The sequence below is a fragment of the Dethiobacter alkaliphilus AHT 1 genome (assembly GCF_000174415.1).
GTDB lineage: Bacteria > Bacillota > Dethiobacteria > Dethiobacterales > Dethiobacteraceae > Dethiobacter > Dethiobacter alkaliphilus.
The window spans coordinates 1-54,707 of sequence record NZ_ACJM01000016.1 but is presented as its reverse complement, the minus strand read 5'-3'; the positions used below and the strand labels follow the sequence as shown (position 1 = coordinate 54,707).

General features: G+C 50.2%; 66 protein-coding genes and 1 riboswitch (1 of these 67 running past the window's edge). Of the genes, 58 read left to right on the top strand and 8 right to left on the bottom strand.

The window, feature by feature from the left end:
- From flgM to DEALDRAFT_RS16225, 7 genes are all read left to right on the top strand, one after another.
- Positions 1-223, top strand: the 3' portion of a protein-coding gene (flgM, locus tag DEALDRAFT_RS13105) for a flagellar biosynthesis anti-sigma factor FlgM (protein ID WP_008518283.1). 56 nt of this gene lie to the left of the window's left edge; only the last 223 of its 279 coding nucleotides appear in the window; its start codon lies beyond the left edge, outside the window; it ends in the stop codon at positions 221-223.
- Between the two features lie 31 nt (positions 224-254).
- Positions 255-1,883 carry a flagellar filament capping protein FliD gene (gene fliD / locus DEALDRAFT_RS13100; protein ID WP_008518282.1) on the top strand — a complete coding sequence of 543 codons (1,629 nt, stop codon included), beginning with the start codon at positions 255-257 and terminating at the stop codon, positions 1,881-1,883.
- A gap of 18 nt (positions 1,884-1,901) precedes the next feature.
- Entirely contained in the window at positions 1,902-2,336 is a 435-nt protein-coding gene (locus DEALDRAFT_RS13095) for a hypothetical protein (protein ID WP_008518281.1), read from the top strand.
- Between the two features lie 152 nt (positions 2,337-2,488).
- Positions 2,489-3,319, top strand: coding sequence for a flagellin N-terminal helical domain-containing protein (locus DEALDRAFT_RS13090; protein WP_008518280.1), 831 nt, complete (start codon positions 2,489-2,491; stop codon positions 3,317-3,319).
- 124 nt (positions 3,320-3,443) lie between these two features.
- Complete coding sequence (gene fliB, locus DEALDRAFT_RS13085) at positions 3,444-4,685, top strand: flagellin lysine-N-methylase (RefSeq protein ID WP_008518277.1); 1,242 nt, start codon at positions 3,444-3,446, stop codon at positions 4,683-4,685.
- A gap of 15 nt (positions 4,686-4,700) precedes the next feature.
- A complete protein-coding gene (locus DEALDRAFT_RS13080; protein WP_008518275.1) occupies positions 4,701-5,072 on the top strand; it encodes a hypothetical protein in 372 nt (123 codons plus the stop codon).
- 231 nt (positions 5,073-5,303) lie between these two features.
- Complete coding sequence (locus DEALDRAFT_RS16225) at positions 5,304-6,968, top strand: bifunctional diguanylate cyclase/phosphohydrolase (RefSeq protein ID WP_008518273.1); 1,665 nt, start codon at positions 5,304-5,306, stop codon at positions 6,966-6,968.
- Between the two features lie 44 nt (positions 6,969-7,012).
- Here the strand turns inward: DEALDRAFT_RS16225 and csrA are convergent, their stop codons facing one another.
- The 7 genes from csrA to DEALDRAFT_RS13040 form a co-directional block, all read right to left on the bottom strand.
- The gene (gene csrA, locus DEALDRAFT_RS13070; protein ID WP_008518271.1) at positions 7,013-7,234 is read right to left on the bottom strand and encodes a carbon storage regulator CsrA; all 222 of its coding nucleotides are present in this window, start codon (positions 7,232-7,234) and stop codon (positions 7,013-7,015) included.
- Between the two features lie 9 nt (positions 7,235-7,243).
- Positions 7,244-7,651, bottom strand: a complete 408-nt coding sequence (fliW, locus tag DEALDRAFT_RS13065; protein WP_008518269.1) for a flagellar assembly protein FliW — start codon at positions 7,649-7,651, stop codon at positions 7,244-7,246.
- A gap of 13 nt (positions 7,652-7,664) precedes the next feature.
- Positions 7,665-8,555 carry a flagellar hook-associated protein FlgL gene (gene flgL, locus DEALDRAFT_RS13060; protein WP_008518267.1) on the bottom strand — a complete coding sequence of 297 codons (891 nt, stop codon included), beginning with the start codon at positions 8,553-8,555 and terminating at the stop codon, positions 7,665-7,667.
- A gap of 20 nt (positions 8,556-8,575) precedes the next feature.
- On the bottom strand, positions 8,576-10,060 hold the full coding sequence (gene flgK, locus DEALDRAFT_RS13055; protein ID WP_008518265.1) for a flagellar hook-associated protein FlgK: 1,485 nt from the start codon (positions 10,058-10,060) through the stop codon (positions 8,576-8,578).
- A gap of 15 nt (positions 10,061-10,075) precedes the next feature.
- Entirely contained in the window at positions 10,076-10,519 is a 444-nt protein-coding gene (gene flgN / locus DEALDRAFT_RS13050) for a flagellar export chaperone FlgN (protein ID WP_008518262.1), read from the bottom strand.
- A gap of 98 nt (positions 10,520-10,617) precedes the next feature.
- Complete coding sequence (gene fliS / locus DEALDRAFT_RS13045) at positions 10,618-10,989, bottom strand: flagellar export chaperone FliS (protein ID WP_008518260.1); 372 nt, start codon at positions 10,987-10,989, stop codon at positions 10,618-10,620.
- A 14-nt stretch (positions 10,990-11,003) separates the two neighbouring features.
- Positions 11,004-11,354, bottom strand: coding sequence for a flagellar protein FlaG (locus DEALDRAFT_RS13040; RefSeq protein WP_008518258.1), 351 nt, complete (start codon positions 11,352-11,354; stop codon positions 11,004-11,006).
- A 170-nt stretch (positions 11,355-11,524) separates the two neighbouring features.
- Between DEALDRAFT_RS13040 and DEALDRAFT_RS13035 the strand changes: the two genes are divergently transcribed.
- The 35 genes from DEALDRAFT_RS13035 to DEALDRAFT_RS12875 all read left to right on the top strand — a co-directional run bounded on the left by DEALDRAFT_RS13035 (position 11,525) and on the right by DEALDRAFT_RS12875 (position 37,470).
- A complete protein-coding gene (locus DEALDRAFT_RS13035; protein WP_008518256.1) occupies positions 11,525-11,884 on the top strand; it encodes a flagellar protein FlaG in 360 nt (119 codons plus the stop codon).
- Between the two features lie 18 nt (positions 11,885-11,902).
- The gene (gene flgN, locus DEALDRAFT_RS13030; protein ID WP_008518255.1) at positions 11,903-12,316 is read left to right on the top strand and encodes a flagellar export chaperone FlgN; all 414 of its coding nucleotides are present in this window, start codon (positions 11,903-11,905) and stop codon (positions 12,314-12,316) included.
- A 256-nt stretch (positions 12,317-12,572) separates the two neighbouring features.
- Positions 12,573-12,658, top strand: a riboswitch (cyclic di-GMP riboswitch).
- 61 nt (positions 12,659-12,719) lie between these two features.
- Positions 12,720-13,133, top strand: a complete 414-nt coding sequence (gene flgB, locus DEALDRAFT_RS13025; RefSeq protein WP_008518253.1) for a flagellar basal body rod protein FlgB — start codon at positions 12,720-12,722, stop codon at positions 13,131-13,133.
- Between the two features lie 2 nt (positions 13,134-13,135).
- Positions 13,136-13,546 (top strand): flagellar basal body rod protein FlgC, encoded by a 411-nt coding sequence (gene flgC, locus DEALDRAFT_RS13020; RefSeq protein WP_008518252.1) that lies wholly within the window; start codon positions 13,136-13,138, stop codon positions 13,544-13,546.
- An 8-nt stretch (positions 13,547-13,554) separates the two neighbouring features.
- Positions 13,555-13,854, top strand: coding sequence for a flagellar hook-basal body complex protein FliE (fliE, locus tag DEALDRAFT_RS13015; RefSeq protein ID WP_008518250.1), 300 nt, complete (start codon positions 13,555-13,557; stop codon positions 13,852-13,854).
- A 72-nt stretch (positions 13,855-13,926) separates the two neighbouring features.
- On the top strand, positions 13,927-15,486 hold the full coding sequence (gene fliF / locus DEALDRAFT_RS13010; RefSeq protein ID WP_008518248.1) for a flagellar basal-body MS-ring/collar protein FliF: 1,560 nt from the start codon (positions 13,927-13,929) through the stop codon (positions 15,484-15,486).
- Positions 15,487-15,497: 11 nt separating this feature from the next.
- Positions 15,498-16,505 carry a flagellar motor switch protein FliG gene (gene fliG / locus DEALDRAFT_RS13005; protein ID WP_008518246.1) on the top strand — a complete coding sequence of 336 codons (1,008 nt, stop codon included), beginning with the start codon at positions 15,498-15,500 and terminating at the stop codon, positions 16,503-16,505.
- The gene (locus tag DEALDRAFT_RS13000; protein ID WP_008518243.1) at positions 16,489-17,265 is read left to right on the top strand and encodes a FliH/SctL family protein; all 777 of its coding nucleotides are present in this window, start codon (positions 16,489-16,491) and stop codon (positions 17,263-17,265) included. The genes fliG and DEALDRAFT_RS13000 overlap by 17 nt, the downstream gene beginning before the upstream one ends.
- Positions 17,258-18,577 carry a flagellar protein export ATPase FliI gene (gene fliI / locus DEALDRAFT_RS12995; RefSeq protein WP_008518241.1) on the top strand — a complete coding sequence of 440 codons (1,320 nt, stop codon included), beginning with the start codon at positions 17,258-17,260 and terminating at the stop codon, positions 18,575-18,577. The genes DEALDRAFT_RS13000 and fliI overlap by 8 nt, the downstream gene beginning before the upstream one ends.
- 7 nt (positions 18,578-18,584) lie before the next feature.
- A complete protein-coding gene (gene fliJ / locus DEALDRAFT_RS12990; RefSeq protein WP_008518239.1) occupies positions 18,585-19,031 on the top strand; it encodes a flagellar export protein FliJ in 447 nt (148 codons plus the stop codon).
- Between the two features lie 35 nt (positions 19,032-19,066).
- Positions 19,067-20,287 carry a flagellar hook-length control protein FliK gene (locus DEALDRAFT_RS12985; RefSeq protein WP_008518237.1) on the top strand — a complete coding sequence of 407 codons (1,221 nt, stop codon included), beginning with the start codon at positions 19,067-19,069 and terminating at the stop codon, positions 20,285-20,287.
- A gap of 15 nt (positions 20,288-20,302) precedes the next feature.
- Positions 20,303-20,728 (top strand): flagellar hook capping FlgD N-terminal domain-containing protein, encoded by a 426-nt coding sequence (locus DEALDRAFT_RS12980; protein ID WP_008518235.1) that lies wholly within the window; start codon positions 20,303-20,305, stop codon positions 20,726-20,728.
- 2 nt (positions 20,729-20,730) lie between these two features.
- Positions 20,731-21,120: a TIGR02530 family flagellar biosynthesis protein gene (locus DEALDRAFT_RS12975; protein ID WP_008518232.1), complete on the top strand. Its 390-nt coding sequence runs from the start codon at positions 20,731-20,733 to the stop codon at positions 21,118-21,120.
- A gap of 82 nt (positions 21,121-21,202) precedes the next feature.
- A complete protein-coding gene (locus DEALDRAFT_RS12970) occupies positions 21,203-22,429 on the top strand; it encodes a flagellar hook protein FlgE (RefSeq protein ID WP_008518231.1) in 1,227 nt (408 codons plus the stop codon).
- A 20-nt stretch (positions 22,430-22,449) separates the two neighbouring features.
- Complete coding sequence (locus tag DEALDRAFT_RS12965) at positions 22,450-23,277, top strand: motility protein A (protein ID WP_008518229.1); 828 nt, start codon at positions 22,450-22,452, stop codon at positions 23,275-23,277.
- Positions 23,270-24,007: a flagellar motor protein MotB gene (locus tag DEALDRAFT_RS12960; RefSeq protein ID WP_040379121.1), complete on the top strand. Its 738-nt coding sequence runs from the start codon at positions 23,270-23,272 to the stop codon at positions 24,005-24,007. Before DEALDRAFT_RS12965 ends, DEALDRAFT_RS12960 begins: the two co-directional genes overlap by 8 nt.
- Entirely contained in the window at positions 24,000-24,479 is a 480-nt protein-coding gene (locus DEALDRAFT_RS16220; protein WP_008518225.1) for a flagellar basal body-associated FliL family protein, read from the top strand. Before DEALDRAFT_RS12960 ends, DEALDRAFT_RS16220 begins: the two co-directional genes overlap by 8 nt.
- Before the next feature lie 21 nt (positions 24,480-24,500).
- Positions 24,501-24,953, top strand: a complete 453-nt coding sequence (locus tag DEALDRAFT_RS12950) for a FliM/FliN family flagellar motor switch protein (protein ID WP_008518224.1) — start codon at positions 24,501-24,503, stop codon at positions 24,951-24,953.
- A 56-nt stretch (positions 24,954-25,009) separates the two neighbouring features.
- Positions 25,010-25,351 carry a FliO/MopB family protein gene (locus DEALDRAFT_RS12945; protein ID WP_008518221.1) on the top strand — a complete coding sequence of 114 codons (342 nt, stop codon included), beginning with the start codon at positions 25,010-25,012 and terminating at the stop codon, positions 25,349-25,351.
- 138 nt (positions 25,352-25,489) lie between these two features.
- Positions 25,490-25,885: an EscR/YscR/HrcR family type III secretion system export apparatus protein gene (locus DEALDRAFT_RS12940; RefSeq protein ID WP_008518219.1), complete on the top strand. Its 396-nt coding sequence runs from the start codon at positions 25,490-25,492 to the stop codon at positions 25,883-25,885.
- Positions 25,867-26,295 carry a flagellar biosynthetic protein FliO gene (fliO, locus tag DEALDRAFT_RS16215; RefSeq protein ID WP_008518217.1) on the top strand — a complete coding sequence of 143 codons (429 nt, stop codon included), beginning with the start codon at positions 25,867-25,869 and terminating at the stop codon, positions 26,293-26,295. Before DEALDRAFT_RS12940 ends, fliO begins: the two co-directional genes overlap by 19 nt.
- Positions 26,258-27,031 carry a flagellar type III secretion system pore protein FliP gene (gene fliP, locus DEALDRAFT_RS12935; RefSeq protein WP_008518215.1) on the top strand — a complete coding sequence of 258 codons (774 nt, stop codon included), beginning with the start codon at positions 26,258-26,260 and terminating at the stop codon, positions 27,029-27,031. Before fliO ends, fliP begins: the two co-directional genes overlap by 38 nt.
- 15 nt (positions 27,032-27,046) lie before the next feature.
- Positions 27,047-27,316: a flagellar biosynthesis protein FliQ gene (fliQ, locus tag DEALDRAFT_RS12930; RefSeq protein WP_008518213.1), complete on the top strand. Its 270-nt coding sequence runs from the start codon at positions 27,047-27,049 to the stop codon at positions 27,314-27,316.
- A gap of 9 nt (positions 27,317-27,325) precedes the next feature.
- Positions 27,326-28,087 carry a flagellar biosynthetic protein FliR gene (gene fliR / locus DEALDRAFT_RS12925; RefSeq protein ID WP_008518212.1) on the top strand — a complete coding sequence of 254 codons (762 nt, stop codon included), beginning with the start codon at positions 27,326-27,328 and terminating at the stop codon, positions 28,085-28,087.
- Positions 27,988-29,163, top strand: a complete 1,176-nt coding sequence (gene flhB / locus DEALDRAFT_RS12920; protein WP_196776632.1) for a flagellar biosynthesis protein FlhB — start codon at positions 27,988-27,990, stop codon at positions 29,161-29,163. Before fliR ends, flhB begins: the two co-directional genes overlap by 100 nt.
- Positions 29,164-29,224: 61 nt before the next feature.
- Positions 29,225-31,261 carry a flagellar biosynthesis protein FlhA gene (gene flhA / locus DEALDRAFT_RS12915; RefSeq protein ID WP_040379125.1) on the top strand — a complete coding sequence of 679 codons (2,037 nt, stop codon included), beginning with the start codon at positions 29,225-29,227 and terminating at the stop codon, positions 31,259-31,261.
- Positions 31,258-32,343: a flagellar biosynthesis protein FlhF gene (gene flhF, locus DEALDRAFT_RS12910; protein ID WP_008518206.1), complete on the top strand. Its 1,086-nt coding sequence runs from the start codon at positions 31,258-31,260 to the stop codon at positions 32,341-32,343. The genes flhA and flhF overlap by 4 nt, the downstream gene beginning before the upstream one ends.
- A complete protein-coding gene (locus tag DEALDRAFT_RS12905; RefSeq protein WP_008518203.1) occupies positions 32,336-33,214 on the top strand; it encodes a MinD/ParA family protein in 879 nt (292 codons plus the stop codon). The genes flhF and DEALDRAFT_RS12905 overlap by 8 nt, the downstream gene beginning before the upstream one ends.
- Before the next feature lie 22 nt (positions 33,215-33,236).
- The gene (locus tag DEALDRAFT_RS12900) at positions 33,237-33,893 is read left to right on the top strand and encodes a flagellar brake protein (protein ID WP_040379119.1); all 657 of its coding nucleotides are present in this window, start codon (positions 33,237-33,239) and stop codon (positions 33,891-33,893) included.
- 13 nt (positions 33,894-33,906) lie between these two features.
- The gene (locus tag DEALDRAFT_RS12895) at positions 33,907-34,626 is read left to right on the top strand and encodes a sigma-70 family RNA polymerase sigma factor (protein WP_008518200.1); all 720 of its coding nucleotides are present in this window, start codon (positions 33,907-33,909) and stop codon (positions 34,624-34,626) included.
- 33 nt (positions 34,627-34,659) lie between these two features.
- Positions 34,660-35,115 (top strand): DUF6115 domain-containing protein, encoded by a 456-nt coding sequence (locus DEALDRAFT_RS12890; RefSeq protein ID WP_008518198.1) that lies wholly within the window; start codon positions 34,660-34,662, stop codon positions 35,113-35,115.
- A gap of 62 nt (positions 35,116-35,177) precedes the next feature.
- Positions 35,178-35,333, top strand: coding sequence for a hypothetical protein (locus tag DEALDRAFT_RS16940; protein ID WP_153246594.1), 156 nt, complete (start codon positions 35,178-35,180; stop codon positions 35,331-35,333).
- Positions 35,330-36,085, top strand: coding sequence for a flagellar basal-body rod protein FlgF (gene flgF, locus DEALDRAFT_RS12885; RefSeq protein ID WP_008518196.1), 756 nt, complete (start codon positions 35,330-35,332; stop codon positions 36,083-36,085). Before DEALDRAFT_RS16940 ends, flgF begins: the two co-directional genes overlap by 4 nt.
- Positions 36,086-36,097: 12 nt before the next feature.
- Complete coding sequence (locus DEALDRAFT_RS12880) at positions 36,098-36,877, top strand: flagellar hook-basal body protein (protein ID WP_008518195.1); 780 nt, start codon at positions 36,098-36,100, stop codon at positions 36,875-36,877.
- A gap of 89 nt (positions 36,878-36,966) precedes the next feature.
- Positions 36,967-37,470 carry a tetratricopeptide repeat protein gene (locus DEALDRAFT_RS12875; RefSeq protein ID WP_008518193.1) on the top strand — a complete coding sequence of 168 codons (504 nt, stop codon included), beginning with the start codon at positions 36,967-36,969 and terminating at the stop codon, positions 37,468-37,470.
- Here the strand turns inward: DEALDRAFT_RS12875 and DEALDRAFT_RS12870 are convergent.
- Entirely contained in the window at positions 37,453-38,937 is a 1,485-nt protein-coding gene (locus DEALDRAFT_RS12870; RefSeq protein ID WP_008518192.1) for a DUF342 domain-containing protein, read from the bottom strand. The two genes, DEALDRAFT_RS12875 and DEALDRAFT_RS12870, sit on opposite strands and share 18 nt — an antisense overlap.
- Before the next feature lie 166 nt (positions 38,938-39,103).
- Between DEALDRAFT_RS12870 and fliM the strand changes: the two genes are divergently transcribed.
- From fliM to DEALDRAFT_RS12790, 16 genes are all read left to right on the top strand, one after another.
- Positions 39,104-40,081, top strand: coding sequence for a flagellar motor switch protein FliM (fliM, locus tag DEALDRAFT_RS12865; RefSeq protein WP_008518189.1), 978 nt, complete (start codon positions 39,104-39,106; stop codon positions 40,079-40,081).
- Positions 40,078-40,503 carry a flagellar motor switch protein FliN gene (gene fliN, locus DEALDRAFT_RS12860; RefSeq protein ID WP_008518188.1) on the top strand — a complete coding sequence of 142 codons (426 nt, stop codon included), beginning with the start codon at positions 40,078-40,080 and terminating at the stop codon, positions 40,501-40,503. The genes fliM and fliN overlap by 4 nt, the downstream gene beginning before the upstream one ends.
- A 119-nt stretch (positions 40,504-40,622) precedes the next feature.
- Positions 40,623-42,248, top strand: a complete 1,626-nt coding sequence (gene fliY / locus DEALDRAFT_RS12855) for a flagellar motor switch phosphatase FliY (protein WP_008518186.1) — start codon at positions 40,623-40,625, stop codon at positions 42,246-42,248.
- 20 nt (positions 42,249-42,268) lie between these two features.
- Positions 42,269-42,790 carry a chemotaxis protein CheW gene (locus tag DEALDRAFT_RS12850; protein ID WP_008518184.1) on the top strand — a complete coding sequence of 174 codons (522 nt, stop codon included), beginning with the start codon at positions 42,269-42,271 and terminating at the stop codon, positions 42,788-42,790.
- Positions 42,791-42,800: 10 nt separating this feature from the next.
- Entirely contained in the window at positions 42,801-43,976 is a 1,176-nt protein-coding gene (locus tag DEALDRAFT_RS12845; RefSeq protein WP_008518181.1) for a methyl-accepting chemotaxis protein, read from the top strand.
- Positions 43,977-43,993: 17 nt separating this feature from the next.
- Complete coding sequence (locus tag DEALDRAFT_RS12840) at positions 43,994-45,982, top strand: chemotaxis protein CheA (protein WP_008518179.1); 1,989 nt, start codon at positions 43,994-43,996, stop codon at positions 45,980-45,982.
- Positions 45,983-46,060: 78 nt separating this feature from the next.
- Positions 46,061-46,423, top strand: coding sequence for a response regulator (locus DEALDRAFT_RS12835; protein WP_008518177.1), 363 nt, complete (start codon positions 46,061-46,063; stop codon positions 46,421-46,423).
- Positions 46,424-46,441: 18 nt separating this feature from the next.
- Positions 46,442-47,053 (top strand): chemotaxis protein CheC, encoded by a 612-nt coding sequence (locus tag DEALDRAFT_RS12830; protein WP_008518175.1) that lies wholly within the window; start codon positions 46,442-46,444, stop codon positions 47,051-47,053.
- Positions 47,050-47,532: a chemotaxis protein CheD gene (locus DEALDRAFT_RS12825; RefSeq protein WP_008518173.1), complete on the top strand. Its 483-nt coding sequence runs from the start codon at positions 47,050-47,052 to the stop codon at positions 47,530-47,532. Before DEALDRAFT_RS12830 ends, DEALDRAFT_RS12825 begins: the two co-directional genes overlap by 4 nt.
- Before the next feature lie 42 nt (positions 47,533-47,574).
- Positions 47,575-48,606: a protein-glutamate methylesterase/protein-glutamine glutaminase gene (locus DEALDRAFT_RS12820; protein ID WP_008518172.1), complete on the top strand. Its 1,032-nt coding sequence runs from the start codon at positions 47,575-47,577 to the stop codon at positions 48,604-48,606.
- A 5-nt stretch (positions 48,607-48,611) separates the two neighbouring features.
- Positions 48,612-49,394: a CheR family methyltransferase gene (locus tag DEALDRAFT_RS12815; protein WP_008518170.1), complete on the top strand. Its 783-nt coding sequence runs from the start codon at positions 48,612-48,614 to the stop codon at positions 49,392-49,394.
- Positions 49,395-49,465: 71 nt separating this feature from the next.
- Positions 49,466-49,897 (top strand): ACT domain-containing protein, encoded by a 432-nt coding sequence (locus DEALDRAFT_RS12810; RefSeq protein WP_008518169.1) that lies wholly within the window; start codon positions 49,466-49,468, stop codon positions 49,895-49,897.
- 195 nt (positions 49,898-50,092) lie between these two features.
- Positions 50,093-51,397: a phenylacetate--CoA ligase family protein gene (locus DEALDRAFT_RS12805; protein ID WP_008518167.1), complete on the top strand. Its 1,305-nt coding sequence runs from the start codon at positions 50,093-50,095 to the stop codon at positions 51,395-51,397.
- A 17-nt stretch (positions 51,398-51,414) separates the two neighbouring features.
- Positions 51,415-53,169 carry an indolepyruvate ferredoxin oxidoreductase subunit alpha gene (iorA, locus tag DEALDRAFT_RS12800; protein WP_008518165.1) on the top strand — a complete coding sequence of 585 codons (1,755 nt, stop codon included), beginning with the start codon at positions 51,415-51,417 and terminating at the stop codon, positions 53,167-53,169.
- Complete coding sequence (locus DEALDRAFT_RS12795; protein WP_008518163.1) at positions 53,162-53,752, top strand: indolepyruvate oxidoreductase subunit beta; 591 nt, start codon at positions 53,162-53,164, stop codon at positions 53,750-53,752. The genes iorA and DEALDRAFT_RS12795 overlap by 8 nt, the downstream gene beginning before the upstream one ends.
- A gap of 429 nt (positions 53,753-54,181) precedes the next feature.
- Positions 54,182-54,670 carry an aminotransferase class I/II-fold pyridoxal phosphate-dependent enzyme gene (locus tag DEALDRAFT_RS12790; protein WP_008518162.1) on the top strand — a complete coding sequence of 163 codons (489 nt, stop codon included), beginning with the start codon at positions 54,182-54,184 and terminating at the stop codon, positions 54,668-54,670.
- The last annotated feature ends 37 nt before the right edge of the window (positions 54,671-54,707 follow it).

The following is a 54,707-nucleotide window of genomic DNA, read 5'->3' as shown; positions in this document are numbered from 1 at the left end:
AGACGAAAAAGCAAAGGCCAAAAGCCCTCAAGAATCTGCCAAGGGCGATAAGCTCTCCATTTCCGGCGAAGCAGCCAAAGTGCAGGAACTGGTTAAAGCAGCCTCGGTTCCGCCCGAAGTAAGAACGGAGCGGGTGGAGCAGCTCAAAGAAGCTATTGCCAAAGGCGAGTATACGCTGGACACCAAAAAAATCGCCGCCGCAATGCTAGACGATAAGAAGTAGGATTTATCTTTAACACAAGGAGGCTTCACCCATGAGCACATTACGTATCGGAGGTATAGCCTCCGGCTTTGATACAGAACAGATTATTCGCGACCTGATGCGTGTGGAACGCATGAAGGTGGACCGCACTTTCCAGCAGCGCCAGACGCTGCAGTGGCAAAAAGAACAGTACCGCGAAATGACCAACAAAGTTCGTAGTTTTCGCGACCAGTACTTTGATATCCTAAAACCCGAGACGAACCTTACTTCTGCCTCGGCAATGAAAAAAATGTCAGCAACCTCCAGCATGCCGGGTATTGTCTCCGTCAGTGCTGGCGCCATCGCTTTCCAGGGAGAGTCTACGTTTCAAGTGCTTCAGAGTGCCACTGCTGCTAAAGCGATAGCAAATGAAGTTACCGCTGGTCATGAAGAAGGAATGCGGCTTAGCATGACGGATACAATGGCTACTATCAGTAGTAAGTTAGGGGAAGCGGCAGGCGAAGGCGTCCTTAATTTTGAGGATGGGCGATTTTCTTTGACTATCAATGATGTAGAAATTGAAATAAGTGAAAGTGACACTTTTGGTAGCGTCCTTCAACGAATTAATAATAGTAACGCTGGTGTGCAGGTTTCCTACAGCACATTCAGTGACACCTTTACCATGACCGCAAGGGAGACGGGAGCAGGACATATCACCACCGATGACGGTGGTAACTTCTTCTCCGCTCTTGGTCTGGTGCCAAATGCTGAAGGAGAAGTGGGGCAATCCGGTCGGGATGCGGTTTTTAGAATCAATGGTTTTGAAGGAACCAGAACGACCAACTCTTTTACCATTGACGGTATTACATACTCCATAAATCAGCAAGTTGACCCGCCCGTTGATCCTGAAGCTCCTCTTGAAACAATCAGAATAAATGTATCGGTAGACACCGATGCCATTTTTAATACCATCGAAAAATTTATCAGTGACTATAACCAGTTAATTGATGATATCAGCGGTAAGTTAAATGAAGAACGTTTCCGCGGCTTCCCTCCCCTGACAGATGAGCAGAAAGAAGCAATGAGTGACAGAGAGATTGAGCTCTGGGAGGAGAAAGCTCAAAGCGGCCTTTTACGTCGGGACTCGGCGTTGGAGAATATGCTGAGGAATATGCGCTCTGCTCTTTATGATATGGTTGGAGAAGGTCATCTCTCTTCCATCGGTATCGAAACATCACGCAATTATCTGGATAACGGCAAACTGGTTCTCAAGAACGGTGGCAATGATTTGCGCGCTGCTATTGCTGAAAATCCCGACAGTGTGGTGGATCTGTTTGCCCGCCGCTCCGATATCTCCTATAGCCCAAACTTGTCCGCAGAAGATCGTTCCCAGCGCTATCAGGAGTCAGGCTTGGCTCACCGTTTAAGCGATATCCTTCAGGATAATATCCGCACCACGAGAAATAGCAACGGTAGGAAAGGAGTACTGCTGGAACGGGCCGGAATTGTAGGCGATACAACTGAGTTCGATAACTATTATGATAATCAAATTAAACAGGTAAACCGGCAGATTGATCGTATCAATGAAATGCTGCAACGCAGAGAAGAGCAGTATTATCGAAGGTTTACCGCTATGGAAAAGGCATTACAGCAACTCCATTCACAAGGCGATTGGCTAATGATGCAGTTGCAGCAATTTTAATATAGGGAGAGGCAGAGTATGTCAGACTTGGAACATCTGAGCACGGAGATGGAGCTGTCACACCAACTGCAGCTATTTCGTGTAATATATAGTGTAACTGAAGCTTTAGCAGATCTGTGTGCTCAAGGCATTCAAGATCAGAAACAAATAGATAAACTTCTTTCCAAAAGGCAGCAAATAATGGATGAAATTACTCAATTTCAACAGGATTCTGTTGTTACCAACGATGAAGGTGGGCTTTCTCCTGAAATTAAAAACCTGCACTATGAAATGCGTTCGGTTTTGCAGAAAACCGCTATCTTGAATAAAAAAGTCACAGATTATCTACAGGTAAGCCGGGATAAAGTAAAAAAAGATATTCTCATGTTTCAGGCAGAGAAAAAAGCTGGAGTGTTATATAAAAAGACCTCACTACAATCGGAAGGGTTTTTCATAGATTCAAAAAAAAATTAATGCTTCTATATAAAGTTTGTTGATACCTTGTCGATAATACTTGTGAAAGAAAAAGTAGCTAATTCGCGGGGCGGCCGACCTGCCGAGGAGCTGTTTTTCTGTAAATAAAGTCTCCAAAGGAATGGAGGCAATAAATTCAAGGAGGAAGAAAAATGAGAATTAACAACAACATCATGGCAATGAACACCCATCGTCAGTTGAGCATCAACAACAATTCAGGTGCTAATTCAATGGAGAAGCTATCTTCAGGATTTAGAATCAACCGGGCTGGAGATGACGCTGCTGGGCTTTCAATTTCAGAAAAAATGAGAGGTCAAATCAGGGGTTTGCAACAGGCTTCTAGAAATGCACAAGACGGTATATCAATGATTCAAACTGCAGAAGGATCTTTGCAGGAAGCGCATGCAATTCTTCAGCGAATGAGGGAGCTATCCGTTCAGGCAGCTAATGACACTAACGTTGCGGCAGACAGAACATCAATTAAAGATGAACTGGATGAATTAAAACTAGAACTAACGAGAATTAACAATAATACCCAATTTAACACTGAGAATGTATTAGATGGAACTGCAGGCACGGCGGGTAAAGTAAACCTTTTAGTAGGTGCTAATAAAGGGGAGGAAATGGAATTAGATTTAACCATTAAAGGGATTAAACTGGATGATGTTATTAGTTCATTAGTTGTTGACGTATCTGATTCAGATAAGGCACAAGATTTTGTAGAATTAGTAAATACAGCTATTACTGATGTGTCTGCAGGGCGTTCAAAGCTAGGTGCTTGGCAGAACAGATTAGAGCATACTATTAAAAACCTAGATAATGCTGCAGAGAATTTGCAAGCAGCAGAATCAAGAATTAGAGATGTAGACATGGCTAAAGAAATGATGGATTTTACTAAAGCAAATATTCTTCAGCAAGCATCAACAGCAATGTTGGCTCAAGCTAATATGGCTCCTCAATCTGTATTGCAACTATTGGGATAATTCTGTACCGATATTAAATAAACTTCTCAAGTCTTAACATAGTTAGCAATATAGAAAAGCATTAAGAGGATCAGGGGAATTATACCTCTGATCCTTTTCAGATATGGAAAAAGGAGATATTTCTATGACACAAAGAAAAAGAATCATATTACAACCAGAATACTTGAAAAATTTCCATTGTATTGGATCGGACTGCGAAGATAGTTGCTGCATTGGTTGGAGAGTGGATTTGGATAAAAAAACGTACTTAGCATATAAAAAACTGAATCAGCCAGAACTAAGGTTAACTATAGAGAAAATGGTAAACCGTAAACACAACGATAAAAGCAATGCTTGTTATGGAAAAATTAAGATGGATAGAAACGGAAAGTGCCCCTTTCTTAATAAAGAAAATCTTTGTAAAATCTACATCTTTGCAGGAGAAGAATACCTCTCGAATACGTGCACATTCTACCCAAGAGATGTTAAAAAAATAGATGGAGCGTTTGAAAGAAGTGCCACTCCGTCTTGCCCAGAAATTGTGCGACTAGGAATTCTAAGTTTAGAAGGCATTAGTTTTGAGCAAGTAGAAGAAAATGCAGAGGAAACTATCCAAATTCACGGTACTTTTGATACACAAGGACATTTATTTTTAAACAAGCCACAAAGGTTTTTCTGGGAAATTCGAATGTTTAGTCTGTGCCTTCTACAAAATAGAGACTACTCTTTAGCAGAACGTCTAGTAATTCTTGGCATTGTATACAAAAAAATTGAAGTTATACAATTAGAAGGTCGTGTAAGGGATATTCCACTAATGTTAGAGACTATGAATAGCATGATTGAGGCCGGTAATTTTAAGTCAGAGCTTGCAAAAATTCCAATAGAAAGTGAAGTTCAAATGCAAGTAGCAAAAACGATAGCTAATCATAAATTTAGTCTAGGAATTAGCAGTAAACGATATATGGAGTGCTTAAAGGAGACCTTCCAGGGAATAGGTTTTGTGGAAACTGATGATATTGAACAGGTTAAAGATAAATATGATAGAAATTATCAAGAATTTTTAAGACCTTATTTAAAAGAAAAAGAACACATTCTTGAGAATTATCTTGTTAATGAATTTTTTAAGGAGATGATGCCTTTTGGCTCTTATCAATCTATTTGGGATTCTTACATTTTCCTTTGTTTGCTATATGCAATGATAAAATTTCACATGATTGGAATGGCAGGATACCATAAAGAGCTTAATGATGAATTAGTTATAAAAATAATCCAATCCTTTACAAAAGTGGTACTTCATAACAATCAATACATTCAACAAATTATAAAGCTCTTAAAAGATAGTGGATATGATACTTTAGCTTATATGTCTATATTAGTTAAAAATTAGAAGGGGAGTTTTTTTATGAAAATTGAAAACATAGAAGTGATTCACAGCATCCTGCAACTTCTTCCAACCATAGAAGAAGGACTTGAATATATAAAAAAGCAATTAACAGAGCTACGCTATGAGGAAGCATTAGAACTTTTACAAGATGCTATGGGAGGCATTGTAAGTATTGAAAAAGCCGTTCAGCCAATACTTCAGAAACTTCCAGAAAACAAGACGAACTTCTTAGGAGATAATCTTAAAGAAAAAATGAGTATAGTCGTATCAAGCTATGAAAGTGGAAAAAATGCAGATTTAGAAAAACAAGTAGGAGAAGAAGCTCTACCAGCCTTTAAAGATTGGAAAGCAGAATTAGAGAGAGTACTTAGACCTTACACTGTCTCGTAGAGGCATTGCTATCTATGGACATAACAGGTTGGAATACTAAATTTAAGTCCAGATATCTCAGACCTCGGAATGTACTGTAATTTACAAATACAAAAAAAGCTACTAGTGAACCTTTAATAGCCAAGTCATGAAAATAGCCTATATCAGCAGGCGGGAAAAACGGAGAGTATTAATCTGATATAATCAGACCATTCACAGCAAATTTAAATGTATTCAGTGAGGAGGCCGCGTATGTTAGATCAGTCCTCAATTATCATGACTTCTTTTGCAGTTTCGGTGGTTTTATTTTTTTTATATAGCTGTTTGTATGGTATTGAGCGAAAAAGATATATGCTGTCTTGGTCTCTGGGATGGTTATTGCTGGTGGTTAGTTATGGGGCAAGGCTTGCTATGTTCTCATACCAGGAAACGCCTTTGCTGTTGACAGTTAATTATCTGTCAACGTTGGGTAGTGCGGTACTGATTTATATTGGGGTAAATGATTTTCTGGAAAGAAGCGTTAAATGGTGGGCGTATTTTCTGGGGGGTAATGTGCTGTTGTTTGCAGGGGTGCAGATTTTTGCTTTACCCTCATGGATTTATTTGCTCTCAGCCGCTATATTTGTGGGACTGTTGTACTGGGGTGCGGGGGTGGCCTTTATTAGGACAAAGAAGTTTTTGGGGCCAATCGGTTACCTGGTGGGGATTGCTTTTATTTTGTGGGGCTTGGGCATCTTTTTCTATCCGGTTGTTGAGGTAAGCTTTCCTGCTTCTGTTTCGGTTTTCCATGTCTTTGTAGGGTCTATTGGGCTGGCTGCTGCCCTGAGCCTGATTACCGGCTATTTTCAGAAGATCAGAACGGATTTGTTAGAAGGACAAAGAAAAATTGATTATCTTACCAAATATGATAAGCTGACAGGTTTATATAATCGAAGCTATTTTGAAGAAATATTGCAGTTTATGAATTGTAAAGAAAATCTGCCCATTAGTTTAGTGGTTGGCGATTTGGACGGATTAAAGCTTAGTAACGATATTTTTGGTCACCATAAAGGGGACGAGCTGTTAGTAGAAGCAGCTACGTTGTTGCGGAAGTTTTTTAGGAAAGAAGATATTATTGCCCGGTGGGGTGGAGACGAGTTTGTTATTCTTTTGCCGAAAACAGAGTACCAGGTAGCCTGGCAGGTTGTTGAAAGGGTAAAAGAATGTTTTGGGCAGATTACTTTCGAAGATATCCCTGTGAATATCTCTTTGGGAGTGGCAACAAAGGGCGTTGTCTCCGAAGATATGCATAGTGTTTTTAAGAGAGCGGAAGAAGAGATGTATAATAATAAATTGCAGGAAAATAAGAACTTCCGCAGCAGGCTGATTAAGTTTATAGTGCAGGAGCTGCAGAAGAGGGGCTACCAGACCACAGAACATACTAAACGGCTGAAGAAGACAGCCGGTGATATTGGGGAGTCGCTGGGTTTAACAAAGATGCAGCTTTCAGAGCTCTCGCTGGTGGCTGAGCTGTGTGATATCGGAAAAATTGCTGTACCTGATGAAATAATCAATAAGCAAGGGCCGTTGAGCCCAGATGAATGGGCTGTTGTGCAAGGTCATTGTGAGGCCGGTTATCATATTGTTCGCTCCTGCGTTGATTTAAGCCATATTGCAGACGCTATTTTGTATCACCATGAGTGGTGGAATGGTAAAGGCTACCCACTGGGTTTGAAGGGAAGGGAAATTCCCTTATATTCCAGGATTATTGCGGTGGCTGTGGCTTATGATGCTATGTTGGAGGATAGGCCGTACAGGCAGGCTCTGGGCAAATGTGCCGCTTTGCAGGAGCTGCAGCGCTGCTCCGGGACAGTTTTCGATCCGGATATAGTGAGCGTTTTTGTGGAGGCAAGAGATTCTGATGCATTGTGTGGTTAACTACATAGGAGTATTAAAAAACAGCACCGATGGGTGCTGTTTGATTATTCTTCAGGAGTAGGCAGTGTTGGTATTTTTTTGGGGGACAGGGCTGCGGCGCGGTTAGCCTCTTTGATGGCCTCAAAAACTTCTTCACGATGGATGGCCACTTCTTTAGGGGCATCGATGCCTATTTTAACCGTGTCTCCCTTGATTTCGAGGATTTTTATGGTTATGTTGTCTCCGATTATCAGGTTTTCTCCTGATTTACGCGTGAGTACGAGCATTATTTCCTCCTAGCCGCAATGGCGGCGTTTTTCCGGAGGGAAAAGATAGTGGCGTGTGCTGTATGGTGAGTCGTGCATTACGTGTTGACAGGCCAGTCCTTTTTGTGCGTTCACAAGTAATGGCGCCATCAGGTTGGCGGACATGTCACTTACCTTTTCCGGTACGGTGACAATCAGGTACACATCCGGTTCCGTTCCCTCTGCTTTTATATTCGCCAAATCGGATTGTTTTACCTGCACGCGGTAGTCGGGGAAAAAGAAATGGGGTTTGGTGAGGATAAAGGAGGGGCCGTCTTGGGCTTCCAGGGTAAAGAAGCAGGCGTTATCAGGGAGGGGCTGTAGGGTGTATGTAGTAGTATCTTCAAAGCCCATCAGGGGTGGGGTCATTGTTAAAGTGAGCTTGCTTGGTTTAGTCATTTTTAATACCACCTTATCTTAGGAAATCTACCAGGCTGGGTACCATGATCCTGGCTCCGGCTGAAAGAGATGCTCTGTACAGTGTGTCCATGGTGGAGTAATTCATAAATGTTTCGGCAAAGTCGATGTCTTCCAGTTTGGAGCGCAGAGTTGTCAGGTTCAGTTTTTGAGCACCGTTGTTATTTTCGGTGAGTTCCAGGCCGTTGCTGAGAGCGCCATGGGCGGCACGCTTGTCCAGAACCCAGTCAATGCTTTGGGATAAATCTGCAATGGATTGGTTGATGTCTGCGGTATCAGCTCTATTCAGGGCATCTTTCAATTCATTCATACGGGAAAATATCTGAGAATCTTCATGCATAAACAGGCTTTCTCCGTCGATATTGCCCTGAATTATAACATTAGGGGCAACCTCCCACCTGATTGCTCCCTCATCGCCATGGTAATCAACTTCACCTTCTCCGTCCCGATGGAAGGGGACGGTGGTTGTTTGATGGCCGGCAAAGACATTGCGGCCTTCGTAGCTGGTGTTGGCAAACTGGACAAGGACATTGGTGAGTTCATCCACTTCCATGGCCAGAGCACGACGATCTTCCGGAGATAGTGAGTCGTTGGCTCCGTACACTGCCAGTTCCCGGGCGCGCTGCAGGACTTCGTTAATGCCGTGTAGAGCGTCTTCGGTGGTGTCGATCCAGGAGCGGGCGGTATCGATGTTGCGTTTGTATTGCTCGTTGTTATCCAGGGAAGTGTTGTAGCCCAGAATGCGGGAGACGGCGATGGGATCTTCTGAGGGTTTATTGATGGCCTTCCCGGAGGAGAGCATGTTTTGATAGTGGTTCATGGTACTCAGGTTGCGGTTTACATTACGGATTACCGTGTTTTTTATGATTTGATGGGTTACGCGCATTTGCGGCACCTCCTAAGTGTTTAGCGGACCATACGGTTAATCAGAGTGTCGTAGATCTCGTCCAGGGTGGTGATAACCCGGGCGGAGGCCTGGTAGGAGAGCTGGAACTGAACCATATTGGCCATTTCTTCGTCGATGGAGACGCCGGAGATGGAGTCTCGGCGATCAGACATCATTTCTACCAGGGAGGTTTGGTTGGTTGCCATGCGGATACTTTCCTGGGAGTCCACGCCCAAACGGGCGATGGTGTCTCTGTAGAAGTTGGCGAAAGTGGTGCCGCCTTCGTCATCCAGTTCCAGGCGGCCCCTCAGGTTTTTGGCATCTGAATTCACGGTGATCCGGCTGTTGCGGAGTTGAGAAATTTGTACGGCATTGCTGCCGTCACCGGGAGCAGGTTTAAATGGTGCTTCTTCTGACCCATCTTCTCCCCGGGGAATCGGTGGCGTTGAGGCGGCTATTTTTCTCAGATCATTTTGAATATCTTTGTTAACCCCAATAGTTTTCAGGTGGTCGCCTGTGAAGAAATCTATACCGTATTCACCGGTTAGATCCATGCCGTTATTGTGGTACTCGTTAATAGAGTCAACCAGACCCCAGGCCATGCTTTCGAATTCTTCCATGTACTTGCGCAGGTCATCGTCTCTGGTGGCAATCAGGCCGGCGATTTCGCCGCTGTTAATTTGCGTTGGGCGTTCATCGCGGGACCAGACTATTTGCGGGCCTGGTAGCCACTCACTGTTTTGTTCAGGTGTGCCCTCTACTGTCTTTAAGGTATTTACAATGTTTTGCTGGACAAGGGGGCGGCCTCCGATGAAGATGTTGACGGCACCGTTATCAGCAATGTGCAGATCGTAATTCACCATTTTGGCCAGGTTGTCTAAGAGCAGGTCGCGGCGGTCCATTAAATCATTGGGGCTATCGCCTTTGGCTGTCAGCGTGGTAATTTGTTGGTTTAAATCTTTGATTTGTTCGGCAAGGGAGTTTAAGTCGTTTACCTTGAGCTCAATGTCTTTTGTGATGTCGGCACGGACTGATTCCAATTGTGTGTAGGTATGTTGGATGGAATTTACCAGGAAGTTGGCGTTTTCAACCAGGGCGGCACGGGCCGGAGAGCTTTCCGGGCTCAGGCTCAGTTCCTGCCAGCTGTCAAAGAATGTGCTGAGGACGGAGTTGAAGCCGGTGTCGGAAGGTTCCATAAAGATCATTTCCACTTGGCTTAAGTATTCTTTGCGGCTTTCCCAGTTACCCAGGATGTGCATTTCGTCGCGGATTTGATTGTCGAGAAACAGTTCGCGGACACGGGCAATTTGGCTTACCTTGACACCGCTACCCAGCATGCCTTGTCCGTTGGGATACGGAAGAGGGGTGGTGGTGGACATGCCGGCCACCTGGCGGCTGTAGCCCGGGGTGTTGGCGTTGGCCACGTTATGGGCTGTTACTTCCAGAGCTTTTTGCTGGGCCTGCATGCCCAGGCGTGAGATATTTAAACCAAAGAATGTGGACATTTATCTTCCTCCCAGTTAGGCGCGTGTGCTAATCATTAGTTCTGCTTGCTGCTTGTTGATTGCTCCGCTGGCGTTATAGGGGGTGTTTGCTGCATCCGGTGAAATTATCTCGCGGATTTGCCCCAGGTAGGCCAGTTCGTTTTTCAAGAGAACCATGTTGGTGGTGTTCAGGCTTTGTGCTTCACGAAGTAAGGTTTTAAGGGATTGCCGCAGTTCAAGCAGGGTTTCTTCATCCTTGGAAGTGGCGGCGATTTCCTGCAGGGTTTTGCCTGCGGAAAAGTTATGGATTTCTTTGTCCAGTGAAGAGAGCTTCTGTTGCAAGTTTTCCTTTTGTTTAAGGGCTGCTATTGTTTGTTCTTTGTCCCGGGTAAGGATGGCTTCCCGTTCTTTTAGAGCCACATTTATTAAATCAGTCAGTGCTTGTTGTTGTTGCTTTAGGACATTGAGTAATTGTTCCAACGGTATCCCTCCGTAAATTGCTGTTGGTATATATATCGGCGGGGGTGAGAAAAGCTTTAGTGCTATATATAAAAAAAGATGGCGCGCCGGCCATCTTTTTATTGAACAAATTTAAGTGCCTGGACCCAGGAATCCCGCAGTTCGGTGAGCATGTTTTCTACTTCAGAGAGGATTTGGGTATCTTTTTTTAGATTTGCCTCCAATAGGCGGGAGTTCATGTAATCATAAAGTGAGTAGAGATGTGAGGCTACTTCGCCTTGGTTCATGTCTAAGGAGGCCATTAATTCATTAATTATGTCCTGGGTTTTAATGATGTTGGTGTGTGCTTTTTCTATGCTCTGTTCAGTAATGCCCATTTGTGCCAGCTTTAGAAATTTAATGGCACCGTTATAGAGCATGATGATTAGTTGTTGTGGTGATGAAGTTTCTACCTGATTTTGTTTGTACTTTTGATAGGGGTTTGCTAACATATAGGTTCCTCCTTTTAGCGTTTAGCGTCCAGCATCAGACCCACCATGTTCTGGATCTGTGCTACAACGTTGAGTAGGTTTTCGGGGGGCATTTCTTTGATGATTTCATCGGCCTTTGTATCCACCACTTGCACCATCATGCGGTCGGTGCCTTCATGCAGTTTAAAGCGCAGGCTAAGATTGAGGGCATCGGATGTTTTGTTCAGCTGCTCCACGGCGTGATCGGTTTCTTGGGGAGATATTTCTTGTGCCGGATTCTTGCCCTGGATTGCCACATCTTTTTTTTGCGCCTGCTGCGAGTGGGAGACGTCTGTGGTGTGGCGGGAATCCGGTTGGGGCGGGGGATTATTTGTCACTATTCTCATTTTCTTCACCTCTTGTATTCAGTTTTTGGCATGTTGTTAATTATCTTTTCGGCGGGAAGCTGCAAAACTTTAGGAAAAATTTATAAAAAAATTTTGTAGATAGGTGTAAAGTTGAGTTAATTGGTGCCGATGAATGTATAATATGATGTTTCGGGAAGTGAGGGATAGCCATGCGGGTGCAGGGTGTAGACCCCATCATGTTAAACCGAATCCAGGAAAAAGTGAAAAAGCATACTGTGCAGCAATCGGAGCAGGCCTATATTTCCAATGAGCAGGGGCGGCAGAAGAAGGAGCAGCAGAGAGAGGCGGCTGACAGTGACAAAATGGCAGCTGCGGTTAAAAAGCTAAACGATACTGCAGAGACGTTGGGCATTGACTTGTTATTCTTTTGGGATGAAGAGGCTTGGGTTGTTCTGGTGATGGAGAAGAAAACGCAGCAAATTATCCGGGAGCTGGAGCCGGATAAAATCAATGAGATGTTGGTTGATATGCAGAGTTTTGTGGGGATAATGGTTGATTACGTCCTTTAATTCGGGGGAGGGATGGCTGTGGAAGTAACTCTGACAGAGCTTTTGGACGGGCTGACGGAGATTTATTCCAGACAGAAGGTTTTATACGGTAAGCTGGCGGAAATAGCTCTTTGGGAGGCCAAGGCCATTAAAGAGCGCGATATGCTGGGCTTGATCGACCTGCAGCAAGTGGAGGGCCAGTTGATGGAGCAGGTACAGGTGCTGGATGATGCCAAAGCACAGTTAAAAGAGGTGTTGTTAAGCAAATTGCCAGGCCGGCGGCTCACCATGGATCAGTTAGCCTGTGCCGCGGAACCCGCTGCTTATATTGCACACCATAAAATTGTTTCCGAGATAAATAATTTGTTAGGTGAAATAGAGCAAACAAAGCGTAATAATGCTTATGAATTAAGTCAGACCCTACAGTTGAACCGGCATGGAGTTGGGGCTTAGGGCAAAAAGGCAGCTTAGCTGTCTTTTTTTTTGTTTTTAGGGCTAAAAAACAGGCAAAGTGGCTTGAAAGTGAGGCAGTTGCCGTTGAGCTGCCTGTCCTTGTAAGGGGTTCCCGTGTCCCACTTGGGAAGTGGCGACATTATGTTAATTATTTCTACTTTTGTTGCCATTATTTTTATATTGTTGCAGGATTTTCACATTATTTAGCGAAAAGTAAGTTCATGAAAACTCAAATCCCCAAAATTAATGAAAAAATGTCGAATAAAGGCAAACTCGCCGAAAGGCGGGGACGCAAAGCCACAGGCCTACGGTTGTAATGACTATGGCGGCTGGGTTGCCGGCCACTGTTACCTTAAACTCTAGGTCTGTGCCCTAGGGTTTTCTTTGGGAAAGGAGGATTTCATTGAACAGCTTATGGACGGATAATGCAACGGTATCCCTGCAAAAAGGGCTGGATGCTGCCGGGGAGCGTAACCGGGTGATGGCCCATAATGTGGCCAATGTAAATACTCCCATGTTTAAACGACAGGATGTTTCTTTTGAAAAGCAGCTGCGACAGGCGCTTGCCGCGCCAAGCAGGCTGCCGCTGGCCACCACGCATGAAAGGCATGTGGGGGGACAGAAGAGCCTGCAGGATGTAGGGCATAAGGTAAGTACGGACCGCAGTTCGGCCATGCGCTCAGACGGGAACAATGTGGATATTGACCGTGAGATGGCGCTTATGGCCACTAACCAGCTTAATTATAATGCTATGACTCAGGTTCTTAACGAGCGCTACAGTTTGTTGCGGTATGTAATCCATGAAGGGAGGCGGTAATAATGCAGATTTTTAAGGCTATGAATGTGTCATCTTCCGGGTTGACCGCAGAGCGTTTTCGCCTTGATCTGATTGCCAATAACATTGCCAATGCCCATACCACCAGGACCGAAGACGGTGGGCCTTATCAGCGCAAGTCGGCAGTGTTTGCTGAAGTGATGGACGGCGCCAGGAAGTCCGGCCAGGGCGTGCGGGTTCAGGGTGTAAGTGTGGATAACACAGAGCCCCGGCTGGTTTATGAGCCGGAGCATCCCGATGCCAATGAAGAGGGTTACGTAGCTTACCCCAATGTAAACATAGTGCAGGAAATGGTGGATATGATTACCGCCACCCGGGCTTATGAAGCCAATGTGACGGCGCTGAATGCTTCCAAGAACATGTTTCTCAAAGCATTGGAAATCGGCAGAGGGTAGGTGATTAGATGAAGACTCAGGTATTAAACCCTTTTATTCCCCTTCAGTGGCAGCAGCCTGCTGCAGCGGCACCGGAGACAAAGGCGGCGGAAGGTTTTGCCGGGACTTTACATAAGGCGTTGGGAGAAGTAAACCAGTTGCAGGTTAATGCCGATGAAGCGGCACAGAAACTGGCCATGGGTGAAGCGGAAGATATTCATCAGGTGATGATTGCCATGGAGCAGGCAAAAATGGCCATGCAGCTGACGGTCCAGGTGAGAAATAAGGTTGTGGAGGCTTACCAGGAAGTTTCCAGGATGCAGTTATAAATACTTTGCTAAATCGTTTTTGTTTTTTATATAAAGTTACGTATTTTTTGTTGACCCGGGGGGTGGAGACGGTTGGCCGAAGAGGAGCGTGCGACAGCAGTTAGGGTGCAGGATTTGCCGGAGAAATGGCAGCAGCTGAGCCAACGCAAAAAAATAGCGGCCATAGTTATGGCCGTTGCCATTATAGTTACTCTCTTTTTCCTGGGACAGGCCATTGCCCGGCCGCGCATGGCATTGTTATTTACCGGGTTGGAGCCGGTGGATGCGGGGCGAATTGCAGCCAGATTGCAGGAAATGAATGTGCAGTACTCCCTTGATGATGAAGGAAGAACTATTTTGGTCCGACAGGACATGGTGGATGATGTAAGGATTCAACTGGCAAGCGATGAGTCATTAAATATCGGTGGCGGCAGTGGTTTTGAGCTGTTTGACCAGACAAATCTGGGCGCCACGGATTTCAACAGACGAATGGATTATCTGCGCGCTTTGCAGGAAGAGCTGCGCCGGACCATTGTCCGTCTGGATGAAGTGGAGCAGGCACGGGTACATCTGGCACTTCCTGAGCCCAGTGTCTTTATCCAGGATTCGGCGGAGCCCTCCGCCTCCATCGTGCTGGCTTTGAGTCCTGTTTCGCGTTTGGATTCGGAGCGGGTGCGCGGTATTGTGCATCTGGTGGCCGGTAGTGTGGAGAATATGCGGCCGGAAAATGTTACGGTGATTGACACCACAGGGAACATTCTCAGTGACCAGCTGGATAATCTGGATCCCACGAAGCAGTTGGCGGAAGCCACCATGGCGCAGTTGGATATTAAACGCTCCTTTGAAAAAGAACTGGAACGGCGTGTACAGGTGATGCTGGAGCGTATTTTAGGTCCGGGACAGGCCATTGCCATGATAACCGCAGATTTGGACTTTGATTCCCATGAGTCCACCGTTATTACCTTTGATAGCGAGGGTGTGCCGCGCAGCCAGACAATTACCGAGGAATATTTTGAAGGAGCCGGCGTGGTACCCGGTGAGGCGGGAGCAGACAGTAACATTCCCGGATATCCGTGGGTCGGTGGTACCGGTGACTCTACATATGAGCGTTATGATGAAACCACAAACTATGAAATTAACGAAACAACGGAAAGGCAAATCCGGGCTCCGGGAAAGCTGGTGCAGCTCAATGCTTCCGTTGTGGTAAATGATAACGGCGGTCAGCTGTCTCAGGCGCAGGTCCGACAGATCAGTGAGGCTGTGGAGGCGGCCTTGGGCTATCAGGTGGGACGGGGCGACAGTATCAGTGTGCAGGGGATGAGTTTTGATACATCCCATCAGGAAGATGCCATGCTGGCCATGGAGGAAGCGGCTCGCAGGGAAATGATTGAACGATATGTTACCATCGGGGCCATAGCTTTAGCTGCAATAATAATCTTTTTTGTCATTTTGCGTGCTTTCCGGGCCTGGCGTGAAAGACAGCTGGAGGCGGAGCTGGCTGCATTGGCTAGTGCGCCAAAAATTCAAGAAGAGCCTGCGGAGGAAATGGAAGAGACGCCTCAGCAGCGCCTGCATAAACGAGTTCGTGATTTGGCCGAGAGGGAACCCGAATCGGTTGCTCATTTGATTCGAGCCTGGCTCGCCGAAGAATAGGGGAGATTTTTTTGGCACGCGCTAAAGTAAACGGTATAAAAAAATCAGCAATCTTATTAATGGCGTTGGGGCCTACTGTGTCTGCCAATATCCTGAAGCATTTCAGCGAAAATGATATCGAGCGTATCTCGTTGGAAATTGCCAATACCACACAGGTGGATGTCTCATCCATTGAAGATGTGTTGGATGAATTCTTACTTTTAAGCCAGGCTCAGCGTTATATGCTTGACGGTGGCCTGGAATATGCCCAAACATTGCTGGAAGAAACATTGGGGGGGAAAAAGGCCGGAGAAATAATCAAGAAGCTGCGGGAAGCATCACAGATTAAGCCTTTTATGTTTGTGCGCAAGGCTGACCCTAAGCAGCTTACCAATCTGATTAGTCAGGAACATCCCCAGACCATTGCGCTGATATTATCCTATCTGGAACCGCAGCAGGCCTCCATGGTAATATCGGAGCTGCCCGATGAACAGCAGTCTGAGATTGCCCGCCGCATTGCGGTGATGGACAGAACTTCTCCGGAAGTGTTAAAGGAGGTGGAGGGCGTTCTAAAAGAGCGGCTTTCCACCGTGGTACAGCAGGATTTTGCTTCAGCAGGCGGGATTCAGGCCTTGGTGGATATTTTAAACAATGTTGATCGTGGCACAGAAAAGCTGATTTTAGAAGAGTTGGAGAAAGACGACCCGCAGCTGGTGGACGAAATTCGCAAGCGGATGTTTATTTTTGAAGATATCATTTCGTTGGACGATGCCTCTATTCAGCGGATTATCCGTGAAGTGGATCAAAAAGACCTGGCTCTGGCACTTAAGGGCTCCAGTGATGAAGTGCGGGAAAGAGTATTCAAAAATGTTTCCAAGCGCGCTGCAGAAATGCTGCGCGAGGATATAGACTTCATGGGTCCGGTCAGATTGCGTGAAGTGGAAGAAGGGCAGCAGCGGATCGTCAGTATCATTCGCAAGCTTGACGAGACCGGTGAAATAATTATTTCGCGGGGTGGTGAAGATGCCATCATTGTCTAGTGTACTCAAGGCTGATAGTGTGAAACTAAATGGTGGCGTTTTGCGTTTACCCGCTTATTTTCACGCCGCCGGTTCAGCTGAGCCAAAGAGCCAGACGGCGGTGCCTGAAGCGCCGGGTGCCCAGGTGCTCCATGATGCGCAGGCGGAGGCGGCTGAAATAGTAGCAGCAGCCCGGCGTGAGCGGGAGGAGATTCTGGCCGCTGCGGGACAGGAATGTGAAGAGCTCCGTAAAAAAGCAGAGATGCAGGTGCTGGAGCTGGAGGAGGGCGCTAAGCAGCGCGGCTATGATACCGGTTATCTGGAAGGCATGGCCGCCGGCCAGCGTGAGGGTAGCAGGATGCAGCGTGAAGCTGAGGAATTGCTGGCCGAAACCAGAAGAATACGCTCTGAAATGCTGGAGGCTGTGGAGCCGCAGGTGGTGGAGCTGGCGGTATGCATCGCAGAAAAACTGGTGAGCCGGCAGCTGTCGGAGGAGCCGGAAACGGTGGTTTCCATGGTACGGGAGCTTTTGCAGCAGGTTAAAGAGTCGGGAGATATCCTGATACGCCTTCATCCTGATGATGTGCCGCTCTGCCGGGACAAGGCGGCTGAACTGCAGGCTGAGTTGCGGGAGCACAGTTCTTTGAGCTTTTTGGCTGACGGTGCTGTTGCCCGGGGACACTGCAGGGTGGAAACCAGCGGCGCCGCCATTGAATGCATGTTGGATGAACGATTTGCCAAATTGCGTGAGACCTTGTTGGATGTGACATCCAATGAGTAAACTTGATTTATCTTCTTACATACAAGCAGTATCTTCTTTCCCCCGGGCCAAGGTGATTGGCAGGGTGACCCAAGTGGTGGGACTGACCATCGAAGTGCGCGGGTTGCAGGCTTTTGTGGGGGAGATGTGTTTAATATATGTGACCCCGGAGGCGGAGCCGGTCACCGCCGAGGTGGTGGGTTTTAAAAACGGCCATGTGCTGATGATGCCCTTGGGAGATCTGCGGGGCATAGGCCCCGGTTGTGAGGTTTTGCCCACCGGCAGGGAGTTTACCGTAAAAGCCGGACCCCATCTTTTGGGCCATGTGCTGGACGGCCTGGGGGTACCTTTAGACGGCGCCCGGATAAACGGGGCCGGAAAAGTTTGTTCTGTTGACAATGATCCGCCCAACCCGCTGGAGAGGCAGCGTATCAAAGAAGTGCTGCCCACCGGAATCCGGGCCATAGATATGTTTCTGACCTGCGGGCAGGGACAGAGGATAGGTATTTTTTCCGGCAGCGGTGTGGGTAAATCCACCATGCTGGGCATGATTGCCAAACACAGTGAAGCGGATATTAACGTTATTGCTCTGATTGGCGAGCGGGGCCGGGAAGTGGTGGACTTTATAGAACGGGATCTGGGCGAGGAAGGGCTGGCCCGTTCCGTGGTGGTGGCGGTAACTTCGGACCGCCCACCCCTTTTAAGAATTAAAGGAGCCCTGGTGGCCACCGCCATCGCCGAATATTTCCGGGATCAGGGTAAAAAAGTGATGCTGATGATGGATTCGGTGACCCGGTTGGCCATGGCCCAGCGGGAAGTGGGGCTGGCCATCGGTGAACCGCCAACTACCAAGGGTTATACGCCGTCGGTGTTTGCTCTTCTGCCAAGAGTGTTGGAACGAGCCGGGACTTCGCGGTCCGGTTCCATTACCGGGCTGTACACCGTACTGGTTGACGGTGATGACTTTAATGAGCCGGTGGCCGATGCGGTGCGTGGTATTTTGGACGGCCATATCGTGCTTACCCGGGATTTGGCGGCCAAAAACCATTTTCCCGCCATCGATGTCGGTAAAAGTATCAGCCGCCTGATGACGGAATTGGCCAGTGAAGAACACAGGAAATTGGCCGGACAGTTTCGTGATTACCTGTCCGCCTATGCCGAGGCGGAGGATTTGATTAATATAGGTGCTTACGTAGACGGCACCAATCCCCGGGTAGACCGGGCCCGTCAGTATATAACGGCGATGCACACGTTTTTGCGGCAGGATGTGAATGAGTGTGATCCTTATGAACAGGCGTTGGACAAGCTCAAGCACCTTTTTAAAAAGGAGTGAGTGACTGATGTACGTTTTTCCCCTGCAGAAAGTTTTGGACTACCGCAAACGCAAAGAGGAAGAAGAGCAGCTCCGCCTAAACCAGGCCTTCCGGGAGCGGGATACGGCAAAAGAAAATTTAGTTACATTGCAGGAGGACCTGGCAGGTATGCAGGCAAAAGCTGCGGCTGAGCAAACCAAAAAGATAAATGTGCCGCAGGCCCTGATGGCCGGGGAATATTCTTTGCATCTGGCCCATCGCATTAAGGAGCAAAAGCAGGCTGTGGAACAGCTTGACTCACGTCTGCAAGAACAGGTTCAGTTGACGGAAAAAGCTATGCAGGAGAGAAAAGTTATGGATTCTCTGCGGGATAAAGGCCAGTGGCGCTACCAGCAGGAAACGAAACTGGAAGAGCAGAGACAAAACGATGAGATGGCGCGCTTCATGCATTTGTATCATGTGAAGCCTTCTTAAATAACCATCTAATTCCAAGAAAGGAGGTGATGAAGATGGAGGCAGGTATGCTGCCGTTACTTGCGCCGCTTTTAAAGGCTCAGGCAACCGCAGCGGGACAGAACCGGGAAGAAGGTGCACCGCAGATTGGCTTTGCCGGGCTGCTGGCTATGCTGCAGCAGTCAGAGGAATTTGATCCGGCACAGGCCATGCTGGGACTGCAAATGGCAGGAAAAGAAGAGCAGGATTCCGCAGTTTTGCCGTACCTTGTTATGGCCCTCATGCCACAGTTGGCAGGCGAACAAACGGATTTAGAGGGCATGGCTGAGGAGAACCATGAGCTTGACATGTACCCTGATCTTCTGGCATTTATGGCCCAGGCTCCTGTGGAGCAGTTATTGGAAGTTGCTGTAAGCTCCGATGCTTTGGAGGCCTCAGATGTTGCTGATAAGTTGGTTGCAGTTGCAGAAGTTCCCCAAGCTATTATGGAAGAAGGGGCGGAAAGCTTAGAGCCGGTTGGGCAGAAGGGTAACCAGGCGGAAAAGCTTGCGTCTGGAATGTCCATGCAGGATGCTAAGGCTGTTTTGCAACAGGATGTTGAAGTCGCAGAGGGTTCCGATAATGAAAAAAACGGAGCGCAATTAGTAAGACCGGTTGGAGAACGGGATAGCAATATTCTTGCTGCGGAGCGTCTCGGCGCAAACTTGGCATTTAAGCAGGTTTCCGGTGAAGATTCCTCAGGAGTAAAAAGCAAGAATGCCACCGAGCTGTCTTCTGAGCATGTACAGCGTCCGCTTGTGGAACATGATCCATTCAGGTCACTGGTGCAGACCGCGTCTTATAACTCCGACAAAGCACAGGTCAGCCGTGCCGCTGTGGTGGAGCAGGTTCTGGAGAAAATGCTGTTGGTTAAAGAGCCCCAGGGAGAGTCAACGCTGTTTGTCCGGTTGCGTCCCGCAGTGCTAGGAGAGGTGGAAGTGAGGCTGCGTATGGAAGAAGGGCGACTTGTGGCCAATATTCTTACGGAGAATGCTCAGGTAAAAGAAACTCTGGACGGAGCTCTGAATCAATTACGCCAGCGTCTGGAGGCGCAGCAGATTAACGTGGCTGAAATGACCGTCACCGTTAATCAGGAACAAAGCTCCCGCCAGGGTAGCGGTTTCCATGATTTCCGGCAAACCCAAGCCGGAGGCGGAGATGTTTTACCGGTAGAAGCTGTGGAGGAAATACCGCCGTCTGCCGTTCTGATTCCAGGAGCGTTGGACATGCGGGCCTAGTCTGGAGGTGAGGAAATGACAACTGTTTCAGCAGCCGGTACCACCGCTGCCACGCAACAAAGCAATAAAGCTACAGGTGCTATGCAGGAAATGGACAAAGATATGTTTTTGCAGCTATTGGTTACGCAACTCCGTTATCAGGATCCGCTGGACCCGCAGGACAACAGCGAGTTTGTGGCACAGATGGCGCAGTTTACCTCGTTGGAGCAAATGCAGAACTTAAACAATACCATGGCAAAACTTCTTGACATCCAAAGCAGTCTCCATAATTCCGCACCGGCTTTTCTCGGCCTTTCCGTTACTGTAAAAGACGATAATGGATTGCCGCTTACAGGAATTGTCAGTGCAGTGGAATACGATAACGGTAAACCCCGGTTAGTAATTGACGGTAACCGCTACGGACTGGAGAGTGTGCAGAAAGTAACAGCAGGTGGTGAGTAGTGATGAACACAGGGGATATTCGTTTTCCGGGACAACCGATAAGCCAGCCTAAACCCGGTACATCGCCGGTAAAAAAGAAGACTCCCGATGTTTCGCCTTTTTCCCAGGTCTGGCAGGAAACACTGCAAAAGCAGACCGATGTTAAATTCTCGGCTCACGCCATGCAGCGGCTGCAGGACAGAAGAATTGAACTGGGAGAAGGAGAGTTGGCCAAGATTAACCAGGCGGTCAATGCGGCGGACAAAAAGGGTGCCCGTTCTTCCCTGTTGCTTTACGATGATCTGGCGTTGGTGGCCAGTGTAAAGAACCGTACCATCATCACCGCCATGGGCGGCGAAGATATGCGGGAGCATGTATTTACCAACATTGACAGTGCAGTAATTATTAAATAAGTGGCTGGACCTCAGAGAGGAAGCCACAGGCTGCGGACCGATTGAAGCGGCCAATCCCTCAAATTAAAGGAGGTCATCTTTTATGCAAAGATCATTATTTACCGGCGTGTCCGGATTGCGTAACCATCAGACCAAGATGGATGTGATTGGCAATAACATTGCCAATGTGAACACCACCGCTTTTAAAGCCGGCAGGGTCCGGTTTCAGGATATTCTGAGCCAGAATATCCGGGGTGCCAGCGCCCCCCAGGATGGACGTGGGGGAATTAACCCGGCGCAGGTAGGATTGGGTATGAGTGTAGCATCTATTGATACCATACATACTCCAGGTAGCTTGCAAAGCACCGGCCGTCCAACCGATTTGGCCATCCAGGGAAGCGGTTTTTTTGTGATGAGTGATGGTGCAAACGAGTTCTACAGTCGTGACGGTGCGTTTTCTCTTGGTTCGGACGGTGATTTGGTAAACGGCGCCAACGGGTTCAAACCGCTGGGGTGGCAGGCAGATGCTTTTGGCAATATCAATACCAACGGGCCGCTGCAGCCATTAAATATACCGCTGGGCCACAACGTTACCACCAGAGCTACCGAGAACCTGACTTTCAGTTCGAACTTGGATTCTCTGGCAGAAATAGGAACAGAGCATATGGCCGAGTCATTAGTCTACAACTCCCAGGGTGGGTCGCATCTGGTGGAAATCATCTTTACAAAGACCGGGTCTAATACCTGGGAATGGGAAGCCAGCGGGATCACCGGCAACGAAACTGTTTCCGGCCAGGGAACCATTGAATTTGATGAGTTTGGCAACTTGCTTCAAGCCACCGGCGATGCAGCCATCAGCATCACAGATATAGACGGTGCCGACGATATTAGTATGGCGGTGGATTTTAACAATATGTCGCAGGTGGTAGGGCATAGCAACGCTCAGGTTCGCTACCAAGACGGTTTTCCTGCCGGGGAACTGACTGAGTTTACCATCGGCAAAACAGGTGTTATCAGTGGAATATATACCAATGGCTTGGTGGTAGAGTTAGGCCAGATTGCACTGGCATCTTTTGATAATCCGGAAGGGCTAATGAAAGCAGCCGGGAATATGTATCAGGTTTCATCCAATTCGGGGCAGGCTCGTGTAGGTGGTGCCGGGTTGGAAGGGCGCGGTGTCATTGAAACAGGCACCCTGGAAATGTCAAACGTGGATCTGTCCTACGAGTTTACAGAGATGATTACCACTTCCCGGGGATTTCAGGCCAACTCGCGGGTAATTACCACATCGGATGATTTGTTGCAGGAAGTGGTGAATCTTAAGCGGTAACATACGTGAGGTGACGTAATATGCAGCAGCGCATGGATTTTTTGACCATACTGGGGATAGGCCTGGGCCTGTCCCTGGTAATGGGGGCTATAGCCCTGGGCGGCAGCGTGGCCATGTTCTGGAGTTTGAATTCCATAATGATTACGGTGGGGGGCTCTTTTGCGGCGCTGCTCGTTAATTTTCAGCTGCCCCAGATCACCATGGTTTATGGGGTCACAAAAAATGCTTTCCAGCAGGAAGTTCAGGACATTGGCGAGCTGATTAGTGTATTTGTGGACCTGGGTCAGAAAGCCCGCCGTGAAGGGCTCCTTGCTCTGGAGGATGACTTAAATGACCTGGAAGACCCGTTTTTGGGCAACGGCCTCCAGATGGTCATCGACGGTCTGGAGCCGGAATTGATTCGCGACATTATGGATACGGAAATTACCGCCACCGTGGCCCGGCACAGAATGGGTCAGGACCTGTTTAAGACCTGGGGGGCGTTGGCGCCGGCCTTTGGTATGATTGGGACACTGATTGGCCTGATTCAGATGCTGGCCAACCTGGACGATCCCAGCGCCATTGGGCCCGGGATGGCCGTTGCTTTGCTCACCACTTTTTACGGTGCGCTGTTGGCCAACCTGCTGTTTAACCCGCTGGCGGGTAAACTGGCCATCCGCAGCGATGCGGAGATTGCCCAGAAAGAGGCGGTGGTGGAAGGCGTTCTGGCTATTCAGGCCGGTACCAACCCCAGAATTCTGCAGGAGAAGATGAAAGCCTTTGCATCACCGGCGCAGCGTGAAGAGATGGCCAGGCAGTCGGAAACGCCGGATACCGCCGGTGAGGAAGTGATTTACGACCATGCGTAAAAGCAGGCACGCCCAACCCCGGCAGGAAGGCGGAGCGCCGGAGTGGATGACCACCTACAGCGATATGGTTACACTGCTTTTGGCCTTCTTTGTCCTGCTCTTTTCTTATTCGGTGATTGATGTGATCAAGTTTCAGCAGATTATGTCCTCCATTCAGGTGTCGTTTCTTGGCCAGGACGGTATCATGGAGTCGTCTTTGGACCCCAGCCGCGGTGAAATGATTGAACTGGCGGTGGACCATAAGTTTGAGGATGTGCTGATGACTTACCTGGAGGTAAAAAGCCATCTGCAGGAAGAGGGCCTGGCCAATATTATCGACGTCCGTATTGAAGACCGGGGCGTGGTGCTGGAAATACAGGACCGGCTGCTTTTTGATACCGGGCGGGCGGAAATCAGGCCTGAGGCCCGGGAGTTGCTGGTAAAGGTGGCGGGGATTTTAGCCAATGTACCAAACCAGATCATTGTGGAGGGCCACACAGACAACGTGCCGATTCAAACGGCACAATACCCTTCCAACTGGGAACTGTCGGTGGACCGCGCTGTGCGGGTGGTGCGTTACCTTAGCGAACGGCAGGACATCGATCCGGAGCGTTTTTTAGCCACCGGGTACGGTGAGTTTCAGCCGGTGGCTTCCAACGAGACAGTGCAGGGGCGTGCTAAAAACCGTCGCGTAAATATTGTAATATCTGAAGTAAACCTGTTGGACCGGGAGGTTGATTATTATGAGTAAGGCTGAAGAAAACAGTGCCCCCAAAAAGGGCAGTCGCACTAACCTGTTGCTGGCCATAGTGGCCGTCCTGGCTCTGATGGGTGTGGTAATCAGCGTTTATGCATTGCTGGCGGACAGAGAAGAACCGCTGTTTGGCGGCGGCGCGCAGGCTGAAGAAGAAGTGGCCGGGCCATTTCGTCAGTTTGGCCCGCTGGATTTTACCGTTAATCTCTCCGACAGCGGCCAGCGCAATTACCTCAAAGCCACCATCACTCTTGCCTATGAGGAAAGGCGCCTGGCAGGGGAGTTGGAGGAGCGTAAAGCGCAAATCCGTGACCTGATTATTAACACAATGCGCAGTAAAGCTGTGAACGATGTTAGTGACGGAGATGGGACAGAGAAACTGCGCGGTGAGCTGATTGAAGAAGTAAATTCTGTTTTAAGCGGCGGTGAAATCGTAGAGATTTATTTTACCGATTTTCTGGTGCAATAAACTGGTCAACGGAGGCAATGTATGTCATCTTCATTTTTATCCCAACAAGAGATTGAAAAACTAATAGACCGGCTCCATCCGGATTTGGCCGATGAAGTAAAGCAGGAGAAAGAGGGTTCCCAGCCAAAGCAGGAGGAACCTCCGGCGGCTCCGGCAGAAGAGGTGGAGCGGGTGGAATTTCCTGAGTTTGTTCAGGCGCCACAAGGGGCGAAGGAACGGGGGGTAAACTTTTTTGAGTCCGTTCCGGTAACCCTGGATTTGGAGTTAGGGGCAGCCACACTGACGGTGAGGGAAATTCTGGCGCTGCAAAAAGACTCCATCATCCGTTTGGACAAACTGGCCGGGGAGAATGCCGCCCTGTGTGTGAACGGTAAGCCTCTGGCTTCCGGGGAAGTGGTGGTAATAAACGATAATTTTGGCTTCCGTGTGGCGGAAGTGGGTGGCTCATCCGCCAATCCGCCAAAGAAGGAGTAAGCAAATGTTTATTGAGGCCATAAAAATGATGCTGGCTTTGGCGGGTGGTAATATTTTTGGCCTGGTGGAGTATTCGCTACCTGCTGCCGCGGCTGCAAACCCTTACTCCTGCCCGGACCGGCGCCATGACTGTAATCGAGCGCGTATCTTTGGGGATGCGCACCAGCCTGTGCCTGGTAAAAGTGGGTGAGCGCTACTTTTTAATTGGTGTAACGCCGGCCAGTATGGAATATCTGGCCGAGGTTAGTGAAGAAGATTTGCCGGAAAGCGGTACGGAACCGGCTGATCCTCCCGATTTTGCAGAAATTCTTGCTAACAGCAAAGACAAGGTGAACATGTTCCGCAGCCAGCTCAAAGAGCGCTCCGGGCGTGTGCAGGAAGGAAAGACACGAAAATGACCATGGCCACCGGAAGATAATTACCGCTCTAACCGCGGTTTTGTTTATAGGGATACTGTTGTTGCCGTCCCGCGCTGGGCGCGCAGCCCCTGTCTTTCCCTACTAATGTAAATATTGATATCGGCCTTTCTGGCTCTGATGACCTCTTTTACGCGGATTGTGGTGGTGCTGGGTTTTGTGCGCAACGCGCTGGCCACGCAGCAGACACCGCCCAACCGGGTGATTATCGGCTTGGCACTGTTTCTTACTTTTTTCATCATGGCTCCTATTTACTCCCGCGTTAACGAAACCGCTATTCTACCATCCCTGGAGGACGAGATCACCTCCGAATACGCGTTGGCCACCCGCTCACCCCCCCTGGAAAGGTTCATGGTTCAACAAACCACCGAAAAGGTCTTACCTTTGTTTGTAAACCTCTCCGACGGCGAGCGCCCCGAGACCATGGATGATTTGCCCATGCATGTACTGGTGCCCGCCTTTGTAATTTCCGAATTGAAAACAGAAGGAGTAAGCAAATGTTTATTGAGGCCATAAAAATGATGCTGGCTTTGGCGGTGGTAATATTTTTGGCCTGGTGGAGTATTCGCTACCTGCTGCCGCGGCTGCAAACCCTTACTCCTGCCCGGACCGGCGCCATGACTGTAATCGAGCGCGTATCTTTGGGGATGCGCACCAGCCTGTGCCTGGTAAAAGTGGGTGAGCGCTACTTTTTAATTGGTGTAACGCCGGCCAGTATGGAATATCTGGCCGAGGTTAGTGAAGAAGATTTGCCGGAAAGCGGTACGGAACCGCCGGATCCTCCCGATTTTGCAGAAATTCTTGCTAAGAGCAAAGACAAGGTGAACATGTTCCGCAGCCAGCTCAAAGAGCGCTCCGGGCGTGTGCAGGAAAGGAAAGACACGGAAAATGACCATGGCCAACCGGAGGATAATTACCGCTCTTAGCGCGGTTTTGTTTATAGGGATACTGTTTTTGCCGTCCCGCCTGGGCGCGGAGCCCCTGCCTTTCCCTACTAATGTAAATATTGATATCGGGACTGCAACGGAACCGGAGCAGGTGGTGGGTTCCTTACAACTTTTAATGTTATTGACGGTGCTTACTTTAGTGCCGGCCTTTCTGGCTCTGATGACCTCTTTTACGCGGATTGTGGTGGTGCTGGGTTTTGTGCGCAACGCGCTGGCCACGCAGCAGACACCGCCCAACCAGGTGATTATCGGCTTGGCACTGTTTCTTACTTTTTTCATCATGGCTCCGATTTACACCCAGGTTAACGAGACCGCTATTCAACCCTACCTGGAGGAGGAAATAACCCAGGAAGAGGCGTTGGCCATCGGTGCACAACCGCTGCGGGAGTTCATGTTTCACCAGACCCGGGAAAAGGATCTGGCTTTGTTTGTAAACATCTCCAACGGCGAGCGCCCCGAGACCCGGGATGATGTGCCCATGCATGTACTGGTGCCCGCCTTTGTAATTTCCGAATTGAAAACAGCATTTCAGATGGGATTTATGCTTTTTATCCCCTTTGTAATTATTGATATGGTGGTGGCCAGCACCCTGATGTCCATGGGGATGTTCATGCTGCCGCCGGTGATGGTTTCTCTGCCCTTTAAGCTGCTGTTGTTTGTGATGGTTGACGGCTGGCATCTGGTGGTCAAATCATTGGTGGAAAGTTTCGGTTAAAGACGGGAGGAAAAAATGTCACACGAATTTGTTTTGTCTGTGGCCAGAGACGCGATTTTAACCACATTGTTTATTGCTGCCCCCGTCCTGATCATCAGCCTGTTGGTGGGGCTGGGCATCAGTGTTTTTCAGGCCACAACCCAGATTCAGGAGCAGACGCTGACCTTTGTCCCCAAAATCATTGCTGTTTTTCTGGCCCTGCTGGTGTTTGGCAGCTGGATGCTAAATACGCTGGTACAGTTTACCGCCAATCTGTTTGCCCAGCTGGGAACGTTTGGTCTGTAGGATGAGATTATGGTTTTAGAGCAATGGTCCGTCCTGTTTCTTATCTTTGTCCGTCTCAGCGCATTGATAGCGGTGCTTCCCTTTTTCACCTGGCGCGGGATCCCCGCCCTGCCTAAAATCGGCTTTGCCGGGGTTTTTGCCTACCTGATTTTTCTGGCCTCTTCACCGCAGGAGTTTGAGATTCCGGAGCATTTTTATTATTATGTGTTGGCGGTGGGCTCGGAGGTGCTCTTTGGTCTGGCTTTGGGTTTTCTGGTGCTGCTGATTTTTGCTGCGGCCCGCATTGCCGGCCAGATGGTGGATGTGCAGGCGGGCCTGATGATGGCTTCGGTGTTTGATCCGCAGTTTGGCAGCCAGGTTACGTTGTTTGGGCAGTTTTACTACTTGTTTGCCCTGGTATTTTACCTGACAGTAAACGGGCACCATATGCTGTTTATGGCCATAGCCCGCTCCATAGAGCTGGTGACTCCCGGCGGAGTGGTATTTTCTCCGCAGCTGATACCTAATGTAATGCAGTTTATTTTTCAGATGTTTATCATTGCTTTTCAGTTGGCGGTGCCGGTGGTGGCGGTATTGATTTTCAGTGACCTGGCATTGGGTCTGCTATCCAAGACGGTCCCTCAGCTCCATGTTTTTATGGTGGGGATGCCGTTAAAGGTGGGAGTTGCTTTATTCATTATTTATCTGATATTTCCTTACCTGGCACAGGTGCTGGAGACGGTGTTTGCCCGGATGCAGGAGGATATTATCCATCTGTTCAATCTGTTTTAACGTCCCGCGGACGTCTTGACCTGCAGCTGTTTGCCGGCGAAGGTGATAAAACAGAAGAGGCCACGCCCAAGCGCAAGCAGGAGGCGCGGAAAAAAGGACAGGTTGTTAAGTCGGCCGAACTGAATTCCGCAGTAAATCTGCTGGTTATGACCGCCCTGTTTATGGCGGTGGGGCAGTTTCTTTTTAACCACCTGGCACAGACCATGCTGCGCTTTTTGCAGATGGACGGCAGGCTGCTTACCCCGGGAAACCTTAATGCCCTGACCATGAGAGCTTTTGGCGATTTCTTTCTCTTTATGGCTCCCGTGTTTGCCGTTTCCCTCATTGCAGGGCTGGCGGTAAATTACCTGCAGGTGGGCTTTTTGTTCACCACGGAGCCGCTGAATCCCCAGTTTAACCGGCTCAATCCGGCGGAAGGGTTTAAGAAAATTGCTTCCAAACGGGCGCTGTTTGAACTGGCAAAATCTTTGTTGAAGGTATTGATGGTTGGTTTTGTGGCCTTTCTGTTTGTTCGCGGAAACCTGGAGAATCTTTTGGCCACGCTTTACCAGGATGCCGCAGGCGTCTGGGAGACTCTGCGCTCGTTGTCTCTTAATCTGGCGCTGCGGATTGGGGCTCTGTTTCTGGTGCTGTCGGTGCTGGATTATATCTATCAGCGCTATGAGCATAACCAGAATCTGAAGATGAGCAAACAGGAGATAAAAGAGGAACACAAGCAGATGGAAGGGGATCCACAGCTTAAATCTCAGCTGCGGGAGCGTCAGCGCAGCATTGCCACGCAGCGCATGATGCAGGATGTGCCGGAGGCTACGGTGGTAATCACCAACCCCACCGAACTGGCTGTGGCCATCCGCTACCGGGAAGACCGGGATGAGGCCCCCACAGTGGTGGCCAAAGGGGCGGCCCTGATGGCTAAGAGAATCAGGGAAACGGCCAAAGAAAACAATGTTCCCATTATGGAAAACAAGCCGGTGGCGCGGATGCTTTACGATCAGGTGGAAATCGGGCAGGAAATCCCGGTGGACCTCTACCAGGCGGTGGCGGAAATTCTGGCGCTGGTCTATAAGTTACGCTAATTTTTAACTGGAAAGGGTGGCAGGTTTGGCTAAGACTTTGGCTCGCCGTGGCTGGCACGGTATGCTGCAAAACGCCGATATGTTCGTAGCCGCTGCGGTGATTGCCGTGGTGATGATTATCATCATCCCCATCCCGCCTCTGCTGCTGGATATTTTACTTACTTTCTCCATCGCTTTTGCCCTTATTACCATTCTTTTGACTTTGTTTACCACCGAAACTTTGCAGTTTGCCGTTTTTCCATCACTGCTTTTGGTGGTGACGCTGTTTCGCCTGTCGCTGAATATCTCCACCCGGCTGATTTTGAGCCGCGGTGAGGCGGGCAACGTGATTGCCGCTTTCGGCAGTTTTGTGGCCGGCAGCAATTATGCGGTGGGTTTGATTATTTTCATCATTATTACGGTAATTCAGTTTGTGGTTATCACCAACGGCGCCGGCCGGGTGGCGGAAGTGGCGGCCCGGTTCACCTTAGATGCCATGCCCGGAAAACAAATGAGTATCGATGCCGATTTTAATGCCGGGCTCATTGATGAGCACGAAGCGCGGTCCCGCCGCAAAAATCTGCAGTCGGAAGCAGATTTTTACGGAGCCATGGATGGTGCCAGTAAGTTTGTGCGCGGCGATGCCATTGCCGGGATTGTCATTGTGATGGTAAACATTTTAGCCGGGTTTGCCATCGGTATGATTCAGCAGGGCATGGACCTGGAGCAGGCAATCCAGACCTATATTCTGCTGACGGTGGGTGACGGCCTGGTGACGCAGATTCCGGCGCTTTTGGTTTCGGCGGCGGCGGGCATGCTGGTAACCCGTAGTGCTTCCGAGGGCAGTTTCGGGGAGGATTTGTCCAAGCAAATCCTGGGTTTTCCCCGGGTGATGATTTTAACCAGCGCGATTTTATTAATTTTAGGATTGGTTCCCAATATTCCTACCTGGCCCTTTATGATGCTTTCGGCGGCCACCGGTTTTGCCGCCTACACTTTGCTGGATGAAGAAAAGATAGAGCAAGAGCGCCTGCAGGCGGCGGAGGCCCGGGAAGAAGAGAAGCCGGCACCGCCGGAAAATGTCCTGAACCTGCTGGCGGTGGAACCGTTGGAGATAGAAATCGGCTACAGCCTGATACCGCTCACAGACAGCGGCCACGGCGGCGATCTTTTAGACCGGATTACCGCCAGCCGACGGCAGTGTGCTCTGGAGCTGGGGATTGTGGTGCAGCCCATCCGGATCCGGGATAATCTGCAGCTGCCGCCCAATACTTATATTTTTAAGTTGAAAGGCAATGAAATAGCCCGCGGCGAACTGCGCCCCGGTTACTATATGGCCATGAATCCGCTGGAGGGGGATACTCCCACCGATTTGGACGGCTTCCCCACCCGGGAGCCCACCTTCGGCCTGCCGGCGGTCTGGATTCCCGCTGAAAAGAAGGATGAGGCGGAAATGGCCGGCTATACCGTGGTGGATGTAACCACGGTGATGATTACCCATCTGACTGAAACCATTAAAACATTTGCCCATGATTTGCTGGGACGCCAGGAAGTTAAGTCCCTTATTGATCTGGTAAAGGAGAAACAGCCTGCAGTTATTGACGAATTATTGCCGGATTTGCTGACCGTGGGGGAAATACAGAAGGTCTTGAAGAATCTATTAAGAGAACGGGTACCGATTCGCGATCTGGTCACAATTTTTGAAACGCTGGCAGATTACGCGCGCTCCACCCGGGAGATTGATCTGCTCACCGAATATGTGCGGCAGTCCCTGGGGCGCACCATCTGTAATCTGTACGCTGAGGAAGGTAAACTTTATGTGATTTCCCTGGATCCGCGGCTGGAGCAGAAACTGGCGGATTCTCTGCAGGTTACCGCCCATGGATCTTATCCGGTTATGGATCCCCAGGCCACTCAGAATATTATCTCTGACCTCTCGGTGCGGGCCGATCAGGAACTGATGCAGGGCCGGCAGCCTCTGGTGCTTACCTCATCGAGAATCAGGCTGCCCTTCAAGCGTTTGACAGAGAGGTTTTTACCTAATCTGGTAGTCCTCTCTTTCAATGAAATAGTCCCCGGTGTGGAAGTAGAATCAGTTGGGATGGTGAGTCAAGGGTGAAGATTAAAAAGTATTGCGTTGACACCGTACAAGAGGGAATGCTCCAGATTAAAAAGGAGTTGGGGCCCGAAGCGGTTATTATTGAAAGCCGCAAAGTACGGGAAAAGGGGTTCCGTGGGTTGTTTGCACCGGTTAAAGTGGAGATTACGGCGGCGGTGGACACGCCGGTGCGCCAGCAGCCGGTGGCGGCGGCGCGCCAGCCCGATAGGCAGGAAGAGCGGCTGCAAAGTGAAATCAGCGAGTTGAAACAGATGGTGAATCAATTGGTAAGCCGGCAGCAGAAACAAAACATAGAGGAAAAAGGGCCGTTTTATCGTTGGATGCAGCGGCTCATCGACAACGATGTGGATCCGGCACTGGCGCAGCAGATTCTAACGGAAATTCACGAAGACTTTGCCGCCGAAAATGCTCTTTCCGATGAAGTGGTGGAATTGATTCTGCAAAAGAAAGTAAGGGAACACCTGCGCACCGCAGATGTGCCGGATACTTCCCGTGTTCTTACCTTTGTGGGCCCCACCGGTGTGGGAAAGACCACCACGCTGGCCAAACTGGCGGCGCGTTTTGCTCTGTATCATAACAAACAGGTGGGCATGATTACCATTGATAGCTACCGTATCGGGGCGGTGGAGCAATTGCGCACTTACGCCGATATTACCGGTATGCCCATTGAGGTGGTTATGACGCCTAAAGATATGACCCAGGCACTGGAGAGGCTGGCGGATCGGGAAATTATTCTGGTGGATACCGCAGGCCGTAATGCTAAGAATTCCATGCAGGTCTCCGAGTTGGCCGTCTTTATGGAAGCGCTGCCGGCGCCGGAAACTTTTCTGGTGTTGAGCGCCACCACCAAAACCAGAGATTTGCAGCAGATTATCGCCAAGTTCAGCAAAGTAAACTTTAACCGACTGATTTTCACTAAGCTGGACGAAACTGAAACTTTTGGAGCACTCTTAAATGTGGCCAATACCAGTAACCTGCCCATTACATACCTGACCACGGGACAAAATGTCCCCGACGACATCGAAAACGCCACAGCCGACAAACTGGCAAAATTGATTCTGGGGGTTGAGCAGAATGTTTGATCAGGCGGAGCGTTTACGACAGCTGGCTTTGGGCGCCAATGAACGGCGAAAAATTATTAAGCAAAAGAAAATCCCCCGGGTTATTACCGTTACCAGCGGAAAAGGCGGGGTGGGTAAGACCAACCTGGTGGTTAATCTGGCCATCGCCCTTTCCCGGTTGGGTAAGCGGGTCGCCGTTTTGGATGCGGATTTGGGCCTGGCCAACGTTGATATTATCCTGGGCCTTTTGCCGCTGCATAATTTGCAAGACGTGGTCAAAGGCACGAAAATGATGGAGGATATTATTATCACCGGACCGGAGGGAATAAAGATAATCCCCGGCGGATCCGGACTGGCGGAAATGGCCAACCTTTCCCCGGCGCAGCGTGACCGTTTGCTGCAAAGCCTGATGGATTTGGAAAACGCCGCCGATATTTTGCTCATCGATACCGGCGCCGGTTTGTCCCGCTCTGTACTCTCCTTTGTTTCCGCCGCCGATGAATTAATTGTGATAACCACTCCGGAGCCCACCTCCATCACCGATGCTTACGGTATTATCAAGGTGGTCTCCAAACTGCGGGTGCATCAGAAAATAAAGCTGGTGGTAAACCAGGTGCGGGATCACCAGGAAGGAACAGTTATTGCCGAACGGTTCGCCGAAGTAAGTCAGAAGTTTTTACAGGTGGATGTGGAATTTCTGGGAGAGATCTGCAGTGACGGGCAGGTTGTGCGCGCGGTTAAGCAGCAGCAGCCTTTGGTTACGCTGTTTCCCCGGGCCCGTGCAACCAAAGATGTGGAAAATATCGCCGGAAAGCTTTTGGATATCATGCCTGGGAAACCACGCGGCATCAGCGGTTTCTTGAGCCGCTTTACCAAAATGATGGAAAAATAAGATCCGGTGGTGGTAGCACTTGTTGAAAAAAGTTCGATTGCAGCTACAGCAAAAGTTAGAAGTGATGCTTCTGCCGGATGGAGATTATTATAAAAGTTCTGTGCAGGAAGTGGATAAAGAATCGGTTGCCATAAACATCCCCATTCACCAGGGCCGGTATTTACTTTTGCAGCCGGGGGAAATGGTGAGGGTAGAGTTTGCCATTGAGGATGCCATTTACCGGTTTGAAAGTAGAGTACTGAGCCGGAAAAAGTCCAACAATGTTCCACTTATCATTTTGGAGCGGCCCACCCGCTTTGCCCGGCGCCAGCGACGCAGTTTTGTCCGCATACCGGTCATGCTGCCGGTGGAGTACAGACTTATTTCCAGAAACGAAGATACCGGACTGCCGGAAGTCAGTGATACCTATACCGGTAATACGGTGGATATCTCCGGAGGCGGGCTGCAGATTGCCGATACCAGGCGTGTTGCCCAGGGAGATACCGCACTGCTAAATTTACGCCTTGATGACGGCAGCTCCCAGGTTCTTTCCCTGTCGGGGAAGATATCCTGGGTTTACGAGGATGCCCGGTCCAAAACGATCCGCTTCGGTATTGGCTTTGCCGATATCAGCGAGGTGGACCAGGAACGGATTATCGCGTATATCTTCAGCAAAATGCGTCAGCGTACGCAAACCTGACGGGAGAGATGGTATGAGCGGCGCCAATGTATGGGTTAAATACCAGGAGACAAAAGAAGAGGGCCTACAGGAAACGCTGGTGGAAAAATACCTGCCGCTGGTGCGCCTGCATGCAGGGCGGCTGGCACTGGGTTTGCCGGCACATGTGAACCGCGATGATTTGCTGCAGGCCGGTATGCTGGGCCTGTTGGAAGCGCTGCAGCGCTTTGACCCTACTCGGGGGGTAAAGTTTGAATCCTTTGCTGCGCTGCGCATCCGTGGAGCCATGCTGGATGAACTGCGCCGGCTTTGTTGGGTGCCCCGTTCTGTGGTGCGGGAAATGCGTGAAATGGACCGGGCAGTGCAGGAGCTGGCAACGCAGTTGGGTAGGGAGCCTGCCGAAGAGGAGATTGCGGAGAAAATGGGAATTACCATCCCGCAACTGCGCAAAATCACCGGTATGATTAACAGCAGCTCGCTGCTGTCTCTGGAGGACACCCTGCTGGCTGTTCCGGCAGTGGACGGCCCGGAAGTGGAAGCGCTGGACCGGCTGATTGCCGCCGAGGACCGGCAGCGTCTGGCGGAAGCCATCGGCCAACTGCCGGAGCGCCATCAGCAGTTATTGGCACTTTATTATCAGGAGGACCTGACCTTAAAAGAGGTGGGATTGGTGCTGGGCGTAACCGAATCCCGGGTTTGCCAGCTGCATGCCCGGATTATTGCCCGGCTGCGCACTGCTTTGCAGGACGAATAGATACTAACCCAAGCGGAGAACGGAGTGGGATTGATGCCATACCTACTGTTTTTTGTCGGACTTGCTCTGGCCCTTACGGCTGCCTTCAAACTGACACAAAAAAAGAATGAACCGTTCGATGATGCTCTGCGTGCCGAGGTTGACCGGCCGTTAAACCGTGAACTGGTGGCCTTGTTTGAGTTGCAGGAATCGGTGGAATCGGCGCTTTCCGAACTGGATGAAAAAAATCAGGTGTACCACCATCTGGTAACACGGATGGAAAAGCAGCGGGAGGCGGTGGAATTCCGGCTGCAGCAGCTGGACAGGCTAATCAGCCGCGCTGAGGCCATTCTCAATAACCCCGTTTCCCGGCCGGAAACCCCTACCGGCCGTGTCAGGCACCAGGAGGTTTACCGCCTAAAGGATGAGGGGTCTGATGTGGCCGATATCGCCGCACAATTAGGGATAGGGAGAGGTGAGGTTGAATTAATACTTGGCTTGAGAAGATAGAGCAGATTAACTGGCATTTTCTTCTGGGCTTTGGCCTGGGACTTCTTCTGGCTGCTCTGATTATGCTGATGCAGGCAACCCGCCCGCTGCCGCCGGAACGTGTGGAACAGTTGGCCCGCAATCAGGGGATGGTATTTCCGGAGGAAGTAGTGCCTTTTTCCGGAATGAGCAGTGGAGCTGGAAGCAGTGACAGTGAGAAAGGCGGGGATGAACAATGATACGAGGGCTTTACACCGCAGCCAGCGGCATGATGGTGGAATCAACCAGGCAGGAAACCATCACCAATAATCTGGCTAACAGTGAAACTACAGGATTTAAAAGGGATCTGGCTTTGCAGCGTTCCCACGGGGAGCAACCGGTGGTGCGCCTGGGGGACAGGCAGCCTTTTGGAGTTCGTCCCGTTATCGGCTCTCTGGGTGTGGGTTCGCTGATTGACGGAATTCATACATCCCATGAACAGGGCAGCCTGCAGGAAACGGGACGGGACCTGGATGTGGCCATGGCCGGAGACGGCTATTTTGTGGTGGAAACAGAACAGGGGCTGCGCTATACCCGCAATGGGGCCTTTTCCATTGATGCGGACCGCATGCTGGTCAATGACCAGGGCCACAGAGTAATGGGAACCACAGGCCCGCTGCAATTACCGGCAGGAGAGGTGCAAATTGACCAGGCGGGAAATGTTTTTGTCAATGATGCCATGCAGGGCCAGTTGGCTCGGGTCAGTTTTGCCGATAACTCAGAACTGCAGAAAGTCGGCGACTCATTGTTTACCGCCGCTGAAGGGGCCGAGCAGCAGCCGGTTACCGGCATGGTAAAACAGGGCTTTTTGGAAGGCTCAAATGTACAGGCTGTACAGGAGATGGTACAGATGCTGGCCGCCATGCGTGCCTATGAAACAAACCAAAGGGTAGTGCAGGCCCAGGATGATATGTTGCGCAAAGCCACCAACGAAATTGCTGCTCTAAGATAAGGGGGAAAACAGATGACCATTCGCGGACTTTGGAATGCGGCGGGCGGTATGCGGGCCCAACAGCAAAAAATTGATGTGACTGCTCATAATATTGCCAATGTAAATACCACGGGCTATAAAAAGAAAACAACCCTGTTTTCCGATTTAGTTTATCAGTCCATAGAGCGGCGGGGAAATGCGGTGGAGCCGGCGGCTGCCGGCGAGCATCCCAAGACAGTGGGTGTGGGCAGTAAGGTGGCGGCCATTCGCTCCGATTTGCGGCCCGGAACCTATCTGCAGACTGACAGAGATCTGGATATGGCCATTGTGGGTGACGGCTATTTTCAGATAACCCTGCCGGGCGGAGGTATGGCTTATACCCGTGACGGCAGCTTTTCCCGGGACAGTGAGGGAAATATTGTGAACTCACAGGGGTACCGGGTTGTTTTTCCCCAGCTGCCGGAGGGCCAATATGAGGTTAATGTGGCTCCCGAGGGAGCAGTAAGCGCCGTATATGAAGACGGTACAGTAGTCCCGCTGGGTATGCTGCAATTGGCTTATTTTGATAATCCTCACGGTCTGGAGCAGCTGGGAGATAACCTGCTGCAGGCCACCCCGGCCTCCGGGGCTGCACTTCTTGCCTTCCCCGGCGAAGGATCCAGGGTTTCCCAGGGGTATTTGGAAAGCTCCAATGTGGATTTGGCAGCTGAAATGACCCAGCTGATTATCAACCAGCGTTCTTTTGAGCTGAATTCCCGTGCTTTGCGTACCGCAGAGGAAATGTGGAGCATTGCCAATCAGCTCTACAGATAAAACAGCTTGTCCGGCAAAAAATGCATAAGAAAACCTCCCGGTGACTATACTGTTGGTATAAGGAAAAAATTACCGGGAGGTTTTTTTATATGCGATTTGCACCCCAGAACCATAAAAAAAACGCCGCTGCGGATTATAACAGACAGGGCGCACTGCTTATGCCTTGCGGTGCCTACCGCCAGGCATCATATTATTTTCTTTCCGCCGTGGTCTGTGATCCCGACTATTGGCCGGCCTTTTTTAATCTGGGCAATTGCTGGGCACGGCTGGAGGAAAATGAGGCGGCTATCTGGGCCTACGAGCAGGCGGTGCGCAACTGTGATCACCATGCGCCGTTATTTTCCAATCTTGGAATTGTTTTATGCCGCCAGGGGGAAGCAAAACGCGCCCTGCCGTATCTGGAGCAGGCTCTGCGGTTAAACCCGGACAGCCCCAGTTGTGCCGCAGTTTTGGGTTATGTTTGCTTTCAATTGGAACAATGGGGCCTGGCCTGGCATTGGTACCGTCGTGCACTGCAGCTGGAGCCGGATAACGATTCCGTTAAGGACAGTCTGAAAGTGGTAAGTAAGAAAATATCAGTGGCGGCTCAGTAACTGTACCAGTCCTTCCTGATTCAGGCTGGCAGTGGTCCTGCCTATCTGCTCGCTGATCTTTCTGGTGCCTTTGCCCACCACAAACACAGTATTTTCATAAGCCTTATCAATATCTATGCGGCCACTCTTGCCAGTGATTAAAGTGGTTATGGCGCCGGCCTCAGAGCCCACTTCCCGGGCAAAAATGCGTTTGGTAGCCTGCACGGAGCCGCCGCGGAGCTTGCCCTGAACCTGGATTTCATCACCGGCTTCCAAAAGCGAATGAATACAGCCCTGTCCTTCTACGATGATACTGCCGGCGGAGCGGATTTTAGCGTTTAGAGTGTAGGATAAGTTAATATCGGCATGAATTTCCGTCATATCAGAAACACTGATTTTGTTTTGGTAGACGCGGGCGGCCAATGTTTGCAGGTCACTTAAATTGGTCCAGTGCTCCGGGTTCAGACTCTGTACAAGAGGTAATAGTTCTTCAGCACCGCTGGGAAGCGGTGTTTTTTTATTTTGCGGCAAAACTGCCTGCTGCAGGGTCTGCAGTGTCTTGGGGTATTCTTCAAAGCGCAGGGAAATTACGCGGGAGGCAATTTGGGCAAATGGCAGCTGCGACAACTGACCCCGTTCATCCAACTGCTCCAGTACTCCCGCCAGTTCGTACAGCTGCAGGGAGATCTGCTCCATAATAGGAGCAACCTGCTGCCAAAAGAGGCGTTCTGTGCCGGAAGTAATTTCACTTTTAATCACGTTGCCGGTAACCCTGATACTTTGACCTGCCTGCAGCATTGCGCCATTCACACTGCCCAGAATTTCGATATTGCCGGTGGCGGAAATGGATGTGCCTTCCATGACGTTACCGAAAACGGAGACATCTCCCTGAAAGACCAGGTGGCCCACTGAGGTGGTTACGTCACCGGGGTGAGTGTAGCTGGGCTGGACCTGCAGGCGGTACATCCTGCCGTCCCGTTCCAGGCGGGGGCGTCCGGTAATGGTGGCAACCACCGTATTGCCGTCTTCACTTAATTCGGTTCCCGATAAAGCACGCAGATAAAGAGTTGGTACGGGCGGCGGCTCCACAGTATTACCCAATACATCGGTGCCGGGAGTTCCGGGAGTGCCGGCAATGCGGGTCACAATGGGCTGGCCCGCTTCCACAGAGGGGATTTCCGATTTGCGCTGCAGGTCTTCACGGATGCCCAGGCAGACATCCTTGTCCAGCATGTGCTCCGGCACATGAAATTCCAGGCTATCTTCGCTGCCTGGTTGGGGCGGCTCACCTATGGCCAGTGTAACGGAGACGTCTCTGCTGGTTAAGGCAGTGTTTACAGCTTCCTTGTTTAGGCCAAAGCATACTCCCGCCGCTTTAATTTCACTGGTGATATCCTCTGCGGACACCTGGTCATCCGCCGCAATATAAAGTTCGGCCTGCATCTTATCTGCACTAATGGTAATTCTCGCCGCTGTCTGTTTGCTCATAGCTGCTAAACCTCCATTTACCCTTTACCTATCTTTCAATGCTACAATTCGTGCTTTATCTGCATTATCCTGCCAAATATGACAAACGGGGAAAAATACAGGTAATAAAGAGGAAATTTACCATCTCTGTCGAATGTTTAGCTAATTGACAACTGGTGGTGAGAACATGAAGGATGTACTGTCGCAAAATGAAATCGATTCTTTAATTCATGCCCTATCCACAGGGGAAATAGCAGAAGAAGAACCACAGACATCAGACACGCCGGTGCAGGTTTATGACTTCCGGCGCCCAAATAAGTTTTCCAAAGATCAGATGCGCACATTGCAAATTGTGCATGAAAATTTTGCCCGCATTCTGTCCAATTTTCTCACCGCGTATCTGCGCACCCCGGTACAGGTTACACTGGCGTCGGTTTCGCAGGTTACCTTTGAAGAGTTTATATTTTCTTTGCCTACCCCAACGCTGATGAGTATTTTTAAAGCGTCGGACAACATGGGCAGCGCCATGCTGGAAACAAACCCCCAGTTTGTTTTCCCCATCATTGATTTGCTTTTTGGCGGCGAAGGGAAAACGCCAAAACAAATCCGGGAATTGACGGAGATTGAGTTGACGGTGATGCGGCGTATAGTTAACAAGATTTTGGAGAACCTGCGCTACGCCTGGGAAGATATCAATGAATTATCGCCCCAGATTGAAAATATGGATACAAATCCACAGTTCAACCAGATGATTGCCTCTAATGAGACGGTGGCCCTTTTAACCCTGAGTACAAAAATCCGTGACTCTGAAGGTTTGATTAATGTCTGTTTTCCTTTCATAACGCTGGAGCCGGTTATTGCCAACCTTACCGCACAGCATTGGTTTTCCAATTCACAAATCTCCGGCGGAGTGCACAGCCGTATGCTGGAAACGGGGCTGGAGGACGTGGATGTGGAATTAACTGCGGTTTTGGGGTCCTCTACAGTGCAAATGGAGGATTTTCTGCAGTTTGAGGAAGGCGATGTTATTTTGTTGGACCAGCGGGTGGATTGCCCCATGACGTTATTGGTTGAAGAAAAGCCCATGTTTAAGATACAGGCCGGCGTTTCCAAAGGCCGCCGTGCCGTGCAGTTCCTTCATGCGGAAGGGGGCGAAGCCGAATGAGTGATTCCCTGTTATCCCAGGCGGAAATAGATGCGCTTTTGACCCAGGTTCCGTCGGAGACGGAAGAAACGCCGGTGGTTGAGGACTTGTCATTTCAGGCCAAAGAGATGCCCCAGCCCAAAAAAAATAAGCCCCGGGCCGCAAATGCCGGGATGCAGAGCCATCCTAATCTGGAGCGGATTTTGGATATTCCTTTGCGTGTTTCCGTTAGTTTGGGCAAGACGGAAAAGCCTATTTTGGATGTGGTATCACTGGCTCCCGGCGCCATTGTGGATTTTGACCGCAATGTGGGAGAACCGGTGGATATTACCCTAAACGGCAAATTAATCGCCCGCGGAGAAGTGGTGGTGGTGGGAGAGCATTTCGGTGTCCGCATTTCTCAGATTATCACCCCACAGCAAAGAATTGAAAATATGCTCTAAAACAGGCTTAACAGGCCTGTTTTTAACTGGTCTATGCCAATTCAGGAAGGAATATGTAAGTAGTTGTCGAAATAAGGTCGCAATAAGTTTACCAGCTTTAATAAGGAAGGCGGTTTAATGTGAAAAAGCTTACATCATTGCAGCTGGACGCACTGGCTGAAAACGGAAACATTGCCATGGGTGCGGCCGCCACCGCCCTGTCCAATCTGTTGGGGCACCGGGTAGAAATTACTACTCCCACACTTACATATACGTCCATGGGTAAAATCAGGGAGGCTTATCCCGTTCCCTGCGTTTTGGCCAGGGTGCGTTACAGCAAAGGCATTGAGGGCAGCAATATGTTTATCCTTTCCCGCTGTGATGCCGGGGTGATTGCCAACATGATGATGGGTGACGCGGATTTGCCCGTTCCTGAAGTTTTGGACGAGCTGTATCTTAGTGCCATCAGTGAGGCCATGAACCAGATGATGGGCTCTTCGGCCACGGCCATGTCTGAGATGCTGGGCCGCCTAGTTGATATTACCCCTCCGGACCTGACTTATGTGGAAGACCTGAGCACACAGGAAAAGCAGATCGGAGAATTTGCCTTAGACAGTGATGAAGTGATAAAGGTGTCCTTTGATTTAAGCATCGGTGATTATGTGAACAGTACCATGCTGCAGGTTCTGCCCTTAGAGTTTGCGGAGAATATGGTTGCCGAGTTGTTAGGTAGTTTCACCGACGGAACTGAGGAAAAAGTTGAAGAAGGGGTTAAGGAAGAAGCCATTTCTGCCGATGAAGGAGATACAATAGCGGAAATCGGCAATATTTCCATGGGTGCGGCAGCCACCGCGTTATCAACGCTTTTGGATAACCGGGTCAATATTACAACTCCCCGGATATCCATCACCACGCTGCGCCAGGTAAGGGAGCAGTACCCGCAGCCGTGTGTGGTGGTAAACGTTCGCTACCGAACCGGCCTTTCCGGAGAGAATGTCCTGATTATGGGGGAGCAGGATGCGGCGCTGATTGCCGCCGTCATGATGGGGGAGCCCACCGACGGCCCTTTGGGCGAGTTGGACGAGATTCGTCTCAGTGCCGTCAGTGAAGCCATGAACCAGATGATGGGTTCCTCATCCACCGCTTTGGCAGAAATGTTTTCCCGGGAAGTGGATATTACCCCGCCGGTGACCGAATACGGCAATCCTGCCGAAGAGGCGGATTTGACTGTAAATATTGATGACCCCATGGTACAGGTATCGTTTAGGATGGAGGTTGCCGACATCCTGGACAGCGACCTGATTCAGCTAATTCCGCTGAAGTTTGCCCGCGAAATGGCCGGAGTGCTCTTGGGAGCTTTTGCCGGCGAAGAGGAGAATCACGATTTTGCCCAAGAGACGGAGCCTGTGGTTGAACCCCTGCTGCCCAATGTGGAGGACGTGGAGCCGGTAATGTCCACAGAGCCCCAAGACTGGCTGCAGGAAAGCTCTCCGGAAAGTACGTTGCCGGAAGAACGCGGGCTGCAGCTGGATTTAATACGTGATATCCCTGTAGAGATAACCGGTCTGTTGGGGCGGCGTAAGCTGCCGCTGAAAGAATTAATGGCCGCCAAGGCCGGGTCGGTGGTGGAGCTTTCCTGTCCCGCCGATGCACCGGTGGATATACTGGCCAACGGCAAGCTGGTGGCCCGTGGGGAAGTGGTCCATTACAACGAACGGTTCGGCATTAAAATCACAGAGATAATGCAGGATTGGAAGAGAAACTGAGAACAAAGGAGGCCATTGCCTTGAACAGCCTGGTGAAGAAAAATGAAGAGCAGAGTCAGGAAGAGTTGCAGCTGGTGGCGTTTTTTCTGCAAGGGGAAGAATTTGCGGTGGATATTCAAAAAGTACGGGAAGTTTTAAAACTTACGCAGATTACCCCCTTACCGCAGTCGCTGGACTTTATTGAAGGGGTAATTAATCTAAGAGGGGAAGTCATACCCGTCATAGATTTGCGCAAGCGCTTCCGCATTGCCGGCGAGGCACAAGAGGAACAGACCCGTATTATCATTGTGGAAATAGATGAAAGCCTGGTAGGCCTTATAGTGGATTCGGTTACAGAAGTACTTCATCTTGCTGTGTCTGCTGTGGATGCACCGCCGCGGAGACTGGCCGGTACCCGCACTGAGTTTATCTCCGGCGTAGGCAAGTTAGATGACCGACTGATTATTATTCTGGACCTGGAGAAAATACTCTCCACCGATGAGCAGGTGGAACTGGAGCAGCTGCAGCCGGGACCGGTGTCGGAAGCACTGCTTGGCCAGTAGGGGGATTGGGATGCGCACAGGCATAAAGACAAAATTAACGTTGTTTACCACCCTGTACATACTTGCCGTGTTTGCTGTGATGTTTGCCATTGTTTTACATAGTGTAAATACCGAAGCAGTTTTACAGACCGAAGAAATGCGCAGCGCCCTGGCCGCACTGCTGCGTAATATGGCCTTGTTTGCCGTGGTGATTGTGGCCGTCAGTATTGTGGGCTATATGCAGTTATTGCAGCATGCCGTGGTCGGCCCGGTGAAGTCTGTGGTCAGCGGGCTGGAGACTGTCTCAACCGGTGATTTGACGGTTCGTATCGAAGAAAAGACAAATGACGAATTGGGAGCATTGGCTAAGGCATGTAACCGAGAATTTACCAACCTGGCCAAGGCCTTGAAGATAATCAAGGAAGCCTCAGAAAATCTGGCCGCTTCTGCGCAGGAAATTGCCGCATCCTCTGAAGAAATTGCTTCCGGCAATCAAAATCAGGCCAACGAAGTACAAAGCGCCGCCGCCATCATCACCGATGCCAGCGCTGCTATACAGCAGGTGGCGGGCAGCGCCATGAGCGCCGCCGGCACCGCTGCGGAAGCCACCGATTTGGCACAGAGCGGCGGACAGTCGGTGATGGAAGCGGTGGAAAGCATGCGTCAGATTCAGGAAACGGTGCAGGAGTTGGGCAAAAGCTCGCAGCAAATAGGAGAGATTATCAAGGTTATCGACGAAATTGCGGAACAAACCAATCTGTTGGCGTTAAACGCCGCCATCGAAGCGGCGCGGGCCGGTGAACACGGCAAAGGGTTTGCTGTGGTGGCCGACGAAGTGCGCAAGCTGGCGGAACGCTCCAGTGAGGCGACTCAGGAAATCGAGCAGCTTATTGTGGGGATTCAGGAAGGCACCACCGCGGCGGTGAGTGCGGTGGAACAGGGTTCGGTGGTGGCCGGCAGAGCCGGCGAGGCACTGGAGTCCATTATTCGCGGTTCCACGGAAGTGGCGGCCATGGTGGAGGACATCTCCCGTGCATCACAGACGCAACTGGATAATAACAAACAGGTTGTAACCTCCATTGACACTGTGTCTGCCATTACGCAGGAAACGGCCGCCGGAGCCCAGGAAACGGCGGCGGCTGCCCAGGAGTTGGCCGGGATGGCCGAAAAGATGCAGCGTTTAACGGAGCAATATAAGCTTGCTTAAGCCAGCGAGGTGAAACAATGGACACCAGTGAATACAGAGATATTTTTTTGGCGGAGGCTCAGGAATATCTGCAGGGCTTAAATACTGCACTTCTGGAGCTGGAACATAATCCCGATGAAGAAATCCTGCAGGAAATGTTCCGGGCGGCCCACAGCCTCAAAGGCATGTCGGCAACCATGGGTTTTCAACTGCTGGCCAACCTGACTCATCAAATGGAAAATGTGCTGGATCTGCTACGCCAGGGCCTTTTGCAGGTGGATCGGAATGTGGCCAACCTGCTATTTGAATCATTGGACTTATTGGAAACTCTTTTGGATAGTCTGGACGACCCGGAGGCGGGTATGGGGCAGGTCAATGCGCTGGTGGCAAAGCTGTGCAGCGTGTGTGATGCCCAGCCTGATGAGGACGCAGAAAGCGGACGGAGCTATGCTTCTGCGGAGATGGATCTGGATGAGTTTGAAAAGGAATTAATCCGGTCTGCGGAAAATGGGGAATGTGCCCGGCATATCCAGGTGGCGCTGGAGGCCACCTGTCTGCTAAAGTCGGTTCGGGCTTATATGGTCTTTAAAGCTCTGGAGAGGTTGGGCCATGTTGTTAAATCTGTCCCCTCGGCACAGGAATTGGAAGAGGAGCAGTTTGATAACAGCTTTGATATTGTTTTGCTGACTAAAACCGATGATGAAACAATCCGTGAGGAACTGAGCCAGATTGCCGAGGTGGAGCGGGTAACACTGCGGGAAGTTTCCCAGGAATCCGTGAGCAAGACTGACGAGGTGGCCAAAAGGCCGGAGGGTCAGGTTAAGGCAGAAGTGGCGGCTGGCGAAGAAGCAAACGGTGAAACTAAAAAAGTTGTGCGCCGATCTGCTGAAAAGACCATTCGTGTGGAGACGGAAAAACTGGATAAGCTGATTAACCTGGTGGGTGAGTTGGTTATCAACCGCACCAGGGTGGTGGAGCTAAGCAAATCAGAAGCCATGACCGAAATGGTCAGCTCCGTGGAGCAGCTGGACAGAATAACAACGGATCTGCAAAGTGCTGTTATGAAGCTGCGCATGGTTCCCATCAAGCAGGTGTTTGACCGTTTCCCCCGTATGGTGCGCGATTTAAGCCAGGAAAAAGGCAAAAAGGTCAACCTGCAGATTCAGGGGGAAGAAACGGAGCTGGACCGCTCCATCGTCAATCAAATCGGAGACCCCCTGGTCCATCTACTGCGTAATTCGGTGGATCACGGCATTGAGCCTCCCGGAGACAGGGTGGCCTCAGGTAAGCCGGAAGAAGGCACCGTATTGTTGGATGCCCGCCATGAAGGATCTTTTGTCCTGATTTCCGTCAGTGATGACGGTAAAGGCATTAACGCCGACGTGGTCAGGGAAAAAGCGGTGCAAAAAGGCTTAATAAGTTCTGCTGAAGCGCAGCGATTGTCCGATGAAGATGCGGCGCGGCTAGTATTCCGAAACGGGTTTTCCACCGCGGAACAGGTTACCGATATCTCAGGGCGCGGTGTGGGCATGGATGCGGTAAAAACAGTAATCGAAAGTATGAACGGTAATGTGGACATTAAAACAGAACCGGGCAGCGGCACAACTTTTTATGTCCGGTTGCCGCTGACTTTGGCAATTATTAAGGCGCTTTTGGTGGAATTGGCCGGCGAAACATATGCCATCCCCATTGAGTCCATTCGCGAAAACCTGTACGTGACCCCTGCGGACATCAAAACCATTCAGGGTGAAAATGTTATTAACCTGCGTGATGAAGTGCTGCCTCTGATTCATCTGGATGAGGCGCTGGGCATGCAGGCCACACATAACCATGATGAGCTTTCGGTGGTGGTTGTGGAGGCCGGAAGCCGGAAGGCCGGCCTGGTGGTGGACGTTCTGCTGGGACAGCAGGAGATTGTTATTAAGTCTCTGAGCAAAGTGGTGGAAGGTATACCCGGCGTGGCCGGAGCCACTGTGTTGGGCAACGGAAAAGTGGCCTTAATCCTGGATGTTTCCAATCTTATTTAATACTTGTTACTAACGGCAGCAGCCGTGAGATAAATTTTTCGCTTTCGGGAGATGACTTGAAGAGAAGGAGGAAAAGCGGTGGGAAGACAGGTTTTAATCACAGATGACACAGCTTTTATGCGCATGACTTTGCGCAACATTTTGGAGAAGAATGGGTATGAGGTGGTTGGTGAGGCAGAAGACGGACAGGTTTCCGTAGATAAATATAAGGAACTTCGCCCCGACCTGGTTACCATGGACATTACCATGCCCAATATGGACGGCATCACAGCCATTAAGAAAATTATGGAGACCGACCCTGGGGCAAAAATTGTGGTGTGCAGTGCCATGGGTCAGAAAGCGCTGGTAATTGAAGCATTAAATGCCGGTGCCCGGGACTTTATTGTTAAACCTTTTCAGGCAGACAGGATTATTAACGCCGTACAAAAAGTAATCGGTTAAGGTAAAAGGAGAGAAAATATGCCTGAGCTGAACCAAGACTTTAAGCTGGATATTTTAAAGGAAGTTGGTAATATCGGGGCCGGGAATGCCACCACATCCCTGTCTCAGCTTTTAAACTATCAGCGGGTCGATATGTATGTTCCTGAGGTGGATCTGTGTCCGCTGGATGAAATTCCGGATCTTTTGGGAGGCGCGGAGAAACCGGTACAGGGAGTGTTTATTAAAGCTCCCGGTGACATCTCGTTTTACACCGTGTTTTTAATGGGTGAGGAGAGTGCCCAGTCTCTGGTAACCAATCTTACAGGCCGTGAACATTCTTTGGATGGTGAGATGGGGCGTTCTGTGCTGCTTGAGGTCGGTAATATTGTTACCGCAGCATATCTTAATGCGCTGTCCTATATGACCGACCTGACGTTTTTGCCCGAACCGCCACAGTTGGCGGTGGATATGGCCGGCGCCATTCTGGGAACGGTACTTGCCGAGGCCAATGTGGCCGAGGACTATATTTTGGTGTTGAAGACGGCATTTTCCACCGACTCGGGAGATATTGACGGCAACTTTCTGATTATCCCCGATATTGACGCTCTGGACACGGTGGTTAAATTGTTAATTGACGGAGTTGCTAAATGAACACGCAGAGTATCCGGGTAAAAATTGCAGACTACGCCGCTCTCAAGGAAGAGGGGATGTTAATTACGGTGGGGCTTGGTTCCTGTGTAGGGGTAGCTCTCTATGATTCTTCTGCCAAAGTAGCGGGGCTGGCCCATATTTTGCTCTCGGACAGTTCTTTATTTAAAAACCAGTCCAATCCGGGCAAGTTTGCCGATACGGCGCTACCTCTGCTGCTTGAGGATATGGCAAGATTCGGCGCCAGGCCAAACCGTATAAAAGCCAAAATTGCTGGCGGAAGCCAGCTTTTCTCCTTTGAAAATAAGACGCTTTCCGTGGGCGAAAAAAACATCGCCTCTGTCCGGTCCGTGTTGGCCGGGCTGCGCGTACCCATCACCAGCGAAGACGTAGGCGGCAGTGTGGGCAGAACAATGAAAGTGATGGCTGCCGACGGGACGGTGCTGGTCTCCACCGTCGGCAACGGTGAAAGAGAGCTTTAGGCGCAGTATCAGACTCAATAGATTAATAATCTGGAGGTTTATATGGAGCCCGTTAAGGTTCTGGTGGTAGATGATTCGGCGCTGATGCGCCGCATTGTTAAGGATATATTTAATGCAGACCCCCGTTTTAAGGTAGTAGCCATCGCCCGGGACGGTGTGGACGCGCTGGAAAAAATCATTAAATTCCAGCCGGGTCTGGTTACACTGGATGTGGAAATGCCCCGTTTAAACGGATTGGCGACTTTAAAAGAGATTGTGCGCCGTTTTGATGTTCCTGTTATTATGCTCTCCAGTCTGACACAGCAGGGCAGCCAGGTAACGGTTGAAGCGCTTTCCATCGGGGCGGTTGATTTTATCACCAAACCTGAATTGCATCATGGTAACGTCAAGGAAACTCTAAAAGAGCAGCTTCTGACAAAGGCAGCGGTGGCCGCCCAGGTTAAAGTGCAGTCCGGGCCGGTCCCTGTGCTCCCTCCAAAGCTTGTGCCGCAGAAACCGGCGGTGCGCAGCGCGGCAAAAGTGGTGGCCATTGGTGCCTCTACCGGAGGGCCGCGGGCTTTGGAAGCAGTACTACTCTCCCTTCCGCAGAACCTGCCGGCGGCGGTGCTGGTGACACAGCATATGCCGCCTAAATTTACCAAAGCCCTGGCCGATAGGCTGAACAAAGCGGCGGCAATCCGCATTAAAGAAGCAGAAGAGGGAGAGCCCATATTAGCCGGTGTGGCATATATAGCCCCGGGCAACTTCCACCTGGAGGTGGCTTCGGACCATACGGTGCGCCTGACCCAGGACCCCCCGGTACAGCATGTACGCCCGTCAGCCACAGTGATGATGCTTTCTGCCGCCTCCGTATACGGCAAACAGATGGTGGGAGTGATTCTGACCGGTATGGGCAAAGACGGAGCCGACGGCATGGTGGAAATCAAGCGTCAGGGCGGCAGTGTGTTGGCCCAGGACGAGGCCACTTCGGCAATCTTTAGCATGCCCAGAGCCGCTATTCAGGCCGGTGCGGCAGATCAGGTTCTGCCCCTGGAAAAAATAGCGGCGGCCATTACATCATTGTGCGGGAGGTAAGGAAGATGGCTCTGGCCCTGGATTATGAAGGATTCAAACATAAAATAAAAGCCAAAATCGGCTTGGATCTCAGCCATTATAAAGAACAGCAGATGCGGCGGAGGATTCACCAGTTGATGCAGCGCTACAAGGCAGCGGATTATGATACATTTATGCGGATGCTAAACGACGATGGGGACATCCTGCGGCATTTTACCGATTATCTGACCATTAATACGTCACAGTTTTTCCGCGATCCCGTCATTTACCGGGCATTGGAGATGCAGCTGCTGCCCGAGCTGCTTCAAGGTGGCAAACCCCTTAAGGTATGGAGCGCAGGCTGTTCGGTGGGCGCTGAACCCTATTCCCTGGCCATGCTGCTCTCCGAACAGGATCCCGGATGCAGTTGGCGTGTCCTTGCCACCGATTTTGATGTAAATATCCTGGCCAAAGCAAAGGAAGGCAAATACCCGGATAATCTGCTTACGCATGTGCCGGAACGTTTTCGTAAACGCTATTTTAATGAACGGGACGGGTTATTTTTCCTGGACAGTCAAATCAAAAACCGTGTCCAGTTTCGGCGGCAAAACCTGTTAACCGACCGTTACGAGATCGGCTGCAATTTGATTCTTTGCCGCAATGTTTTTATCTATTTCACAGTGGAAACCCAGGAGAACCTCATTGACCGTTTTACTCAGGGCCTTCAGGCCGGCGGCTTCTTTATCATCGGCTGTTCGGAAATGATTACCAACCCGGCACGTTTTGGCTTGCAAAAAGTAAAGCCGGCCATTTACCGTAAAGTAAAATAAAAAATTGCCAGGCAGGAATGAGGCCGGCAGTGTCGAATAGAAGACAAACAGTGCCTGAAAGGGGGATTTGCGTGAAAGTTAAGCAGATTTCGGTATTTCTGGAAAATAAATCAGGACGCCTGGCGGAAGTTACCCGGGCCCTAGGTGACAATGACATTAACATCCGTGCTTTGTCTATTGCGGATACCACTGATTTTGGCATCCTGCGTCTCATAGTCAATAAGCCGGAGGAAGCCAACCAGGTTCTGCGTGATGAAGGATTTATGGTTAGTGAAACGGAAGTGATTGCGGTGGATGTGCCGGACAGACCCGGTGGGCTGGCCGATGTACTGGACACCCTGGGCAAGGTAAATGTCAATATTGAGTATCTCTACGCATTTATCGGGCAAACATCACAGGATGCGCTGGTAGTTTTCCGGGTGGAAGACTGCGACGCTGCGATGAAAGCCCTAAAGGAAAAGAATATACGGGTACTTGACGGTAGCGAGGTATATGCTCTGTAAGAGCAGCAGGTAGGAACATGTAGTTGTAGGCAGGTAGTGCGGTAGGTGATGGAGTAGTGCGGCACCGCATATTTTCTTGCGGTGCTTTTTTTTACGGAGCAAATTGAGACGCCGGGGACGGTTCCCAAAGTCTCACAAAGTAATGCAAACCAGGGACGGTTCTGTTTTTGCATTGGATGAAGGGGTTGAGTTAAAATGGTCTGGGATGCGGCCAAAGAAATGATGGACAAAGAAGAACTGCGGCGGGAGCAATTGCCTCTTTTGCAGCAGACAATCAGAAATGTATATGAAAATGTGCCGTTTTACCGGGAGCTTTTTGACAGAGAGGGAGTTCATCCCGATGATTTGCAGACACTGGAAGACGTGCAAAAGTTTCCGTTTACCACCAAAGATGCGCTGCGGGACAATTATCCGTACGGGTTGTTTGCGCGGCCAATGAAAGATATTGTGCGTCTGCATGCTTCCTCCGGTACCACCGGTAAACCCATTGTGGTTGGTTATACCCAAAACGATATCGATATGTGGTCAAACCTGATAGCCCGGCTGGCCACCATGGCCGGTGTAAGCCAGGATGATGTGGCCCAGATTTGTTTTTCCTACGGTCTGTTTACCGGCGGCTTCGGTCTCCATTACGGACTGGAAAAGGCGGGAGCCACAGTGGTGCCCGCTTCGGTGGGAAACACCGAAAAGCAGATTATGCTCATTCAGGATTTTGACGTTAACGTGCTGGTTTGCACGCCTACCTATGCGCTGTACCTTTCAGAGGTGGCCAACGACATGGGCCTGGATCCCAGAAAGCTTTCGCTGCGGGTAGGGATGTTTGGCGGCGAACCCTGGACGGAAAATATGCGCACCCAGATTGAGGAGCGTTTGGGTATTGTGGCCACCGATAACTACGGGCTCAGTGAAATTGTGGGGCCCGGAGTGGCCGGGGAGTGCCAGTCGCGGGCCGGTCTGCACATCAATGAAGACCATTTCCTGGTGGAGGTAATTGACCCGGAAACAGGAGAGGTGCTGCCCGACGGTGAAGAAGGGGAGTTGGTGTTTACTTCCCTGACCAAGGAAGCATTCCCCATCATTCGCTACCGCACCAAAGACATTTCTGTGCTGAACCGTGATGCCTGCTCCTGCGGGCGCACCGGCGCCAGGATGCGCAAAGTAACGGGTCGCACTGATGATATGCTGATTATTGGCGGGGTCAATGTTTTCCCGTCTCAGATAGAAAGTGTGTTGATGGAAATTCCGGAGGTTGCCCCCCACTATTTGATTGTGGTGGATAAAAAGAAGGCGTTTCTGGATGATCTGGAAGTTCATGTGGAGTTGAACCGGGAGAAGTTTACCGGCTCATTCCGTGACCTGGAAGCGGTGGAGAAAAAAATCAGCCGCAAGCTGGCCAATGTTTTAACGGTAAGTCCCCGTGTAAAACTGGTGGAGCCCAAATCCCTGGAACGCAGTACGGGCAAAGCCAAACGGGTTATAGATAAAAGGAAAACAGTTTAGGGAGGAAGTTGGACAGGATGAAAAAGACACTGATGAGCGGCAACGAAGCCATTGCCCGTGGTGCCTATGAGGCCGGGGTACATTTTGCTGCCGCATACCCGGGCACACCCAGCACGGAGATCCTGGAGAATGTGGCCCGGTACGACGAAATTGACGCCCAATGGTCCGGTAATGAAAAAGTGGCCCTGGAAGTAGGTATCGGTGCATCTATCGCCGGTTCCCGCGTTTTGGTGGCCATGAAACACGTAGGAGTGAACGTGGCGGCGGACCCGCTAATGACCTTTTCCTATACCGGTGTAAACGGCGGCCTGGTACTGGTAGCCGCAGATGACCCCGGTATGCACAGTTCACAGAACGAACAGGACAGCCGTCATTATGCCAGGCTGGCCAAAGTGCCCATGCTGGAGCCTTCCGACAGCCAGGAAGCAAAAGACATGGTTGCCATTGCCCTGGATATCAGCGAAGAGTTCGATACTCCGGTGATGCTGAAGTCCTCCACCCGCATTTCCCACGCCCAGACACTGGTGGAGCAGGGTGAGCGGACAGCGGTTGCAGTACGTCCGTATAAAAAGGATTTAAAAAAGAATGTGATGATTCCCGCCTACGCCCGGTTGCGTCATGTGGTGGTGGAAGAGCGGATGGATCTTTTGCGCAAATATGTGGAACAGTCTCCTCTAAACCGCATTGAATGGCGAGACAAAAAGATTGGTGTGATTTGTGCCGGTATCTGCTACCAGTATGTACGGGAAGCACTGCCGGAAGCCTCGGTGCTGAAGCTGGGCATTAATTTCCCGCTTCCCGAGAAAAAGCTGGAGGAATTCGCCTCCGGCGTGGACCAGCTGTATGTGGTGGAAGAGCTTGATCCTTTCATGGAAGAGCAGATTAAAGCCATGGGTATCAAAGTCCGCGGCAAGGAAGATTTCCCGGTAATCGGTGAGATTTTCCCCAACATGATTGCCGATAAAATCCTGGGCAAACCCCACACCGAGCCGCTGGAAGTAGCAGGCTATTGTGACGAGCCCATTCCCATGCGCCCGCCCGTTTTGTGTCCCGGCTGCACCCATCGCAGTGTTTTCTATATGTTAAAGAAACTGAAGATGGTGGTCAGCGGCGACATCGGCTGTTATACTCTGGGAAGTTTAGCGCCCTTAGAAGCCATGGATACCTGTGTCTGCATGGGCGCCAGCGTTTCAGCAGGCCTGGGTTTTGAAAAAGGAAATGCAGATTTAAAGGGTAAAGTGGTGGCGGTAATCGGTGACTCCACCTTCTTCCACTCCGGCATGACCGGACTGGCCGATGTGGTTTATAACCGCGGCACCACCCTGACCATGATTCTGGATAACCGCATCACCGCCATGACCGGCCACCAGCATCATCCGGGAACCGGATCCACCTTAAAAGGGGACCCCACATTAGCCCTGGATATCAGCGCTATTTGCAAAGCCCTTGGAGTGGAGCGGATACGTGAGGCAGATCCCTTTAACCTTAAGGAACTGGAAGCGGTTATTAAGGAAGAAGCGGCGGCAGATGAGCCGTCTGTCATTATTGTCCGCCGCATGTGTACTCTGCAGGACAAGAGCCCCAAAGACCTCTATGAAATCGACAAAGATAAATGCGTAACCTGCGGCCGCTGTATGAAACTGGGCTGCCCCGCCATTTCACAACACGGTGAAATTTATTCCGTGGACAGCTCCCTTTGTGTAGGCTGCGCCGTATGTGTCCAGGTATGTAAATCTGATGCCATTGTAAAGGCAGGTGGCGACAATGCCTAAAACAACCAGTATTCTGATGGGCGGCGTGGGCGGCCAGGGAATTATTCTGGCCAGTAAGATTCTGGCCCATGTGATTCAGGCCCACGGCTTAGACCTGAAAATTTCTGAAATCCACGGCATGGCCCAGCGTGGCGGCAGTGTACTGACCCACATGCGCTACGGTGAGGAAGTGCACTCTCCGTTGATTGAGGCGGGACAGGCCGACTATATCGTAGCTTCGGAAAAGCTGGAATCCTGGCGCTGGCTGCCGTTTTTACGGCCCGGCGGCACCCTGGTGATGAACACTCAGGAGATTAAACCGGTGCCGGTAATTATCGGTGCTCAAAAATACCCGCAAACCATTATGGAAAAAATGGAAGCGCTCTCCGGCCAAGAGAAAATCTATGCCATGGACGCGCTGGAAGCGGCCCGCGCCTGCGGGCAGCCCAAAGCATCCAACGTGGTGCTGGTGGGTGTGTTGGCCCGTTCCCTGGAGTTTCCGCTGGAAAGCTTCCTGGAAGCTTTGGAAGCTGTGGTTCCGGCACGCTTTTTGGAGACCAACAAAAAAGCGTTCATGTCCGGTTATGAGCACTTTTCCTCCTAAACAAAAAATGGAAAAAATAAATTCAAAAAATTATAAAAATAAGCTTGCGTAACGGCTTGCCGTCTGCTATAATTACATTCAAGTTTTACTTTTTTCAAAGCACGGATTTTGCAGACAATTCATATTGTAAAGAAAGCGAAGATGGGGAAGAAGCCAGGATCGACCGACAGAGAGGGAGCCATGAGTTGAGAGGTTCCTCGGTATCGTGAAAGGTAGGCCGCCCCGGAGCTGCCCGCTGAATCTTAGTAAGCGGCGCCGGCACTGCCGTTATCCAGAAAGCTGATGCTTGAGTGACCGATTTTTTAATCGGTAATCAGAGTGGTACCACGGGTATATCTCCCGTCTCTGCAGATTTGCAGAGACGGGAGTTTTTGTTTTATCTATTACTTTACTAACTTATTTTTCTTAACCTGACGGAGGTGCAGCACAATGGTATTTGATCACTTATACGCTGATCGCGCCAAATTAATGAAAACATCGGAAATTCGGGAGTTTTTTAAACTGACGGAACAGCCGGATGTAATGTCTTTTGCAGGCGGATTTCCCAGTGCCGAATTTTTCCCCATGGATAAAGTAAACGAAGTAATGCAGGATTTAATCCGCGAAGAGGGTAAATGTGCCCTGCAGTACGGACCCACCGAAGGCAACCAGGAACTGCGTGAATATCTGGCCCAGAAAATGACCCGCGAAGGCATTAAAGCCGATGTAGACCACATTCTGATCACCAACGGTTCCCAGCAGGGAATGGATTTGTTAAGCAAAGTCTTTCTCAACCCCGGTGATTTGGTGCTGGTTGAGGAGCCGGGCTACGTGGGCGGCCTGGGCGCCATCTACAATTATCAGGGCGACCGCCACTCTATTCCGCTGGACGAGGATGGTTTTAGCTTAGACGTTCTAACCAGCCGGCTGGTAAAATGAAAATGGAAGGGCACTCACCGGAGTTTGGTCCCTATAG

What these genes read in the sequence shown, in the direction of transcription:
- fliO (WP_008518217.1), top strand. Translation starts at nt 25,867, where the DNA reads ATGTTTATTGAGGCCATAAAAATGATGCTGGCTTTGGCGGTGGTAATA.
- DEALDRAFT_RS13040 (WP_008518258.1), bottom strand. Translation starts at nt 11,354, where the DNA reads ATGAGAATAGTGACAAATAATCCCCCGCCCCAACCGGATTCCCGCCAC.
- DEALDRAFT_RS12985 (WP_008518237.1), top strand. Translation starts at nt 19,067, where the DNA reads ATGGAGGCAGGTATGCTGCCGTTACTTGCGCCGCTTTTAAAGGCTCAG.
- DEALDRAFT_RS12980 (WP_008518235.1), top strand. Translation starts at nt 20,303, where the DNA reads ATGACAACTGTTTCAGCAGCCGGTACCACCGCTGCCACGCAACAAAGC.
- DEALDRAFT_RS12790 (WP_008518162.1), top strand. Translation starts at nt 54,182, where the DNA reads ATGGTATTTGATCACTTATACGCTGATCGCGCCAAATTAATGAAAACA.
- DEALDRAFT_RS16220 (WP_008518225.1), top strand. Translation starts at nt 24,000, where the DNA reads ATGAGTAAGGCTGAAGAAAACAGTGCCCCCAAAAAGGGCAGTCGCACT.
- flgF (WP_008518196.1), top strand. Translation starts at nt 35,330, where the DNA reads ATGATACGAGGGCTTTACACCGCAGCCAGCGGCATGATGGTGGAATCA.
- DEALDRAFT_RS12830 (WP_008518175.1), top strand. Translation starts at nt 46,442, where the DNA reads ATGCCTGAGCTGAACCAAGACTTTAAGCTGGATATTTTAAAGGAAGTT.
- csrA (WP_008518271.1), bottom strand. Translation starts at nt 7,234, where the DNA reads ATGCTCGTACTCACGCGTAAATCAGGAGAAAACCTGATAATCGGAGAC.
- flgK (WP_008518265.1), bottom strand. Translation starts at nt 10,060, where the DNA reads ATGTCCACATTCTTTGGTTTAAATATCTCACGCCTGGGCATGCAGGCC.
- DEALDRAFT_RS12950 (WP_008518224.1), top strand. Translation starts at nt 24,501, where the DNA reads ATGTCATCTTCATTTTTATCCCAACAAGAGATTGAAAAACTAATAGAC.
- fliE (WP_008518250.1), top strand. Translation starts at nt 13,555, where the DNA reads ATGAAGACTCAGGTATTAAACCCTTTTATTCCCCTTCAGTGGCAGCAG.
- DEALDRAFT_RS12975 (WP_008518232.1), top strand. Translation starts at nt 20,731, where the DNA reads ATGAACACAGGGGATATTCGTTTTCCGGGACAACCGATAAGCCAGCCT.
- DEALDRAFT_RS13000 (WP_008518243.1), top strand. Translation starts at nt 16,489, where the DNA reads ATGCCATCATTGTCTAGTGTACTCAAGGCTGATAGTGTGAAACTAAAT.
- DEALDRAFT_RS12795 (WP_008518163.1), top strand. Translation starts at nt 53,162, where the DNA reads ATGCCTAAAACAACCAGTATTCTGATGGGCGGCGTGGGCGGCCAGGGA.
- DEALDRAFT_RS13090 (WP_008518280.1), top strand. Translation starts at nt 2,489, where the DNA reads ATGAGAATTAACAACAACATCATGGCAATGAACACCCATCGTCAGTTG.
- fliB (WP_008518277.1), top strand. Translation starts at nt 3,444, where the DNA reads ATGACACAAAGAAAAAGAATCATATTACAACCAGAATACTTGAAAAAT.
- fliJ (WP_008518239.1), top strand. Translation starts at nt 18,585, where the DNA reads ATGTACGTTTTTCCCCTGCAGAAAGTTTTGGACTACCGCAAACGCAAA.
- iorA (WP_008518165.1), top strand. Translation starts at nt 51,415, where the DNA reads ATGAAAAAGACACTGATGAGCGGCAACGAAGCCATTGCCCGTGGTGCC.
- DEALDRAFT_RS12875 (WP_008518193.1), top strand. Translation starts at nt 36,967, where the DNA reads ATGCGATTTGCACCCCAGAACCATAAAAAAAACGCCGCTGCGGATTAT.
- fliP (WP_008518215.1), top strand. Translation starts at nt 26,258, where the DNA reads ATGACCATGGCCAACCGGAGGATAATTACCGCTCTTAGCGCGGTTTTG.
- DEALDRAFT_RS12970 (WP_008518231.1), top strand. Translation starts at nt 21,203, where the DNA reads ATGCAAAGATCATTATTTACCGGCGTGTCCGGATTGCGTAACCATCAG.
- flgL (WP_008518267.1), bottom strand. Translation starts at nt 8,555, where the DNA reads ATGCGCGTAACCCATCAAATCATAAAAAACACGGTAATCCGTAATGTA.
- fliM (WP_008518189.1), top strand. Translation starts at nt 39,104, where the DNA reads ATGAAGGATGTACTGTCGCAAAATGAAATCGATTCTTTAATTCATGCC.
- DEALDRAFT_RS12820 (WP_008518172.1), top strand. Translation starts at nt 47,575, where the DNA reads ATGGAGCCCGTTAAGGTTCTGGTGGTAGATGATTCGGCGCTGATGCGC.
- fliD (WP_008518282.1), top strand. Translation starts at nt 255, where the DNA reads ATGAGCACATTACGTATCGGAGGTATAGCCTCCGGCTTTGATACAGAA.
- DEALDRAFT_RS16940 (WP_153246594.1), top strand. Translation starts at nt 35,178, where the DNA reads ATGCTGATGCAGGCAACCCGCCCGCTGCCGCCGGAACGTGTGGAACAG.
- DEALDRAFT_RS12870 (WP_008518192.1), bottom strand. Translation starts at nt 38,937, where the DNA reads ATGAGCAAACAGACAGCGGCGAGAATTACCATTAGTGCAGATAAGATG.
- DEALDRAFT_RS16225 (WP_008518273.1), top strand. Translation starts at nt 5,304, where the DNA reads ATGTTAGATCAGTCCTCAATTATCATGACTTCTTTTGCAGTTTCGGTG.
- fliS (WP_008518260.1), bottom strand. Translation starts at nt 10,989, where the DNA reads ATGTTAGCAAACCCCTATCAAAAGTACAAACAAAATCAGGTAGAAACT.
- DEALDRAFT_RS13080 (WP_008518275.1), top strand. Translation starts at nt 4,701, where the DNA reads ATGAAAATTGAAAACATAGAAGTGATTCACAGCATCCTGCAACTTCTT.
- DEALDRAFT_RS12905 (WP_008518203.1), top strand. Translation starts at nt 32,336, where the DNA reads ATGTTTGATCAGGCGGAGCGTTTACGACAGCTGGCTTTGGGCGCCAAT.
- DEALDRAFT_RS12845 (WP_008518181.1), top strand. Translation starts at nt 42,801, where the DNA reads ATGCGCACAGGCATAAAGACAAAATTAACGTTGTTTACCACCCTGTAC.
- DEALDRAFT_RS13095 (WP_008518281.1), top strand. Translation starts at nt 1,902, where the DNA reads ATGTCAGACTTGGAACATCTGAGCACGGAGATGGAGCTGTCACACCAA.
- fliR (WP_008518212.1), top strand. Translation starts at nt 27,326, where the DNA reads ATGGTTTTAGAGCAATGGTCCGTCCTGTTTCTTATCTTTGTCCGTCTC.
- DEALDRAFT_RS12805 (WP_008518167.1), top strand. Translation starts at nt 50,093, where the DNA reads ATGGTCTGGGATGCGGCCAAAGAAATGATGGACAAAGAAGAACTGCGG.
- fliN (WP_008518188.1), top strand. Translation starts at nt 40,078, where the DNA reads ATGAGTGATTCCCTGTTATCCCAGGCGGAAATAGATGCGCTTTTGACC.
- DEALDRAFT_RS12940 (WP_008518219.1), top strand. Translation starts at nt 25,490, where the DNA reads ATGACCTCTTTTACGCGGATTGTGGTGGTGCTGGGTTTTGTGCGCAAC.
- DEALDRAFT_RS12825 (WP_008518173.1), top strand. Translation starts at nt 47,050, where the DNA reads ATGAACACGCAGAGTATCCGGGTAAAAATTGCAGACTACGCCGCTCTC.
- DEALDRAFT_RS12895 (WP_008518200.1), top strand. Translation starts at nt 33,907, where the DNA reads ATGAGCGGCGCCAATGTATGGGTTAAATACCAGGAGACAAAAGAAGAG.
- DEALDRAFT_RS13035 (WP_008518256.1), top strand. Translation starts at nt 11,525, where the DNA reads ATGCGGGTGCAGGGTGTAGACCCCATCATGTTAAACCGAATCCAGGAA.
- DEALDRAFT_RS12815 (WP_008518170.1), top strand. Translation starts at nt 48,612, where the DNA reads ATGGCTCTGGCCCTGGATTATGAAGGATTCAAACATAAAATAAAAGCC.
- DEALDRAFT_RS12880 (WP_008518195.1), top strand. Translation starts at nt 36,098, where the DNA reads ATGACCATTCGCGGACTTTGGAATGCGGCGGGCGGTATGCGGGCCCAA.
- fliW (WP_008518269.1), bottom strand. Translation starts at nt 7,651, where the DNA reads ATGACTAAACCAAGCAAGCTCACTTTAACAATGACCCCACCCCTGATG.
- fliQ (WP_008518213.1), top strand. Translation starts at nt 27,047, where the DNA reads ATGTCACACGAATTTGTTTTGTCTGTGGCCAGAGACGCGATTTTAACC.
- DEALDRAFT_RS12960 (WP_040379121.1), top strand. Translation starts at nt 23,270, where the DNA reads ATGCGTAAAAGCAGGCACGCCCAACCCCGGCAGGAAGGCGGAGCGCCG.
- DEALDRAFT_RS12890 (WP_008518198.1), top strand. Translation starts at nt 34,660, where the DNA reads ATGCCATACCTACTGTTTTTTGTCGGACTTGCTCTGGCCCTTACGGCT.
- fliI (WP_008518241.1), top strand. Translation starts at nt 17,258, where the DNA reads ATGAGTAAACTTGATTTATCTTCTTACATACAAGCAGTATCTTCTTTC.
- DEALDRAFT_RS12965 (WP_008518229.1), top strand. Translation starts at nt 22,450, where the DNA reads ATGCAGCAGCGCATGGATTTTTTGACCATACTGGGGATAGGCCTGGGC.
- DEALDRAFT_RS12840 (WP_008518179.1), top strand. Translation starts at nt 43,994, where the DNA reads ATGGACACCAGTGAATACAGAGATATTTTTTTGGCGGAGGCTCAGGAA.
- flgC (WP_008518252.1), top strand. Translation starts at nt 13,136, where the DNA reads ATGCAGATTTTTAAGGCTATGAATGTGTCATCTTCCGGGTTGACCGCA.
- flhA (WP_040379125.1), top strand. Translation starts at nt 29,225, where the DNA reads ATGCTGCAAAACGCCGATATGTTCGTAGCCGCTGCGGTGATTGCCGTG.